We start from the raw sequence: 57029 nt of genomic DNA, 5'->3' as shown, positions 1-57029 counted from the left end.
TGGCCGAGGTCGGCGGATGATGGAGCGGGAGGGCGCGGCCCTCCCGCGCCCTCCCGCGCCCGCCGTAGCCTGGTCGGCGTGGAGCGCCTCGGCACCGCTTACCGCGAGGAGGAGCGCACCGTGACCGAACGCAAACCGCCCGGCGTCGACTTCGAGACATGGGCCGACCGGCAGATCCGCGAGGCGGCCGAACGCGGCGAGTTCGACGAGCTGCCGGGCATGGGCAGGCCGCTGCCCGATCTGGACCAGCCCTACGACGACCTGTGGTGGGTCAGGAAGAAGATGAGCCGCGAGGGGCTGTCGTACCTGCCGCCCGCCCTCGCCCTGCGCAAGGATGCACAGGACGCGCTGGCCGCCGCCCGCCGGGCCCGCTCGGAGCCGGAGGTGCGGCGGATCGTGGCGGGGATCAACGAGAGGATCCGCGCGGCGCTGCGGATGCCGCCGCCCGGTCCCCCACTGGGTCTGGAGCCCTTCGACGCCGAGGAGATCGTACGGGAGTGGCATCAGGGGCGCCGGGAGCGTGAGGGACGCGGGGACGGCGGGCGGCGCACCGCCTGACCTCGCGGGGACGGCCGGCCGCGGGCCCGGCAGACGGATCGGGGCCGGGCCCGCGGCCGGGGCTTCGGGGCGCGGTCAGGCCCGCGCGCCGGGCTCCGGGGGCAGGGCGCCGTCGCGGACCACCTTCGCGTACCAGCGGGCGCTCTCCTTGGGGATGCGCCTGCCGGTGGCGTAGTCCACGTACACCGCGCCGAACCGCTTGCTGTAGCCGTACCCCCACTCGAAGTTGTCCAGCAGGGACCACAGGAAGTAGCCGCGCACGTCCGCCCCGGCCTCGATGGCCCGGTGCACCGCCGCCAGATGGCCGTGGAGGTAGGAGATCCGCTGCGGGTCCAGGACTCGGCCCTCGGGGTCGACGTAGTCGTCGAAGGCGGCGCCGTTCTCGGTGATGACCACCGGCATGCCGGGGAAGTCGTCCCTGACCCGCAGCAGCAGGTCGTACATCCCGCTCGGGTCGATCGTCCAGCCCATGGCGGTGGTCTCGCCGGGCGTGCGGTGGAAGGCGACGTCGTCGCCGCCCGGCCAGGGGCTGTGCTCGCTCGCGCCGTGCCCGTCGGCGTTGTGGGTGCCGGGGCCGGAGGCGGCGGAGACGAGTGTGGGGCTGTAGTAGTTGACGCCCAGGAAGTCCAGCGGCTGGTGGATGTCCGCCAGGTCGCCGTCCCGTACGAACGACCAGTCCGTCAGGTGCGCGGTGTCGCGCAGGACGTCGTCCGGGTACTCGCCGCGCAGCATGGGGCCGGTGAAGACCCGGTTGGCGACGCCGTCGATGCGGCGTGCGGCGTCGAGGTCGGCGGGGTCGTCGGTCAGGGGCCGCACGTGGTGGAGGTTGAGCGTGACGGAGGTCTGCGCGCCTGCGGGGAGGGCGGCGCGCAGGGCCTGGGTGCCCAGTCCGTGGGCGAGGTTGAGGTGGTGGGCGGCGCGCAGCGCGTCCGCCTGGTCGGTGCGGCCGGGGGCGTGGACGCCCGAGCCGTAGCCGAGGAAGGCCGAGCACCAGGGCTCGTTGAGGGTGGTCCAGCGCTCCACGCGGTCGCCGAGCGCGCCGGCGACCAGGGAGGCGTACTCAGCGAACCGCTCGGCGGTGGCGCGCTCCGGCCAGCCGCCGCCCGCGGCGGAGCCGCTGCCGGCCCCGGTCTCCAGCTCCTGCGGCAGGTCCCAGTGGTAGAGGGTGACGACGGGCTTGATGCCCTTGTCCAGCAGCCCGTCCACCAGGCGGCTGTAGAAGTCCAGTCCCTCGCGGGAGGCGGGGCCGCTGCCGCCGGGCTGGACGCGCGGCCAGGAGACGGAGAAGCGGTAGGCGCCCACGCCGAGGTCGGCCATGATCGCCAGGTCCTCGCGCCAGCGGTGGTAGTGGTCGCAGGCGACGTCGCCGGTGTCGCCGTTGCGCGTCCTGCCTGGGGTGTGGGAGAAGGTGTCCCAGATGGAGGGGGTGCGGCCGCCCTCGGCGGCGGCGCCCTCGATCTGGTAGGCGGCGGTCGCGGTGCCCCACAGGAAGCCGGGCGGGAACACCCGGGCGTTCCGGGTCGCCGGGGCGGTTTCTGCTGTACGGGATGCGGTGGCCACGGAGGTCCTTCCGGATCGGTGGTGTCGGGGGAGGATCGGGGGGTGGGTTCGGGGGCGGGAGGGGCCCGGGGCCGCGGGGGTGTCCGGGTCTCCCGGGCGGGGTGTCAGCCCTTGACCGCGCCCTGCATGATGCCGCCGACGATCTGCTTGCCGAAGACGACGAACATCGCCAGCAGCGGCAGGGTGCCCAGCAGCGCGCCGGCCATGATGAGCGACTGGTCGCGCACGTACCCCGCGCTGAGCTGGGTCAGGGCGACGGGGATGGTGGGGTTGGTCATGTCGAGCACGATGAACGGCCAGAAGAAGTCGTTCCAGGCGTGCACGAAGGTGATCATGAAGACCACCGCCATCGCCGGGCGGGCGACCGGCAGGACGATGCTCCAGAAGATCCGCAGGCTGTGCGCGCCGTCCACGCGGCCGGCCTCGATGAGCTCGTCGGGCAGCGCCTCCACCAGGTACTGCCGCATGAAGAACACGCCGACGGCGCTGACCAGGGTGGGGAAGATGACGGCGGGCAGCCTCTGCCCCCAGCCCAGCTCGGTCATCATCATGAACAGCGGCACCACGCTGAGCTGGGGCGGCACCATCATCGTGCCGATGACCAGCATCAGCAGGATGTTGCGGCCGCGGAAGCGCAGCTTGGCGAAGGCGAAGCCGGCCAGGGTGGCGAAGAGGACGGTGGACAGGGCGATCGTCATGGCGACGATGAGGCTGTTGACCAGCGCCGTTCCCATCGCCGCGTCCTCCCACGCGGCCGAGAGGTTCTTCAGCAGGTTGGGGCCGGGGAGGAACGGCGGCGGGGTCTGGGAGACCCGGGTGTTGTCGGTGGAGGCCGCCACCATCGTCCAGTACAGCGGGAACAGGGAGAGCAGCGCGGCCAGTCCGAGCAGCACGTAGGCCACGGGTCCGGCCTTCTGCTGCTGTCCGGCCTTCGGGCGCAGGGACATGCGGATCCGGCGGCTCGTGGGCGCGACGGTGTCCGCGAACGGCTCGGGTACGTCCGCGCGGGGGCGGGCGGTGTCGGTGGTCATGGGATTGCCGCTCCCTGGTCAGGACGTACGGGACTTGAGGCGCTTCACGACGCGCTGCAGGACGAAGGCGAGGATGAGCAGGAGGAACATCGCCCAGGCGACCGTGGCGGCCCGCCCCATCTCGTAGTTCTTCCAGCCCTCCTCGTACAGCAGCAGGCCGAGCGTCTGGTACTGGTTGTCCGCTCCGCCGCTGACGCCGTTCGGTCCCTGGCCGAAGATCAGCGGCTCGCCGAAGAGCTGGGTGGCCCCGATGGTGGACAGCACGATGGTGAAGACGATCGTGGAGCGGATGCCCGGGATGGTGACCTTGGTGAACTGCTGCCAGCGCGAGGCGCCGTCGATGGCCGCCGCCTCGTACCGCTCCTGCGGGATGGCCTGCATCGCGGCCAGGTACAGCAGGGCGTTGTAGCCGGTCCAGCGCCAGATCACGATGGAGGAGATGGCGAACTGGGCCGGCCACTTGCTGTTCTCCCAGTCGACGTTGTCGACTCCGAACAGGCTCAGGAACCAGCTGATCATCCCGAAGTCGCGCTCGAAGAGCATGGTGAACACCAGCGCGGCGGCGCCGATCGAGGTCGCGTAGGGCGTCAGGGCCGCGACCCGGAAGAACGCCGAGCCCTTCAGCCTGTAGTTCAGCAGGTGCGCCAGGCCGAGGGCCATCAGCAGCTGCGGAACGGTGGAGATCACGCCGATGGTGAAGGTGTTCGCCAGCGCGTTCCAGAAGCGTTCGTCCTGCCAGAGCTGCGAGTAGTTCCCGAAGCCCTCCCACTCCATGATGTCCATGGTCGCCAGCTCCACGTCGTGGAGGGAGATCCAGGCCGTGTAGAGCAGCGGGTAGAGGCTGAAGGCGCCGAAGACGACGAAGAAGGGGGCGACGAACGCGTAGGGCGCCGCCTTGATGTCGAAGCGGTGCAGGAGGGTGCCCCACGGCTGCCGGGGGCGCGTCCCGTTCCGGTCGGGGCTCTCCTTGGTGGGGCCGGCTGGTCCGCTCTGCGGCCCGCCGAGGCCGGATGCCGAGGTGGAGGTGGCCACGGGGGCTTCCTTCCTGGAGGTGCGTGGTGGGAGAGGGGGAGGGGGAGGAAGGTGTCGAAGGGCCCCCGGCGGCCGCGCGGGGAGGCGGTGGCCGCCGGGGACCTCAAGGACGGGCGGGCCGGGTCAGTCGACGGCCTTCCTGATGCGCTCGTCGGTGGTCTTCCACGCCTCGGCCGGGCTCTTGCCCTGCTCGACGAGCTGGAGGCCCTGGGAGAAGGTGTCCTTGATGGTGCCGTCCTTGGGGCCGAGCACCTGCTCGTCGGGGATGTCCTGGGCCGCGGCGCCGAAGACCTCGCCGATCGGGGCGTCGCTGAAGTACTCCGACTTCGCCCCGGTCACCGCCGGGGACTTGAGGGCCTCCGCGGAGGAGGGGAAGTTGCCGATCTCCTTGAAGATGTGCTCCTGCTGCTCCGGCGCGGTCAGCCAGGCCACCAGCTTCTCGGCCTCCTCCTTCACCGGGCTGTCCTCCATGACCCCGAGGAAGGAGCCGCCCCAGTTGGCGCCCTTGGGGGCCTTGGCGACGTCCCACTTGCCCTTGTTGGCCTCGCCGGCCTTCTCGCTGATGTGGGCGAGCATCCACGCCGGGCAGACGGCGGTGGCGAAGCTGCTGTTGGCCAGACCCGGGTCCCAACCGGGCTGGAACTGGCGGAGTTTGGCCGTCAGGCCGTCCCTGGCCGCTCCGGTGGCCAGCTCCCAGGCGTCCTTGATGACCGGGTTGTCCTGGTAGATCAGCTCGCCGTTCCTGTCGTAGAACTGCTCGGAGCTGCCGTAGATCATGGCGTTGAACAGGCCGCTGGCGCTGTCCATGTAGGCGGCGTCGCCCTTGAAGCCGTCCTTGAAGTCCTTGCCGACCTCGACGTACTTCGCCCAGTCGCCGTCCCAGAGTTCGGCGACCTCGTCGCGGTCGGTGGGCAGGCCCGCCTTCTCGAACATGTCCTTGCGGTAGCAGACCGCCATCGGGCCGATGTCCGTGCCCAGTCCGATCACCCTGCCGTCGCCGGTGGTGACCTGGCTCTGCTTCCAGGGCAGGAAGTGGTCGGTGTCCGGGACGCCGGAGAGGTCGGCGAACTTGTCGGCCCGGGTGTCGGCCAGTTCCTTGGCGCGGCCGATCTCTATGCCCTGGATGTCCTTGAGGCCGCTGCCGGCGGCCAGCCGGGTCTGCAGCGCCGTGTAGTACGTCTGCTCGTCGCCGGCTATCTCGGCCTTGATGACGATGTCCGGGTTCTCCTCCATGTACTTCTCGAGGAGGCCGGTCTCCTTGATGCCCATGACGCCGAACAGCCCCATGGTGACGACGGTCTTGCCGTCCTCGGTCTTCGCGTCGCCGCTGTCGCCGCCGCCCGAGCAGCCCGCCACGAGCGTGAGGGCGGCGGCCGACGCGACGGCCACGACTCTTGTACCGAACAGCTTGCGGGCACTGCCCATGGCGTCCTCCTTGCGGGCGGCGACGGATCACCGCGGTGCGGTCCCGCCGGGCCGCACGGGCCCGGCGGGTGGAATCGTTCCCATTCGGGGGTGGGAGCGTTCCCATCAGGTTGTGGAAGACTGTCCCCAGGAACGGGCGCTGTCAAGGACGAGCGCCGGATCCGTTACCCGCCGAGGCTTCCGCGAGCACCGGCGCCACAGCGGTCGCCGCACGGCCGTCTGACACAATGCGCTGGTGAGCGCCGTGCGCGGCGCGACGCAGACAGAGGAGGCGGGTACGCCATGGGGGCCACTCGGCGGCCGACCATCAAGACCGTGGCCGCCCGGGCCGGAGTGGGTCGCACCACCGTCTCCCGGGTCCTCAACGGCTCCCCCCTGGTCAGCGACGAGGCCAGAGCGGCGGTGCAGACGGCGATCGCCGAACTGGGCTACGTGCCCAACTCCGTGGCGCGGTCGCTGGTCACCAGCAGGACCGACTCCATAGCCCTGGTCATACCGGAGTCGGAGAGCCGGCTGGGGTCGGAGCCCTACTTCTCGGCCGTGATCCGCGGGGTGAGCAACGGCCTGGCGGGCACCCAGATCCAGCTGCTGCTCACCCTCGTCCGCGACCAGCGGGAGATGGACCAGCTCACCCGCTTCCTCACCGCGCGCCGGGTGGACGGCGTGCTGCTGGTCTCGGTGCACCGCGACGATCCGCTGCCCGGCCTGCTGGAGGAACTCGGGCTGCCGACCGTCCTGGCCGGGCGCCGCTCCCCGGCCGAGTCGCTGAACCACGTGCACTCGGACAACATCGGCGGCGCGCGCGACGCGGTGCGCCACCTCGTCGAACGCGGACGGCGCGAGATAGCGACCATCACCGGCCCGGTGGACATGGACGTCGCCGACGGCCGCCTGCGGGGCTGGCGGGACGCGCTGGACGAGGCCGGGCGGGAGGTGCGCGGGGAACTGGTCGCCCCCGCCGACTTCACCGAGGAGGGCGGACGCCGTGCCATGCGCGGGCTGCTGGAGCGCCGCCCCCGCCTGGACGCGGTCTTCGCGGCCTCGGACGTGATGGCGGCGGGCGCCCTGGCCGAACTGCGCCGCCAGGGGCGGCGGGTGCCGGACGACGTGGCGGTGGTGGGCTTCGACGACTCGATCGTCGCCCGGCACACCGACCCGCCGCTGACCACCGTGCGGCAGCCCGTGGAGGAGATCGGGCGGAGGATCACCGAACTGCTGCTGCGGGAGATCGGCGAGCCCGGCGGCGTGCGGCAGCACGTGGTGCTCCCCACCTCGCTCGTCGTGCGCGACTCCACCTGACACCGCCCGCGCATACCGCCCGCGCACGGCCCCCGTACCCGGCGGCGGGCGGCGCCGCCGAACGGGCCGCCGGCCGAGCGCGGTCGCTCCCGGCCGGTCTCCCGGAGCGCGCCGCGGAGGGCGTCCGGCGAGTGTTCGCTTTCCGCAGCGCGAGAAGACCGCGCCTGGCAGCATGGTTGCCCCACTCGGCGGGTGCCGCCCTGTCCCGACACGCTCCCACGCGGAAGGTTGTGAAGGCCCGGATGAACCAGTCCAGGGAACCCCTCACCAGCAAGATCGACGTCACCGTCCCCACTGCCGCGCGCATGTACGACTACTACCTGGGGGGCAAGAACAACTACGCCGTCGACCGGGAGGCGGCCGAGAAGCTCCTGGAGGTCGTCCCCAGCACCCAGGCGCTGGCGCTCAACAACCGCCGCTTCCTGCAGCGCGTGGTGCGCGTCCTGGCGCGGGAGTACGGGATCCGGCAGTTCATCGACCACGGCTCCGGCCTGCCCACCCAGGACAACGTCCACCAGGTCGCGCAGCGGGTGGACCCCGAGGCGCGCGTGGTCTACGTGGACAACGACCCGATCGTGCTGGCCCACGGCCGCGCGCTGCTGGCGGAGAACGAGAACACCACCGTCATACAGGCGGACATGTGCGACACCGACGGCGTCATGGACCACCCGGACACCGTCCGGCTGATCGACTTCGACCGGCCCGTCGCCGCCCTGTTCAACTCCGTCTTCCACTGCGTTCCCGACTCCGCCGACCCGGCCGGTGTGGTCAAGCGCGTGGCCGACCGGCTGGCGCCGGGGAGCATCTTCGTGATCTGCCAGCTGGTCAGCGAGGACGCCGAGACGCGCAGGTCCGTGACCGAGTTCATGGACAGGAGCACCGGGGGCAACTGGGGCAGGGTCAGGGAGCCGCACGAGGTCGAGCGGTTCTTCGAGGGGCTGGAGATCCTCGAGCCCGGCCTGGTGGAGGTCTCCACCTGGCGGCCGGACTCGGACGTGGGTCCCAGGCAGCGCACCTGGGAGTGGAAGGAGTTCGGGGGCGTCGCCCGCAGGCCCTGAGACTCCGCCGCCCCGTTCGTGTGTGGGGCCGCCCTCCCGGGAGGGCGGCCCCACACACGAACGGGGCGCTCCCGCCCACGTGTTCAGCCCAGCCGCTCCAGGAGCTCCTCCAGGAAGGCCACGCTGTCCACGGGGGTCTCGGCGACCGCGCACAGCCGGTCCATGATGGACAGGTAGTGGTCGACGTCCTCCTCCTTGTCCAGGTAGAGCGCGCTGGTCAGCTGCTCCAGATAGACGACGTCGGACAGGTCCGGCTCGGGGAAGCGCAGTATCGTCACCGGGCCGCCCACCGCGGCCAGGCCGCCGGTCTCGAACGGCGCGACCTGCAGCGTGACGTTCGGCCGCCGCGCCGCCTCGACCAGACGGCGGAGCTGACCGCGCATCACCCCGGTGTCGCCGAGCGGGCGCCGCAGGGCGGCCTCGTCCAGGACCGCCCACAGGCGCGGGGCGTCCGGCCGGGTGAGCAGCGCCTGCCGCTCCATCCGCAGCCGGACCCGCCGGTCGTTCTCCTGGGCGGAGGCGTGGGGGTGGCACAGACGGGTCACCGCGCGGGCGTACTCCTCCGTCTGCAGCAGGCCCGGGATGAACTGCACCTCGTAGGTGCGGATGACCGCGGCGGCCTCCTCCAGACCGAGGTGCCGCTCGAACCACTCGGGGAGGACGTCGCTGTAGCGGTGCCACCATCCGCGGGTGTTCGTCTGGCGGGTCAGGGCGAGGAAGTCCGCCCGCTCGTCCTCGTCCAGCACCCCGTAGAGCGTCAGCAGGTCCGCGACGTCGCGCTCCTTGCACGCGCCCTGGCCCCGCTCCAGCCGGCTGACCTTGGCGGTGGAGCCGCGGATCGCCTTGGCCGCCTCCTCCAGGTCGATGCCGCACTCCTTGTGCAGCCGCCGCAGCTGGGAGCCGACCACCAGGCGTAGCACCGTGGGACTGCCCTTGGGATGCTCGATATAGCGCTTTATCGACAAGGAGCGGCTCGGTTCGGCGGCCATGCGTGCTCTCCTGAGTAAAGGGACAGACACTCAGTGTGCCACCGCCACCGCCGCGCCGTACAGCGGCGTCCCCGGGTGACCGCCGGTTCGGCCGATCCCGCGGAAGCACTCCCTCCGGCCCCGGCCGGCCGCGGCTCAGCCGACCATGTCGTCGAACTCGCCGTCCTTGGCGCCCTGGAGGAAGGCCGCCATCTCCTCACGGGTGTAGACGAGGGCAGGGCCGTCGGGGTGGCGGGAGTTGCGCACGGCCACCGCACCGTCCGGCAGCGGGGCGAGTTCGACGCAGTTGCCCATGCTGCTGCGGCGGCTCTTGCGCCATGCCGCGCCCTCGAGCTCCGCGGCCGGCATGCCGTTGACGGTCTGCTGCATTGTCGCCCCTCACTGGCCGCGGCCGCGCCCTCGGGCCGGGCCGCGGTCCATGACGTTCCGTTGCTGCGCGTACAGGCGTCGGCGGCGCTGCAATTACACCTGCAAGCGCAGATGTAATTGCAGCACCGTGCGACAGTCGAGGATAGTAGTCCCGGTGGCCGGTTCCCGTACCCGGTTCTCCGACAGGCTCCGATCCGTACGGACCCGTCGGTCCGTACGGGCCGGCGGCGGTCAGGCCGCGGTGGCGGAGCAGGCGACGGCCGCCGGGGCGGAGTCGGCGGACGCCACGAGACCGAACGACACGCCGCTCCCGGCGGGGACCGTTCCGTTCCAGGCGGCGTTGCGCACGGCGGCGGAGCCGTCCGCGCCGGCTTCGAGGACTCCGTTCCAGGCATGGGTGATCCGTCCGCCTCCGTCCAGGACGATCCGGACCGTCCAGCCGGAGATCGGCCCGGTCCCGGTGTTGCCCACCGTCACCTCGCCCTGGTAGCCGCCCTGCCAGCTCGACGTCACGCGGAACGAGGCGGTGCAGGCGGCCTCGTCCCGGCCGGGGTCGTCCGGGTCACCGGGCTCACCGGGCTCACCGGGCTCACCGGAACCGTCCCCCGCCAGCAGGCCCGCCAGGGCCGGGAACCAGCGGGCGGCGATCTTCTCGTCGCCAGAGGCGTTGGGGTGCACGCCGTCGTAGGTGTCACTCGCGGTGCTGAAGCCCGTCCACTGGTCGACCGCGATCACCGGCGATTCGGGGGTGCTCTTGGAGCGGGCCCAGTCCGGGATCCGCTCGTTGAGCGCCACGACGCGCCCGGCGCACTCATCGCAGGTGGCGGGGTTCATCGGGATGATCTGAGCGACGAGGACCTTCATGCCCGGGTTGCTCGCCCGCATCTGGTCAACCAGGGTGCCGTAGGCGGCGAGGACGGTCTCCGGCGAGCGGTTGCTCCAGACGTCGTTGGTCCCGAAGTGCATGACAACGATGTCCGGCCGAGTGGCGGCCAGCCAGCCCGGCAGCAGGTTCCGGCTCGCCACATCGGTCACCAGCGCGCCGCCGTGCCCTTCGTTGTCGCCGTCGTGGGGTTGCCCGCACCCCTGGGGGCCGAGCGTTCCGACGAAGTCGACGTCCGTGTGGCCCGCGTCCTGGAGGCGGTTCCACAGCAGTGAGCGCCAGCATCCCGGCGAGCCGGTGATGGAGTCGCCCAGCGGCATGATCCGCACCGGCTCCGCGGCGGCGGCCGCCGGGGCCGCGGTCGCGGCGCCCGGCCCGAGGGGCCCGAGGAACCCCAGAAGCACTGCCAGGGCGGTCAGGGCCGCCCGTAAGAGGTGTCTGCTGCGCATGGTCGTCCTTCCGATGGAATGGGAGCGCTCCCAACAGAGTCATCAAGCCACCGCGTCGACGGCGCGTCAAGGATCGCGGACGCCGGAGACCGCTCCCCCGCCTCCGGGGGCGCCCCGGGAGCGGCTGCTCTACCCTCGGAAGACAGGGCGGCGATCCCTCCGCGGAAGGGCCCCGAACTCCCGGAATCCCCGGAACCCCGGAACTCCCGGAAAGCGGTCCGCGGTCGACGGCCGTGTGCGATGATCGGCACCCGTCAACGGTCGCCGAGCCTCGGGGTGGGCCGACGGAAGCGGAACAGACGCCTCCATACGGTCCAGCGCCCCTCTTCCCGACGAGCCGCCGCCCACGGCCCGGAAGACCCTTGAGGTGCCAGAGGCGGGGTGCGAGTGGGGAGAGTCGTGACAGCGAACGGCAGCGGTGGCCACCGGCGGCACAGGCCCGTGCGGAGCGGCCGGACGCCTGTGCGCATGCGCCGCGCGACCGCCGCCCTGGCCCGTCCCCGCGCCTCCCGCAGCCGCCTGGCCTGGCTCAACCAGGCGAGCACCATGATCGGCACGACCCTCGACCTGGAGCGGACCGCGCAGGAGCTGGCCGACTTCGCCGTACCGCGGCTGGCCGACGGCGCGGCCGTCGACCTGCTGGAGTCGGTGCTGCGCGGCGGGGGCGGCGAGCGGGGGACGGGAGCGGAGGCGCCGGTCACCCGGGCCGTCGCGGTGTCCTCGGTCGTCGAGATGGAGGACCTGGAACCGGACGAGCCCGGCGAGCTCTCCGTCCATCCCCAGACACTGCTCTCGGTCCACTGCCTGCGGGCCCAGGAGCCGGTCCTGCTCGGCCGGATGAGGCGCGACGACTACGTGCGGGTGGCCCCGACGCCCAGCGCGGCGGCAAAACTGCGCCAGGCGGGGGTGCACAGCTACATGGCCGTGCCGCTGACCGCCCGCGGTGTGCTGCTCGGGGTCGCCGACTTCATCCGCGGCCCAGGCAGCCCCCCGTTCACCCGCGCCGACGTCGAGCTGGCGACGGAGCTGGCCTCCAAGGCGGCGGTCTTCATCGACAACGCCCGCCTCTACGGACGCGAGCGCGAGCACGTCCTCTCCCTCCAGCGCAGCCTGCTGCCCCGCGCCACGCCGAACACACCTGGCCTGGACGTCCTCACCCACTACACGCCGAGCCTGGACCCCGGCGGGGTCGGCGGCGACTGGTTCGACGTGGTCGCCCTGCCCGGCGGCCGGACGGCCCTGGTGGTGGGGGACGTCATGGGCCACGGGGTGCCCGCGGCGGCCACGATGGGGCGGCTGCGCACGGTCGGCCGTACGCTGCTGGCCCTGGACACCGCCCCCGACCGCGTACTGGCCCGGCTGGACCTGGCCGCCCGCGACCTGGAGGACGACCAGGTGGCCACCTGCCTGTGCGCCGTCTACGACCCGGCAACCGCGAGCTGCACCATCGCCGGCGCCGGGCACATGCCGCCGCTGCTGGTGGACGCCGACGGCACCGTCTCGCGGGTCGAGGTGCCCGCCGGGGCGCCGCTGGGCGCCGGGGTGATCCCCTATGACGCCACCACCGTGCCGGTGCCGGCCGGGAGCCGCCTGGTTCTGTACACCGACGGCCTGGTCAAGACGCGCCGGGGGGACATCGACGTACAGCTGCGGCTGCTGGCGAAGACCGCTCCGGAGCTGGTGGAGCGGCTGCTGGAGCACCGGAACCCGGACGGGATCGCGCCGGGGGGTGTGGAGCGCCTGGACGAGTCCGTCCTGCTGGTGGCCGCCGGCGGGAAGCTGCCGCCGGGCACCGATCTGTGCGTGTGGCCGCTGCCGCCGGACGGCACCGCCGCCTCCGTGGCCCGCTCGCTGGTCACCGAGCGGCTCGCCCGCTGGGGCCTGGAGGAGCTCTCCGACGTCGCCGAGCTGGTCGTCAGCGAACTGGTCGGCAACGCCCTGCGGTACGGCGGCGGGCCCGGGCAGCTGCGTCTGATGCGGCACGAGAGGCTGACGCTGGAGGTCTCCGACACCGGCCCCGACCTGCCCCAGATCCAGCACGCGGAGCTCAGCGACGAGGGCGGGCGCGGCCTGCAGCTGGTCAACATGCTCAGCCGCAACTGGGGTTCGTGCCGCACGCCCGGTGGGAAGGTCGTCTGGGCGGAGCAGGACATCCCCCACACCGTCTCCTGAGGCGCCCGGCCCGGGGGCGGGGCGGACCGGGGTGCGGGGCGGGCCGAAGAAGGGCGGGAGCCGGCGTGGAGCAGGCGCGGTACGTGCGTTTCCAGGGTGCGGACCGGGGTGGACGGGACGTCCACCCCGGGGTCTTCGCACTGGTCAACAACCTGGCCCGGGAGGGCCGGCTGACCGCCGGGCAGGAACTCTTCCGGCGGGTCAACAACGCCTGGTACGACGCCAACTACACCAACCCCACCTCCGTCGACCCCACGGTCTACGACCCCGCGGTGAACCCGGGCGCGGTGGCGTGGTTCAAGTCCTCGGCCCGGCACCTGATCGAGCGCGTGGACGGCTATCTGGAGATCCTGGCCGCGCACGGCATCGAGTACCGGTGCCTGCGGTCCTCGGACCCGGGGCGGATCGTCTACGAGGACGACGACCAGGTCGTCGCCGTGCCGCACCCCCGCTCCGGGTAGCGCACGGCCCGCACCGGCGGCCTGCCGACACGGCCGGCGCCGGTGCGGCCGGTCAGTACGGCTGGTCAGTACGGCCGGGCGGCCCCCCGGTGGTCGAAGGCGAGCCGGTGCGCCTGCTCCCGGGGGAAGCTGACCGTCTCCGGGTCGCCGTCGGACGTGTAGCGCTCGACCGTGCCGTCGGCCAGCTTGTCCAGCCAGGCCGAGGAGCTGTACGCGCCCTCCTCGGCGGTGGCCTCCTGGGAGCGGATGCGGGGGATGGCGCCGGGGTCGAGGTCGGCGGAGTAGGGAGAGGGGGCGGGGCGGCCGCCGGCGAGGTACACGCCCTGGTGGCGGTAGCGCACGCCGCCGTACTCGCCGGTGAGGGCGAGCTGCCGGTCGCGGGGCATGGAGCCGTAGGGAAGCGCCATCGACACCACCGGCGAGTCGGGCAGCGCCTTGTCGATCAGCCACTGGTTGGAGGCGATGTCCCACTGGACCATCGCGTCGTCGGCGTCCTCCAGGACGCTGTGCTTCAGGGTGTGGTTGCCGACCTCGAACCCGTGCTCGTCCAGCCACTTCAGCGTCTTGCGGCCGCCGGGTTCGCCGAACGGGTCGGCGTTGACGAAGAAGGTCGCCACGGGCCGGAATCCCGGGTGGCGCTCGGCCACGTCCATGAGGATGCCCACCGCGGTGCCGGGGTCGGGGCGGCCGTCCGCGCCGAGCCGGAACTGGCTGGGGGTCGAGTCGTCGAAGGTGAGCACCACCGGATGCGTTCCGGCGGGTATGTCCATCTCGCCACTGGTGAACTCCCGCGCGGTGACGGGTACGTAGCCCTCCCGTGCCAGCCGCTCCAGCTCGGCGCGGAACTCCTGGGGGGTGCGGTCGTCGATGCTCGCGGGTTCGTCCACGATCCGGTGGTACATCAGCACCGGTACGGCGCCCAGCTCGTTGGCCCGTACCGCCGCCGGGTCGGTCTCCCCCGAGCCGTCCCCGGCCTCGCCCCGCGTCTTCGCGGTTCTGTCCCCCTGCGGGTTCTGGTGGGAGTCCCGCTGCTCGTTCCACGGTGCCTTCGGCGCCTGGTCGTCGGGGGTCGCGGGGGTCCGGGAGCCGGCTGTCGCGGAGCAGCCGGCGAGGACTATGGCGATCGCGGCCAGCGCCGCGCGGTCACCTCGGATGATGTGGCGCATGGTGCCCTCCGGGTGTCGGGAAGGGTGACGTCCGGCCGGTCGCCGGGCCGTCTCCCCCAGACTCCGGTAGCGGTGCGTTCTTCTCCTGTCACGCTCGGCCGATCGGTGGAGGGTGGGCCGTTCGGCCGTCACCCGCCCGGGGCCGCCGGTGCGGCCGGTTCCGGGCGGGTTCCGGGCGGGTTCCGGCTGGGTCCGGCCCGTGGGGTTCACTCCGGGGGCGGGGCCGGCGGGAGCGGCGGCACGGGCAGGACCAGGGCCGCGTGGGCGTGCGCGGGGACGGCGGGGCTGCGGGGCGCCACCGGCCTCACGCGTACGTAGTCGGCGCCCTGCTCGGGGCGGGGGTCGGCCTCGCCCTTGTTGGGCCACAGGGACATCGCCCGCTCGGCCTGGGCTGTGATGGTCAGCGACGGGTTGACGCCGAGGTTGGCGGAGACGGCCGAGCCGTCCACGACCGAGATGCCCGGGTGGCCGTAGAGCCGGTGGTAGGGGTCGATGACGCCCTCCTCGGGGGAGGCGCCGATCGGGCAGCCGCCCAGGAAGTGCGCGGTCAGCGGTTTGCCCATCAGCTCGCCGAGGTTGGTCCCGGGGAAGCCGCCTATCTCCTCCGCCAGCAGCCTGACCGCCTCGGCGCCCTCGGGGATGTGGTCCGGGTTGGGCGTGCCGTGGCCCTGCTTCGCCGTCAGCAGGCCCTTGCCCAGTCCCTTGGGCTTGCGGTAGGTGGTCAGGGAGTTGTCCAGGGACTGCATCACCAGACCGATGATCGTCCGCTCCGACCAGCGGTAGGTGGTGGCGGTGCGCGCCACCAGTACCGGGTGCCGCAGGAACTGGAGTGCCGCGGCGAGCCATCCGGGCAGCGGGCCGTCCCTGCGGTACTGCGGCACGCAGAGCAGGGCCATGAGGTTGGAGCCCTTGCCGTAGCGGACGTTCTCGATGTGGGTGTTGTCGTTCGGGTGGATGGAGGAGGTGATGGCCACCCCCTTGGTGAAGTCCGGCTCCGCGTCCGGCCCGTGCTTCCTGCGGTAGCGGCGGGGGAAGGTCAGGGCGCCGACCAGGGCCTCGGAGTTGGTGCGGGTCAGCTCCCCCAGCCTCGGGGAGATGTGCGGCAGGACGCCCTCGTCGCGCATCCGGTGCAGCAGCGTCTGGGTGCCGTAGGTGCCGGCGGCCAGGACGACCCGGCGGCAGCGCAGCACGGTGCGTCTTCTCCTGCGGCGCCCGGCGGTGGGGACGGTGGTCACGGTGAAGCCCCCGGCGCCGTCCTCGGCCACCTCGGTGACGGTGGTCATCGGATGGATGACCGCGCCCTCCTTCTCGGCGAGGTACAGGTAGTTCTCGGTGAGGGTGTTCTTGGCCCCGTGCCGGCAGCCGGTCATGCAGGAGCCGCACCCCAGGCATGCGGTACGGGAGGGGCCGGCGCCGCCGAAGTAGGGGTCGGGCGCCTCCTCGCCCGGCGCGGCCCTCACCTCGCCCCCGGCGTCCTCGCCGTCGCCGAAGAAGACGCCCACCGGGGTGAGCCGGAAGGTGTCGCCCACCCCCATCCGCCGGGCGACGTTCTCCAGATGGATGTCGGCGTCGGTCTTGGTGGGGTTGGTGCGCACTCCCAGCATCCGCTTCGCCTGGTCGTAGTACGGCTTCAGCTCCTCCTGCCAGTCGGTGATGCGGCCCCACTGGCGGTCGGTGAAGAAGGCCGGCGGCGGCACGTAGAGCGTGTTGGCGTAGTTCAGCGAACCCCCGCCCACCCCCGCGCCGGCCAGGATCATCACCTTGTCCATCAGATGGATGCGCTGGATGCCGTACAGGCCCAGCGCCGGAGCCCACAGGTAGTTCCGCAGGTCCCAGGAGTTCTTCGGCAGCGTCCGGCGGGTGAAGCGCCGCCCCGCCTCCAGCACCCCGACCCGGTAGCCCTTCTCCGTCAGCCGCAGCGCGGACACCGAACCGCCGAAGCCGGAACCGACCACGACCACGTCGTAGTCGTAGTCGTACGCGCCGTCGCCGTCGCCGCCCCGGCCGTTGTGGTGAACACCGTGGTGTCCGCCGTGGTGCTCGCTCATGGCTGCCCCCTCACTTCCGGTAGAGGGCGTCGATCCGGTCCGCGTGGGCGGCGGCCACGGCATGGCGCTTGATCTTCAGCGACGGGGTCAGCAGGCCGTTGTCCTCGGTGAACTCCCCCTCGACCAGGGCGAAGCGGCGGATCGACTCCGCCCGGGAGACGGCCTCGTTCGCGTAGTCCACGGCGCGCTGGACGTCGGCGAGGAGCTCGGGGTCCTTCTCCAGCTCTGCGAAGGGGGTGTCCAGGGGGCGCCTGCGCACCGACAGCCAGTGCTCCAGGGCTTCGGGTTCGAGGGTGATGAGCGCCGCCACATAGGGGCGGCCGTCGCCGACCACCATGCACTGCCCGATCGGCGGCCGGCTGCGCAGCCGGTCCTCCAGCACGGCCGGGGAGACGTTCTTGCCGCCGGAGGTGACGATGATGTCCTTCTTGCGGCCGGTGATGGTGAGGTAGCCCTCCTCATCCAGCGAGCCGAGGTCTCCGGTGGCGAGCCAGCCGTCCCTGAGGGCCTGGGCGGTGGCCTGCGGGTTGTTCCGGTAGGAGGTGAAGACGACGCTGCCCCTGATCAGCACCTCGCCGTCGTCGGCGATGCGCACGGCGGTGCCGGGGACGGGCTGTCCGACCTTTCCCGGGCGCGGGTCCAGGGGCGGGACGAGGGTGGCCGCGGCGGTGGTCTCGGTGAGGCCGTAGCCCTCGTAGACGATGATGCCGCAGGCGGCGAAGAAGAGGTTGAGGCGGCGGTCCAGGGGGGAGCCGCCGCTGATGGCGTAGTGGAGTCTGCCGCCGAGCTCCTTGCGCACGCGCCGGTACACCAGCAGGTCGTACAGGCCCCGGGCGAGGGAGAGTTTGAGGCCGGGGCCGGTCCCGGCGCCGCGGAAGGCGTCCATGAAGGCCTCGCCGTAGCGCACGGCGATGCGGTCGGCCCGCTCGAAGGAGGAGCCGCGGCCGATCCTCTCGGCCGTGGCGCGTCCGGTGTCGTGGATCTTCTCGAAGAGGTAGGGCACGCCGACGAGGAAGGTGGGGCGGAACCGCTTGAGTTCGGGCCGCAGTTCGTCGGGCTTGATGCTGGGCCAGTGGCCGAGTTCGATGCGCGCCTGGAGGCAGGCGATCTGGATGGTGCGGCCCAGGATGTGGGCCAGCGGCAGGAACAGCAGGGTGGAGGCCTTCTGGCCGGTGGCCGCCTCGAAGACCGGGTGCAGCAGTTGCACGGTGTTGTACGCCTCGGCCCGGAGGTTGCCGTGGGTCAGCACGCAGCCCTTGGGGCGGCCGGTGGTGCCGGAGGTGTAGCAGATGGTGGCGACGGTGTCGGAGGTCAGGCCCGCGCGGCGTTCGGTCACCTTCTCGTCGCCCACCTCCCTGCCCAGGTCGGAGAGTTGGGCGACGGCCCCGGCGTCGATCCGCCAGGTGCGCGGCGGTTCGGGGAGGGAGACCGAGGCGGCCGCGGCGGTGACGGCGTTCTCCTCGGTCTCCACGATCAGGAACCGGGCGCCGGAGTCGTGCAGGATCCACTCGATCTGCCCTGCCGAGGAGGTCGGGTAGACCGGTACGGTCTGCCCGCCGGCCGCCCAGACTGCGAAGTCGAACAGCTCCCACTCGTAGCGGGTCCGGGACATCAGCGCGACCCGGTCGCCGGCCTGGAGCCCGGCGGCGATCAGCCCCTTGGCGACCGCGTTCACCTCACGGGCGAAGGCCTCCGCGGTGACCGGGGCCCAACGGCCCCCCTCCCTGCGGCGCAGCACCACCGCGCCGGGGTCCTGTTCGGCGCCGGTGAAGGGGATGTCGGCGGTGGTGCCCCGGGCGGCGGGCGGCGGGGTGCGCCAGGAGGAGCGCGCCTCGCGTACGGCGCCGCCTTCCCGGATCAGCTCCACCGCCACACGGTCGGCGAGTTCGCTGCGCTGCTTCGCCCTCTTCAGATCCTTGCGTACGCCCATGGTCGGCTCCTGTTCGCGGCGTGGGGAGGACTGCACTGGCCGGTGTGGGGGGTGGGAGGTGCGGGTCGGGTTCGGGGAGCGGGGTCGGTGTCTGTTCCCGCGTCTGTGCCGGGCCGGGGAGAGGGGCGGGCCCGTACGGGCGGCGGCTCGTACGGGCCCGGCGGTCAGCGTTCGAGGAGCGCGGTCACGCCCTGCCCGCCCGCGGCGCAGATCGATATCAGGCCGCGTACGGTCGGCTCCCCCGCGTCGGCGGGTCCGCCGCGCTCGGCGGCCTTCTCGTGGAGCAGCTTGGCGAGGGTGCCCACGATCCGGCCGCCGGTGGCTGCGAAGGGGTGCCCGGCGGCGAGGGAGGAGCCGGCCACGTTGAGCCGGTCGCGGTCGACGGTGCCCAGCGGGCCGGGCAGACCCAGGCGGCGGGTGCAGAAATCCTCGTCCTCCCAGGCGGCGAGGGTGGCCAGGACCTGGGAGGCGAACGCCTCGTGGATCTCGTACAGATCGAGGTCGCCCAGTTTCAGCCCGGCGGCCCGGAGCAGCTCCGGCACGGCGTACACCGGTGCCATGAGCAGCCCGTCGGAGCCGCCGACGAAGTCGACGGCGGCGGTGCGGGAGTGGGTGAGGTAGGCCAGGACCGGCAGACCGCGCTCGGCGGCCCACTCCTCGCTCGCCAGCAGCACGGTGGAGGCGCCGTCGGACAGCGGCGTGGAGTTGCCGGCGGTCATGGTGGCCCCCTCGCCCTCGCCGAACACCGGCCTGAGCCGGGCGAGTTTCTCCGGCGTGCTGTCCGGACGCAGGTTCTGGTCGCGCTCCAGGCCCCGGAAGGGGGTGACCAGGTCGTCGAGGAGGCCGCGCTCGTAGGCGGCGGCCAGGCGCCGGTGGCTGGTGGCGGCCAGGGCGTCCTGGTCGGCGCGGGTGATGCCCCACTCGGCGGCGGTTCGGGCGGCGTGCTCGCCCATCGACAGGCCGGTGCGAGGCTCGGCGTTGCGGGGGATGTCGGGGACGGCGTGCCTGGGGCGCAGCCGGGCCAGGGCGCCCACGCGCTGGGGCAGGGAGCGGGCGCGGCGGGCCTTGAGCAGCAGTTTCCGCAGGTCGTCGTTGACGCCCAGCGGTGCGTCGCTGGCGGTGTCCACGCCGCCGGCGACGCCGCACTCGATCTGCCCCAGGGCGATCTTGTTGGCGACGAGGATGACGGTCTCCAGACCCGTTCCGCACGCCTGCTGGACGTCGTACGCGGGGGTGCGGTGGTCCAGTGCGCTGCCGAGCACCACCTCCCGGGCGAGGTTGAAGTCCCGGCTGTGCTTGAGGACCGCGCCCGCGGCGAACTCCCCCAGCAGTTCGCCGCGCAGGCCGTGGCGCTCGACCAGGCCGGCCAGCGCGGCGGAGAGCATCTCCTGGTTGGAGGCGGTGGCGTAGGGCCCGTCCGCCCGGGCGAAGGGGATGCGGTTGCTGCCGACGATCGCGACGCGGCGGACGGCCGTTGCCATGGCCACTACTCCTTGTGGTAGGAAACCCCTCTACTTACTTCGGAGTAAACTTACTCATGCGTAAGGAGAAATCAATGGTGGACCGCTACCAGAAACTGACGGCTTCCGGACCCGGCGCCCTCCTCGCCCGGCGCCTGGGCCTGCCGCGCCCGGAGATACTGGAGCGCCACCGCCCGGGCCGCCCGGTCCTGTCCGGCCCGGTGGTCGTGGACGGCGCCGAGGGCGGCCGGCTGACCGGGCCGCTGCGCGAGCTGGTGGCCTCGCTGCCGGGCGCGGCGAGCGGCTCCGCGGGCTCTCCCGCTTCCCCCGGCTCTCCCGCTTCCCCCGGCTCCCCCGGCTCCCCCGGTTCCCGGAACGCCACCGCCGCACTGGTCTTCGACGCCACCGGCATCACCGACAGCGGCGGGCTGCGCGCCCTGCACGACTTCTTCCACCCGCGGATCCGTTCACTGGCCCCCTGCGGCCGGGTCGTGGTCCTCGGCACCCCGCCCGAGGCGGCCGGCGGGGTGCGGCAGGCCGTCGCCCAGCGGGCGCTGGAGGGCTTCGTTCGCTCGGTCGGCAAGGAGCTGCGGCGCGGGGCGACCGCGCATCTGCTGCTCGTCGCGCCCGGGGCGGAGGACGCGGTGGAGTCCACGCTGCGCTTCGCGCTCTCGGCCCGTTCGGCCTACGTCTCCGGCCAGGTGGTCCGGATCGGGCGGCCCGTGGAGGGGACCGCCGCACCGGCCGACTGGGAGCGCCCGCTGGAGGGGAGGACGGCCGTGGTCACCGGAGCGGCGCGCGGCATCGGCGCGGTGGTGGCCGGAACCCTCGCCCGGGACGGGGCGACGGTGGTCTGCCTGGACGTGCCCGGCCAGGGCGGGGAACTGCGCGAGCTGGCCGGGCGGATCGGCGGGGACGCGCTGGAGCTGGACATCACCGCCGACGGCGCCGCCGACGCCCTGGCGGAGCACCTGAGCACCCGCCACGGCGGCGTGGACGTCGTGGTGCACAACGCGGGCATCACCCGCGACAAGACCCTGGGCCGGATGGACGCCGCGAGGTGGGACTCGGTGATCGCGGTCAACCTCACCGCGGTGGAGCGCCTGACCGAACGGCTGCTGGAGGCCGGGGACTCGGGCAGGCCGGTGCTGCGCGAGGGCGGCCGGATCGTGTGCACCTCCTCCATCAGCGGCATCGCGGGCAATGTCGGGCAGACCAACTACGCGGCGAGCAAGGCGGGTCTGATCGGGCTGGTCCAGGCCCTCGCACCGGTCGTGGCCGGGCGTGGCGTCACCGTCAACGCGGTGGCCCCGGGCTTCATCGAGACGAGGATGACGGCGGCGGTGCCGCTGTTCGTGAGGGAGGCCGGCCGCCGTATGAACAGCATGAAGCAGGGCGGGCAGCCCGTCGACGTGGCCGAGGCCGTCGCCTATCTCGCCTCGCCGGGCAGCGGCGGGGTCAGCGGCCAGGTGCTGCGGGTGTGCGGCCAGTCCCTGCTGGGAGCGTGAGGGGCGTGGAGAACGTGAGGGGCACGGAGGACGCCGGGGGTTCGGAGGACGCCGGGGGCGCGGGGAGCGCCGGCCGCGGGGAGCCGGAGGCGCTGGAGCTGCCGTCCGCGCCGGGCACGGCCGGGCTGTACCTCCGCGCGGTGCTGCCCAAGTCCGGCGGCGGGCGGGGAGGCCCGGTACCGGCGCGGCGGCTGGTGCTGCGCGATGTCGCGGCGGATCCCGCGCGGCTGCGCCGCTACGCCGGGATCTGCGGCTTCGCCGACACCTCCCGGCTGCCCGTGACGTATCCGCACCTCGTCGCCTTCCCGCTGGCGATGTCGCTGATGACCCGGCGGGACTTCCCGCTGCCGCTGCTCGGGCTGGTCCACATCGCCAACCGGATCGACCGGCACAGGCCGGTCGAGGCCGGGGAGCGGCTCACCTACCGGGTGTGGGCCGGGGACCTGCGGCCGCATCCGAAGGGCACCGCCTTCGACGTGACGGCCGAGGCCGACGACGGCGCCCGTACGGTGTGGCGGTCCGTCAGCACGTACCTGCGCCGGGGGCGGGGGGCGGCCGGAGCCGGACCGCGTACCGGGGCCCGCTTCGACGGGACCGCTTCCGGCGGGGCCCTGCCCGGCGGGGCCGGCGTCCCGGGCGGTCCGGTGCTGGAGGAGCGCTGGGAGGTGCCCGGCTCGGCGGGGCGCGCCTACGCCGCCGTCTCCGGTGACCGCAACCCGATCCATCTGCATCCGCTCACCGCGCGGCTGTTCGGCTTCCCGCGCGCCATCGCGCACGGCATGTGGACCAAGGCCCGCTGTCTGGCGGCGCTGGAGGAGCGGCTGCCCGACGCCTGCCGGGTGGAGGTCTCCTTCCGGGCCCCGGTCCCGCTGCCCTCGGCGGTGCGCCTGTGCGCCACGGGCCCGGCCGCGTCCTCCGGCGCCGGCGTGCTGTGGGACTTCCGGCTGCGCGGGGACGGCGACGCGGGGCGCGAGCACCTGCGCGGCGAGGTCTCACTCCTGGGCTGAGCGTCCCCGGGACGGCGGGTCCCCGGGCCCGGAACCCGCCGTCCCGGGCCTCCCGGCGGGTTCCGGGCCCGGGGACCCGGAACCCGCCGGCGGTGTCCAGATCTCGCCGGCCAGCACGTTGCGCATGCCCACCCACACCATGTTCATCAGGCGCCGGGTGACCCGTTCCGGGGATTCCCCCGGGTGGCGCTCCATCCAGTCGGTGAGCGAGTCCGCCGCGCCCACCAGCGCGTGGGCCACGAAGTCGGCCTCCTCGTCGGCGACCGGGACAGGTCCGAGGGCCTCGCCGATCCCGTCCCGGACCAGGCCCGCGACCTCGGCCATGACCGCGCGGCGGGCCTGGGCGACCTCGGCGGTGATGGCCTCGCTGAGCTGCGAAGCCTGGCGGTGGAGGACGACCCAGCTGTCGCGGTGCTCGGCCACGAAGGCGAAGAAGGCCGACAGTCCGGCCCACAGCCGCAGTTCCGGGGTGCGCACATCGCGTGCCGCGCCCTGGAAGGCCGCCACCAGCCGCTCGGCCTCACGGCGCAGGCAGGCCAGGAACAGGCCCTCCTTGGAGTCGAGGTAGAGGTAGACCATCGGCTTGGAGATGCCCGCCAGTTCGGCGATCTCGTCCACCGAGGCGGGGTGGTATCCGCGCCTGGCGAAGACCTGGACCGCCACGTCGATGATCTGCCGTTCCCGGATCCGCCGGGGGACCCGTCGCCTGCGTTCGCCGCTCACCCTTGCCAGCCTACCTACCGCATCGTAATCTTACTCACCAGTAAATTTACTTCCGAGTAAGAAGAGTGAGGGGAACCCCATGACCAACGGCGTCAGCCGGGAGCCGGCCGACCTCGCCGCCCTCGACTTCGCCGCCGTCTCCCCCGAGGAGTTCGCGCGGATCGTCAAGGGCCTGTCCAACGGGGAGATCGCCGAGATCATGCGCGGCGAGCTGCGCACGCGCGTGCTCGGCGAGGTCTTCCGGCGCATGGAGCGGCAGTTCCGGCCCGAGCGGGCCGGAACACTGGACGCCGTGATCCGCTGGAAGGTCACCGGGGAGACCGAGGTCGTCCACGAGATCGCCATCTCGGGCGGCACCTGCACGGTCCGCGAGGGCCGCGGCGGCACCGACCCGCGCGTGACGCTGACCATGGGCGACGCCGAGTTCCTCAGGCTCGTCTCCGGCAACGCCAGCCCCGTGACGATGTTCATGACGCGCAGGCTGAAGCTGGCCGGCGACGTCGGCCTGGCCTCCGGCCTGACCCGCTACTTCGACATCCCCAAGGCGTGAGGGGCGGACTGCGGTCATGAGCGGTTTCTCCCTCGACCTCACCGAGGAGCAGCACGACCTGCGCGAGTGGGTGCACGGCTTCGCCGCCGACGTCGTGCGCCCGGCCGCCGCCGAGTGGGACGAGCGGGAGGAGACTCCCTGGCCCGTCATCCGGGAGGCGGCGAAGATAGGCCTGTACGGTTTCGAGTCCCTGGCCGACATGTACGGCGACCCCTCCGGCCTGTCCCTCCAGATCGCCAACGAGGAGCTGTTCTGGGGCGACGCCGGCATCGGCATGGCCCTGTTCGGCACCTCGCTCGCGGTGGCGGGCATCTTCTCCGCCGGCACCCCCGACCAGCTCGCCGAGTGGGTCCCGCAGTGCTTCGGCGACCAGGACGATCCCAAGGTGGCGGCCTTCTGCGTCTCGGAGCCCGAGGCCGGCTCCGACGTCTCGGCCATGCGCACCCGCGCCCGGTACGACGAGGCGAGGGACGAGTGGGTGATCAGCGGCCAGAAGGCGTGGATCACCAACGGCGGCATAGCGAACGTGCACGTGGTGGTGGCCTCGGTGGAGCCGGAGCTCGGCGCCCGCGGCCAGGCCGCGTTCATCGTCCCGCCAGGCACTCCCGGTCTGGAGGCCGGGCGCAAGATCAGGAAGCTGGGACTGCGGGCCTCGCACACCGCCGACGTCTTCCTGGACGAGGTGCGGGTGCCGGGCCACTGCCTGCTGGGCGGCAGGGAGAGGCTGGACGCGCGCCTGGCCCGCGCCCGCGAGGGCGGACGGGCCAAGGGCCAGGCCGCCATGGCGACCTTCGAGGTCAGCCGGCCCACCGTGGGCGCGCAGGCGCTCGGCATCGCGCGCGCCGCCTACGAGTACGCCCTGGAGTACGCGGGCGGCCGCGTCGCCTTCGGCCGCCCCATCGTCGAGAACCAGGCCGTCGCCTTCGCCCTGGCCGATCTGCGGACCGAGATCGAGGCCGTCCGGCTGCTGATCTGGCAGGCGGCCTGGATGGCCCGCAACGGCCGCGCCTTCGACGCGGCCCAGGGCTCGATGTCCAAGCTGCGCGCCGGCGAACTGGCCGTCGCCGCGACCGAGAAGGCCGTCCAGGTCCTCGGCGGGGCCGGATACAGCCGGGAGCACCCGGTGGAGCGGATGTACCGGGACGCGAAGATCTACACGATCTTCGAGGGCACCAGTGAGATCCAGCGCCTGGTGATCGCCCGCGCGGTCTCCGGCCGCCACATCCGCTGAGACCGGCGCGGCCCTCGCCCTGCGCCGTACGGGCGCCTCGTGGTCGTCGGCCCCCCGGAGGCGTCCACGTCCTGACCGACCGCCGGCCGGGGCCCGGTCGGCGGTCGGCGTCGGCGGTCGGGGAACGCCGGGGCCGCGAGCCTTCGGTGCTCACCGAAGGCTCGCGGCCCGGGGTGCGGCGCCGTCGCGGCGGTCGTGCCTCAGTCGAGCGGTACGACGGCGACGGGCGCCTTGGAGTGGTGCATGACCGCGTGGGCGACCGGCCCGATGTGGAAGCCGATCGGCGAGCGGCGGTTGCGGCGGCCGACGACGACCAGCGATGCGTCCTCGGAGGCCTCCGTCAGATGGCGGGCGGCCCTGCCCACCACGGCCTGCGCCTTCACCTCGACGTCCGGGTACTTCTCCCGCCAGTGGCGCAGCGCGTCGTTCAGGGCGCGGGAGCTCTCCTCGGCCAGGTCGGTGGCCAGGCGGGGGTCGACGGCGATGGGGTCGACGCCGTAGACCAGCGGCGGGTTCCAGCCGTGGACGACCCGCAGCGCGGCGCCGCGCCGGACGGCGGCCTCGAAGCCGAACTCGATCAGCTCGTCGGCCGGCCGGTACAGCTCCAGTCCCATGACGACGTCCCGGGACTCGGTGGAGGACTCGGTGCCCTCCCGTCCGCCCTCCTTCGCCGTTCCGGCCCGGACCAGCACCACCGGGCACTTCACACGGGCGACGGTGGCCAGGCCGACGGAGCCGATCAGGAAGCCGGCCACCGGCCCCAGGCCGCGTGTGCCGACGACCAGCACCTCGGCCTGCTCGGCGACCGCGGTCAGCACCTCGGGGGGACGGCCGGTGAGCTGGTCGGTGGTGATCTCCAGCCCCGGGTGGCGGCGGGCGAGGTCGTTCGCGGCCTCACGCGGAATCCGCTGGGCCCAGTGCTGCCGGGTCTCGGGGTCGGCGAAGGAGTCCGGAGGAGTGAAGGGGTCGGGCTCCCGCACGTGGACGAGGTGCAGCGGCACCCCGCGCCGTACCGCCTCCCGGGCCGCCCAGTCGGCGGCGGCCAGGCTCTCGGCCGAGCCGTCCACTCCCACGGTGACCGTACGTACCATCACAACACCTCCGTTGACGGGCGGCTCTCCGCCGCTGTGTCCTCATGATCGATCCGGGTACCCGCGTCCGGCAGGGGTCAGTGGTCCCTTCCGGGCGGGCCCAATGTCCTGCGGGGCCCGCCGGGTGCCCCGGGGGCGGCCGGGAGGTCCGCAGGGGGGCGGGGCCGGCGGTGCCGGCGGGGGAAACGGCCGGCCCGCGGCGCCTCGGGGGCGCCGCGGGCCGGTGGTCCGCTCGGGGGCGGCGGGTTCACCGCAGCCAGGGGAGGCTGCGGACCAGGGGCAGCCGGGCCCACCGCCGGCCCAGTCCCCAGGTGTCGCCCGCCGCCGCGACCGCCAGGACGATCATGACGGCGGCGTACATCACGTGGTAGTTCACGATCGGGTTGGTCGACATGCTGGGGCTGCCGTCCGACAGGTGCTGGGCCAGGGGCCACTCCGCGGCCCACATCAGCGCCATCATCACGGTGCCGGCGACCGCGGTGAGCCGCAGCGCGACGCCGGCGGTCAGGGCCAGGCCGATGCCGAGCAGGCCCAGCATGAACAGCCAGTCCGCCCAGGCGGCCCCGGCGATGTCGTGGAAGAACGACTCCAGGGGGCCGACGGCCACGCCGCTGAGGAAGCCCTCCGTGGGCGAGCCGCCCTCGGTCCAGGCCCGCTCGGCGGGGGTCGCGTAGCCCAGGCCGAAGGTCTTGTCCGCGAACGCCCACAGGAAGACGAACCCGGTCGCGAAGCGGAGCCCGGCCAGGGCGCGGGCCGCGGCCGACGCCGCCGGCACCGCGGTCGCCGCGGCCGCCGTCTCACCGGACGCGGGTGCGGTCCGGGTGGTGCGCCACACCGGGAGGCGGAACCCCCGGTGTCCGTGCGTGTGGCCGTGGACTGCCATCTCACTCATCCCCTTCGCGGAAGTCGGCCCGCCGGTCGGGCACGTTCACACCGTCTCGCGGCGGCGGGCGGCGCAGCAGGGGTCCGCGGGCCCGTGTGCGGGGGCCGAAGGTCCCGTCTCCGGCCCCCGTACGGCCCCTGCCCCGGCGGTGGGAGCAATCCGACGATGGCGGTGAGGCTCCACTTCCCGGCCGCGGGAGTACAACGGGAGTAGAGGGAGCGGCGGCGGACCGCCACGGCGCCCGCACCGGAACCGGAATCGGACGCCTCCGCGCACACCACCCACTCACCGCCAGGGAGGCCCGCCATGATCGTCACCGCCAACAACCTGCTCGGTGCGCTGCCGCCGGAGAGCCGCGAGCGGCTGCTGGAACTCGCGCGCGAGGTCTCCTTCCCCGCCGGCGCCCGCATCTCCGAGGAGGGCCACCGGGCCGACCGGTTCTGGGTGATCCGCACCGGCTCGGTCACCCTCGACATGCGAGTGCCCGGCCGCCGCCCGGCTGCGGTCGAGACCCTCTCCCACGGCGACCTGCTGGGCTGGTCCTGGCTCTTCCCGCCCTACACCTGGCAGCTGGGCGCCGAGGCGCTCAGCCCGGTGCGGGCCCTGGAGTTCGACGCCGCCCGGGTGCGGGAGCTGTGCGACGCCGACCCGGTGCTGGGACGCGCGGTGGCCCTGCGGATGGCCGAGATCATCTCGCACCGGCTGCAGGCCGCCCGCACCCGGCTGCTGGACCTGTACGGGCCCTACGGAAGCGGGCCCATGCCGTGACGCGCGCCCCTGCGCGTCACGGCGGAGGATCTCGAGGAACTCGAGGAGGAGGACAGCATGGACAGCGCGGACAGCATGGACAGCGCGGGCACGATGGGCGGCGCGGACGCCGTGGACGGCATGGACGGCGCCCCGCACACCCCGCACACCGTCGGCGACGTGATGAGCCAGACCGTCGTCTCCGTGGGCCGGGACGCCCCGTTCAAGCAGATCGTGATGACCATGGAGCAGTGGAAGGTCAGTGCTCTGCCGGTGCTGGAGGGCGAGGGCCGCGTCGTCGGCGTCGTCTCCGAGGCGGATCTGCTGCCCAAGGAGGAGTTCCGGGACGGCGATCCCAGCCGCATGGAGCAGCTCCGGCGCCCGGAGGAGCTGGCCCGGGTGGGGGCGGTGACCGCGGGCGAGCTGATGACGGCGCCGGCGGTGTGCGTCCACGCCCGCGCCACACTGGCCGAGGCGGCGCGGATCATGGCGCGCCGGCGCGTCAAGCGCCTGCCGGTGACCGACGCCGACGGCCTGCTGGTCGGCGTCGTCAGCCGCGGGGACCTGCTGAAGGTCTTCCTGCGCCCGGACGAGGACATCGCCCGGGAGGTGCGCCGGGACGTCGTCGAGCCCCTCTTCCCCGGCGGGGACCGGAGCGTGGGGGTGCGGGTGGCGGACGGCGTGGTGACCTTCACGGGTGAGATCCGCAACACCGCCCTGGTCCCGGTGGCCGCCCGGATGGCGCGGTCGGTGGAGGGGGTGGTGGACGTCGGGTTCGACCTGACGCGGTCCGCGTGAGCAGCCGGTGACCGGAGGAGGCCGGAGGTGACCACCGGTGACCGCCGAGGGCCGCCGGTGGCGGAGCCGGCGTCCGGGGCGGCGTGCCGGGAACGGGCGGCCCCGCGTTCCCGCCCGCGCGTGCGGGCGGTGGGGCCGTTGGGCCCTGGCGCGGAACGGGCCGGTCGGGGCAGGATCGTGGGGCAGGGGGGCGTGCCCCTGACCGACAGCGTGAAGGATCCGTATGACCCAGGCCCAGCAGTTCTCACCACAGGACCCGATCCGGGTGTTCCTCCTGGACGACCACGAGGTGGTGCGGCGCGGCGTGCACGACATGCTGGACGCCGAGCCCGACATCGAGGTGGTCGGCGAGGCCGGCACGGCCGAGCAGGCCCTCGCGCGCGGCCCGGCCCTGCGTCCTCACGTGGCCGTCCTGGACGTGCGCCTGCCCGACGGCAACGGCATCGCCGTCTGCCGCGAGCTGCGCTCGCGGATGCCGGAGCTGGCCTGTCTGATGCTGACCTCGTTCGACGACGACGACGCGCTGCTGGACGCGATCATGGCCGGCGCCTCCGGCTACGTCCTCAAGCAGATCAAGGGCTCGGACCTGATCGCCGCCGTGCGCACCGTCGCCTCCGGGCAGTCCATGCTGGACCCGGCGACCACGGCGCGGCTGATGAACAGCCTGCGGGTGCAGGACACCGAGGAGCCCGCCGAGGAGCCGCAGGACGCCGCACTGGCCTCGCTGACGCCCCGCGAGCGCGACATCCTGGCCCTGATCGGCGAGGGGATGACCAACCGGCAGATCGGCCGGCAGCTCTACCTGTCGGAGAAGACGGTCAAGAACAACATCTCCCGGCTGCTGGCCAAGCTGGGGGTGGAGCGGCGCGTCCAGGCCGCCGTCATCGCCACCCAGACCGCCCCGCACTCCACGGGGCAGCAGCCGCGCTGAGCGAGGTCCGCGGAGGCGGGCGGGGCCGGCGTACCGGGCGGGGGCCGCACACCGGGCGGCCCCCGCCCGTTTTCGCCCCGGATGGGGCCGACCGGCCCTACCCCCGCCCGGGTGGCGCGCGCACCATGGACGCATGCACCGACACGACGGCTTCCGCGAGCTCGACCGGCAGGAGTGCCTGGACCTGCTGGCACAGGTCCCTCTGGGACGCATCGTCTACACCGAGAACGCGCTGCCCGCCGTCCTCCCCGTCAACTTCTTCCTGGACCGCGACCAGGCGGTGGTCCTGCGCACCTCGGGCGCGTCGCGGATGGCCCGCGCGGTGGACGGCAGTGTGGTGGCCTTCGAGGCGGACCGGTTCGACGAGTCGACGCGCTCCGGCTGGAGCGTGGTCGTCACCGGGCGCGCCTCGAAGGTGGCCGATCCCGGTGAGGCCGAGCGGCTGAGCCGGTCCGGGCCCCTGTCCTGGGCGCCGATCGAGGACGGGGTCTATGTGCGGATCGAGCCGGAGCTGGTGACCGGCCGGGTGCTTGACGACGTCTCGCCCGCCGGGACCGTCTGAGCCTCCGCCCCCGCGCGGGCGCCCCGGCCTCCCCCGGCCGGGGCACCCGCGCTCCTCGCTTCCCCGGTCGTTCCGGGCCGTTCCCGGCCGACCGGCCCGGGGAAGGGGCCGACCGGCCCTGTTCGGCCGCCCGACGGGGGCCTTCCGGCCGGACGGCGGGGGCTCTCCGGCCCCGGCCCGGCGGGCGTGGGAGCGCATAGCGTCCCGGCCATGGCGAACGACGAGAACGCGGGGGCCCGAACCGTCCGCGGTGAACGCGACTGGCCACTGGCCGCGCGCCGGCTGCTGAGCCGCCGCGAGGTGTCGGCCGACGGCCGCGCGGTGTACGGCACGGGCGACGAGAAGTGGGAGGGCTTCTACCGGGACCGCTGGTCCCACGACAAGGTGGTGCGCTCCACCCACGGGGTCAACTGCACCGGATCCTGCTCCTGGATGGTCTACGTCAAGGAGGGGATCATCACCTGGGAGCACCAGGCGACCGACTACCCCTCGATCGGCTCGGACTGCCCCGAGTACGAGCCCCGCGGCTGTCCGCGCGGCGCCTCCTTCTCCTGGTACACCTACTCCCCCAGCCGGGTGCGCTATCCGTACGTGCGCGGGAAGCTGCTGGAGATGTGGCGGGAGGCCCGCCGCCGGCTGGGCGACCCGGTGGCGGCCTGGGCGGAGATCACCGGCGACCCGGCCAGGGCCCGCGCCTACAAGCGGGCGCGCGGCAAGGGCGGCTTCGTCCGCGCCGACTGGGACGAGGTGGCCGAGCTGGTGGCCGCCGCCCACGTCCACACCGTCGGGGAGTACGGCCCCGACCGGGTGGCGGGCTTCTCCCCGATCCCGGCGATGTCGATGGCGTCCTTCGCTGCCGGCGCCCGGTTCATGTCGCTCGTCGGCGGCACCCTGCTGTCGTTCTACGACTGGTACGCCGACCTGCCGGTGGCCTCCCCGCAGGTCTTCGGCGACCAGACGGACGTGCCGGAGGCCGCCGACTGGTGGAACGCCGGCTACCTGGTCATGTGGGGCTCCAACATCCCCGTCACGCGCACGCCGGACGCGCACTTCCTGACCGAGACCCGCTACAACGGCACCAAGGTGGTGGCCGTCAGCCCCGACTACGCCGACAGCGTCAAGCACGCCGACGAGTGGCTGGCCCCGCATCCGGGCACCGACGGCGCGCTGGCGATGGCGATGGGCCATGTGATCCTGCGCGAGTTCCTGGTGGAACGCGAAGTGCCGTACTTCCTGGACTACCTGCGGCGCCACACCGACGCCCCGTTCCTGGTGACCCTGCGCGAGCGGGACGGGGGCTGGCTTCCGGACCGCTTCCTGACCGCCGCCGACCTCGGCGGCGCCGAGGCGGAGGCGGAGAACGCGGCGTTCAAGACCGTCCTGCTGGACTCGGCCACCGGGGACCCCGTGGTGCCGAACGGCTCGCTCGGCTTCCGCTGGGGCGAGGGGGGCGAGGGCCGCTGGAACCTCGAACTGGGCGGCACCGTACCCGAGCTGAGCCTGCTGGAGCGGGCCGAGGAGCGCGTCGCCGTCCGCCTGCCCCGCTTCGACGAGGGTGAGACCGAGGGCGGTTCGGCCATGGTGCGCGGGGTCCCGGTGCGCCGCGTCGGCGGGAAGACGGTCACCACCGTCCTCGACCTGCTGCTGGCCCAGTACGGCGTCGCCCGCGACGGGCTGCCCGGCGCCTGGCCCACCGGCTACGACGACGCCTCCCAGCCCTACACCCCGGCCTGGCAGGAGACGATCACCTCCGTGCCCGCCGCGCAGGCGGCGCGGATCGCCCGGGAGTTCGCCCGCAACGCCGAGCGCACCCGGGGGCGTTCGATGATCGCCATGGGGGCGGGGACCAACCACTGGTTCCACTCCGACACCATCTACCGGGCCTTCCTGGCGCTGACGACGATGACCGGCTGCCAGGGGGTCAACGGCGGCGGCTGGGCGCACTACGTCGGCCAGGAGAAGATCCGCCCCGTCACCGGCCTGCAGCACCTGGCTTTCGCCTTCGACTGGCAGCGGCCCACCCGCCACATGGCCGGCACCTCCTACTGGTACCTGGCCACCGACCAGTGGCGCTACGAGTCCTTCGGCCCCGGCGAGCTGGCCTCGCCGCTGGGCGAGGGCCGGTTCGCCGGACGGTCCACCGCCGACTGCCTGGCGCAGGCGATCCGGATGGGCTGGACTCCGGGCCACCCCGGCTTCGACCGCAACCCCCTGGACCTGGCCGACGAGGCCGCGGCCAGGGGTGTCTCCCCGGCCGAGCACGTGGTGGAGGAGCTCAGGGCCGGACGGCTGCGGTTCGCCGCCGAGGATCCGGACGACCCGGCCAACTTCCCCCGGGTGCTGACGGTGTGGCGGGCCAACCTGCTGGGCTCCTCGGGCAAGGGCAACGAGTACTTCCTGCGCCATCTGCTGGGCACCGACGCGGCCGTGCGCTCGGCGCAGACGCCGCCCGAGGGCCGGCCGGAGGAGGTGGTGTGGCGCGAGGAGGCCCCCGAGGGCAAGCTCGACCTGCTGGTCGCCATGGACTTCCGGATGACCTCGACCGGCCTGTTCGCCGACGTCGTGCTGCCGGCCGCCACCTGGTACGAGAAGGACGACCTGTCCAGCACGGACATGCACCCCTTCGTCCACGCCTTCACCCCGGCCATCTCCCCGCCCTGGCAGGCCCGTACCGACTACGACGCCTTCCTCACCATCGCCGACAGGTTCAGCGAGCTGGCGAAGGAGCACCTGGGCACCCGCACCGACGTCCTGGCCGTGCCGCTTCAGCACGACACCGCCGACGAACTCGCCCAGCCCGGCGGGATCGTGCGGGACTGGAGGCGGGGCGAGTGCGAGCCGGTGCCCGGGGTCACCATGCCCAGGCTGGTGGCCGTCGAGCGTGACTACGCGGCGGTGGCGGAGAAGATGCGCGCGATCGGGCCGCTGCTGGACACCCTGGGCACCACCACCAAGGGCGTCACCGTCCACCCCGGCCGGGAGCTGGATGAGTTGCGGCGCACCAACGGCGCGGTGCGCGGCGGAGTGGCCGACGGGCGGCCCTCGCTGGCGACGGCCACCCACATGTGCGAGGCGATCCTCGCCCTGTCCGGTACGACCAACGGCCGGCTGGCCACCGAGGGTTTCCGCGCCCTGGAGCGGCGCACCGGCACCGACCTGGCCTGGCTGGCCGCCGAGCGGGAGGCCGAGCGGATCACCTTCGCCGACACCCGCGTCCAGCCGCGGGCGGTGATGACCTCATACGAGTGGTCCGGGTCCGAGACCGGCGGGCGGCGCTACTCGCCGTTCACCGTCAACGTCGAGCAGCGCAAGCCCTGGCACACCCTCACCGGGCGCCAGCACTTCTTCGTCGACCACGACTGGATGGCGGAGCTGGGCGAGTGGCTGCCGGCGTACCGCCCGCCGCTGAACACCGGCCGCCACTACGGCGACGAGCGGCTGGGCGAGGAGGGCCGCGCGGAGGTGACGGTGCGCTACCTCACCCCGCACTCCAAGTGGTCCATCCACTCCGAGTACCAGGACAACGCCTACATGCTGGCGCTCTCCCGCGGCGGGCCGGTGATCTGGATGAGCACACAGGACGCGGAGCGGATCGGGGTGGCCGACAACGAGTGGGTCGAGGCGTACAACCGCAACGGCGTGGTCGTCGCCCGCGCGGTGGTCACCCACCGGATGCCCGAGGGCACGGTGTACATGTACCACGCCAAGGACCGCACGGTGAACGTGCCGAAGACCGAGGTCAGCGGGCGGCGCGGCGGCATCCACAACTCCCTGACCCGGCTGCTGGTCAAGCCCTCCCATCTCATCGGCGGCTACGCCCAGTTCACCTACGCCTTCAACTACTACGGACCGACCGGCAACCAGCGCGACGAGGTCACCGTCGTCCGCCGCCGCTCGCAGGAGGTCGACTACTGATGCCCGGTGGCGGACGGAACGAGACCGGCAAGAGGCCCATCGGCCGCGTCATGGCGCAGGTGGCGATGGTGATGAACCTCGACAAGTGCATCGGGTGCCACACCTGCTCGGTGACCTGCAAGCAGACCTGGACCAACCGCACCGGGGTGGAGTACGCCTGGTTCAACAACGTCGAGACCAAGCCCGGCGTGGGCTACCCGCGCCGCTACGAGGACCAGGAGAGGTGGAGGGGCGGCTGGCGGCTGGACCGGCGCGGCCGGCTGGTGCTGCGCTCGGGCGGTCGGCTGAGGCGGCTGGCGTCGCTGTTCTCCAACCCCGACCTGCCCGCCATCGACGACTACTACGAGCCGGTCACCTACGACTACGACACCCTGCTGACCGCCCCGGCCGGGCAGGACGTGCCCGTGGCCCGGCCCCGCTCGGTGCTCACCGGCAGGCCCACCTCGATCACCTGGGGGGCCAACTGGGAGGACGGTCTGGGCGGCGCGCCCCAGAACGCCGGGGCCGACCCCAACCTCCGGGGCGATCTGGTGGAGAAGGTGCGCTTCTCCTTCGAGCAGACCTTCATGTTCCACCTGCCGCGGCTGTGCGAGCACTGCCTCAACCCCGCCTGTGTGTCGGCCTGCCCGTCGGGGGCGATGTACAAGCGGGTCGAGGACGGCATCGTCCTGGTCGACCAGGACCGCTGCCGCGGCTGGCGGATGTGCGTGACCGCCTGCCCGTACAAGAAGGTCTACGTCAACCACGCCACCGGCAAGGCCGAGAAGTGCACCTTCTGCTTCCCCCGCATCGAGGCCGGGCAGCCCACGGTGTGCTCGGAGACCTGCGTGGGCCGGCTGCGCTACCTGGGCGTGGTCCTCTACGACGCCGACCGGGTCGGTGAGGCCGCCTCCGTGGCCGACGAGCAGGACCTGCTGGACGCCCAGCGGGAGCTGTTCCTCGATCCGGAGGACCCGGAGGTCGCCGCCGCGGCCCGCGCCTCGGGCATCACCGAGGACTGGCTGGACGCGGCCCGGCGCTCCCCGGTGCGCGCGCTGGTCTCCCGGTTCAGGGTGGCGCTGCCGCTGCACCCGGAGTACCGCACGCTGCCGATGGTCTGGTACGTCCCGCCGCTGTCGCCGGTGCTGGACGCCGTGGGCGAGGCGGGCGGGGACTCCGGCGACCCCGACCACGTCTTCGCCGCGGTCACCCGGCTGCGCATCCCGCTGGAGTACCTGGCCGAGCTGTTCACGGCCGGGGACGCCGATGTGGTCGCCGGGGTGCTGATGAAACTCACCGCGCTGCGCAGCCACATGCGCGAGCGCACCCTCGGCGGCGAGGGGCTGCCGGGCGCGCTGGAGGCGGTGGGACTGTCCCCCCGTGACGCCGAGGACCTGCACCGGCTGCTGGCGGTGGCCAAGTACGCCGACCGCTACGTGGTCCCCGCCGCGCACCGCGAGGACGCCGCCGCGCTGAGCGCCCTGGAGGAGGGCTGTCCGGTGGAGACCGCGGGCGGGGGGCCGGTCCGGGGCGGGAAGGTCATGCTCGGCCTGCCGACCCTGCGCCGCCGCGCGGACGCGCCGCACACCGGGACCCACCCCGTCGCACGACCTGCCGGAGGCACCCGGTGAACCCGCTGCGCACCCGTGTCCGTCCCGCGGCCCGGCGCCCCGGCCGCCACTCGCCGGAGGAGGCGGAGCACAGGGCCCTGCTGCTGCGGCTGGTCTCGCTCTTCCTCCAGTACCCGGACGGCGAGCTGGTCGCCGCCCGGCCGGTCCTGGCCGAGTCGGCCGGAGCCCTGCCGCCGTCGCCGGCCGCGGAGGAACTGGCCGCCTTCGCCGACTGGTTCGGCGAGGCCGCGCCGGAGGAGCTGGAGCGGCACTACGTGGAGGTCTTCGACCTGCGGCGCAGGAGCAGCCTCTACCTCACCTACTACCTGCACGGCGACACCCGGCGGCGCGGCATGGCCCTGCTGGCCCTGGCCCGGCGCTACCGGGCGGCCGGCTGGGAGGCAGGCGGCGGCGAGCTGCCCGACCACCTGCCGCTGGTGCTGGAGTTCGCCGCACTGGCCGGGCCGGGCACGGGCGAGGCGCCGCTGCGCCAGCACCGGCGGGGGCTGGAGCTGATCCGGCACTCCCTGGCCGACGCCGGCTCGCCCTACCGGCACGTGCCGGCGGCCCTTCTGACCCTGCTGCCGCCGCCGACGGACGCGGATCTGGCGGCGGTGGCGGAGCTGGCCGCGAACGGCCCGCCGGACGAGGAGGTGGGACTGGCGCCGTACGGGAGTCCGGACGCCGGGGGCTTCGCCCCGCCGGGCGCCTTCACCCCGCCGCCGCAGGCCGCGCCCACGCTCGTACCGCCCGGTGGCTTCCCACCCGATGCCTTCCCACCCGGCGCCGCTCCTTTCAACGCCGCCCCCTTCGGCACAACGGAAACGGAGACCCGCAGATGAGTCCCACAGGCGCCGTGCTCGCGGCCGCCCCGTCCGGAGCCGACCTGCTGCTGTGGGTCGCCTTCCCCTACGCCACCCTGGCCGTCTTCGTGGTGGGGCACGTCTGGCGCTACCGGCAGGACCAGTTCGGCTGGACCAGCCGCACCAGCCAGCTGCTGGAGCACCGCTGGCTGCGCTGGGGCAGCCCGCTGTTCCACCTGGGCGCCTTCGCGGTGATCGCCGGGCATGTCGTCGGCCTGGCCGTCCCGGCCTCCTGGACCGAGGCCGCCGGGATCACCGAGCACCTCTACCACCAGGCCGCGGTCGTCATGGGCACCGTCGCCGGTGCGGCGATGGTGGCGGGCCTGGGCATGCTGTGCGCCCGGCGGCTGCTCTCGCGCCGGATCAGGGTGACCACCGACCACTCCGACAAGCTGCTCTTCCCGCTGCTGGCGGCGACCGTGCTGCTGGGCATCGCCGCCACGGTGGTGCACAACGTGGCGGGCGGCGGCTACGACTACCGCTCGACGGTGTCGGTGTGGTTCCGCGGTCTGTTCGCCCTGCGGCCCCGGCCCGAGGCGATCGCCGACGCGCCGCTGCTGTTCCAGCTCCACGCCCTGACCGCCTGCCTGCTCTTCGCCGCCTGGCCGTTCACCCGGCTGGTGCACGTCTGGTCCGCCCCGGTCGGCTACCTGACCCGGCCCTACCTGGTCTACCGGCGGCGCGCGGCCACCGCGCCCCCCACCGTCCGGTCCCCCGCCGCGCGGCGGGGTGCTGACCGGCACTCGGTCCGCTGAGCGCGCGTACGCCGGCGCGCGCCCGGGGGGTCAGGTGGCGGGCACCCGGGAGAGCACCGGGCCGCCGCTCCCCCGGCGGTGCGCCGGGAGCGGCATCCGGCGCACCAGGCGCGTCGCCACGGCGCCGTAGGCGATGCCCACGGTCAGCGAGGCGAACAGCGCCAGCAGCGGCGAGTGGTCCTTCAGGTGCGGGTAGACCTGCCAGTGCGTCAGGTAGATGTACAGCGAGCTGCCCGCCAGCAGGCCCGCCAGGCGGTTGAGCGGTCCCAGGCTCGGCAGGCTGGGGACCCACACCAGCAGCGCCAGCCCGGCCACGACCACCGCCTCCCGCGCGGGCTGGCCGAAGAAGCCCGGGACGGTGACCAGGACCGCCGCGGTCACCAGCAGCCGCTGCCGTACGGTGACCGCCCTGGCGGTGGCCCAACCCAGCGCGAACAGCCAGAAGACGACGATCGGCGTCAGGTGGTGGACCCGGATGTCGAGGCCGAGGAGGTCGTAGCGGGTGACCAGGCCCAGCGCCGCCAGGGCCGCCGGGAGGCCGAACGGGAACCTCCGCTCCATCCGGTCCAGTGCCGGGAGCGACAGCAGGGCGGTCATCACGACCAGGAAGTAGACGAGCGTCTCGATGAACCAGTAGTGCCACTCCGTACGGCCGTCGCGCGGTCCGACGACGCTGTTGAGCAGGAAGGCGTTGGCGGTGTCGTACGCGCCGGTGACCAGCACCACAGGGACGATCCAGGCCAGGCTGGGCACGGTGACGCGCGCGATGGCGCGCCAGGCGCCCCGGACGCGTTCGCGCCGCCGCGCGGAGGTGAGGTGGAAGCGCGCGAAGTTGAACCCCGCCACCCCCAGCAGCACGTGCGCGCCGCCCTGGACGGAGAAGAGCGGGATGTGCGAGCCGACGATCAGGACGATCGCTACGGCGCGCAGGGCCACGCCGGTCTCCAGGGTGCGCCGTCGCGCGGTGGCCGGCCTCCGGTCCTCGCGGGGCCGCAGGTCGCGGATCGGCCGTGTGTGCCAGTCGGGGGGCAGGGGGCCGAGGACCTCCTCCAGCCTCAGCGACATCTCGACGTAGCACAGCGAGTCGCCGCCCAGGCCGACGAAGCTGCTGTCCTCGGTGACGTCGGTGCGGTCGAGGATCTCGGCGTAGAGGCGGCACAGGTCCGCGGGCCCGGCGCTCCCGGGTGCGGCGGGCCGCGGCGCGGTCGCGGGTGTGGTCGCGGGAGCCTTCCCGGCGGCCTTCCGCGCCAGGTCGCGTACGGCCCGGTAGTCGGGCTTGCCCGTGGCGAGCCGGGGCAGTTCGGTGAGGGCGTGCACACTGACGGCCCGCTGCGGCAGGCCGCACTCGCCGGCCACCAGCCGGCGGACGTCCGCGGCGTCCGCGCCCCCGGAGACGGCCACGACCAGCTCGCCGTCGCCGCCGACGCAGCACGAGGGGATGCCCCGGCGCTCCAGCACCGCCTCGACCTGCTGCGGGTCGACCCGCAGGCCGAGGATCTTGGCGAACCGGCTGCGCCGCCCCACCAGTTCGTACAGCCCGTCCTCCGCGCGCCGGGCGATGTCCCCGGTGTGCAGTTCCCGGACGGTCCGGCCCAGACGGAGGTCCGCCGGGGTCTCGGCGTAGCCCAGCATCACGTTCGGGCCCGCGTACACCAGCTCGCCGGTGTCCGGGCCGGGGCGGTCCGGAAGGGGCCGGAGCCGGAAGGAGCCGCCGGGTATCGGGACGCCGATGGCCTGGGGGCGGGAGGCCGCCAGCTCCGGCGGGAGGTAGGCCATGCGCGCGGTCGCCTCGGTCTGGCCGTACATCACGAACAGGTCCCAGCCCGCCCGGCGTCCCAGGGCGGCGTAGCGGGCCACGCGGTCGGGGGCCAGTCTGCCTCCCGCCTGGGTGACGTACCGCAGGTGGGGCAGGTCCATGCCGGCGAAGCCGATCCGGTCCAGCAGGTCGAAGGTGTACGGGACGCCGGCGAACGACGTGCCGCGGCCGGCGCGGAACAGGTCCCAGAAGCAGGGGTCGGCCACCGACAGCTCGGTGAGGATGAGCGCCGCGCCGCGCAGCAGGTGGCTGTTGACGACCGACAGGCCGTAGCAGTAGTGCAGGGGCAGCGTCGTGGCGGCCCGGTCGTCGTCGCGGATGCCCAGGTACCGGGCTATGGACTCCGCGTTCGACTGGAGGTTCTCGTGCGACAGGCGGACCAGCTTGGGCGACCCCGTCGATCCGGACGTGCTCAGCAGCAGCGCGAGGTCCGGGTGGAGTTCGTGCGCGGAGACCTCGCGCCGTTCGTCGATCACCCACTCCCCGCCGTCCGGCCGCACCACCACGTCCGGGTCGTACGCGGCGGTCAGCGACCGCGCGGCCTCGGGGTTGTCGCCCGGGACGAGCAGGAGGGGGTGGCCGGAGGCCAGCGCCGCGAGGTAGACGACGAGGGCGTCGGCCCTGTTGGCGCCGGCGAGGAGCACCAGCCGCCGCTGCCGTCCGAGTCGCCGGGCGGTGGCCGCCACCCGGGCGGCGAGTTCGCGGTAGGTCATCCCACCGTCGGCGGTGATGAGCGCGGTCCGGTCGCCGTGGGCGCCCAGGGCGCGGGCGAACGGGACCGCCCCGGTGCCGGGGTGAGGGTGGGATCGGTACGTCACGGCCGAATCATAGGTAAGGCTAACCTTATAGCGGAATCCGGGGGTCCGGCTTCCGCGCCGGATGGTGCGGAATGTCGGGATTCGTGGCCACAAGGTCCCCGCCCGGCAGGCCGAAGGTCCCGGAGCCGGCCGCCCCGCTTGACCTTTAGGTTAGGTTTACCTTATTCATTGGGCGTCGAACGTTCCTCCTCTACGCCGTTCCGCCGTCCGCCCCGGACGCGCCTCGCGGTGACGGAGGCGAACCCAGCAAGGAAGGCCTCACAATGCGACGCCCACCGGTCCGCCGTCTCGCCGCGATCCTCGCCGCGGCCGTGCTCCTCCCCGCCGTCGCGGCCTGCGGCGGCGGAAGCGGGAGCGAGGAGGACGGGTCCGCGCTCGTCGTCTACTCGGGCCGCAACGAGAAGCTGGTCAAGCCGATCCTGGACAAGCTGGAGAAGGCCGTCGGCACCGAGGTCGAGGTCCGCTACGGCGACAGCGCCGAACTGGCGGCCCAGCTCCTGGAGGAGGGCGACAAGAGCGAGGCCGCGCTGTTCTTCTCCCAGGACGCCGGAGCGCTGGGCGCCCTCGCCAAGGAGGGGCGCCTGGAGGAGCTGCCGAGCAGGACGCTGGAGAAGGTCGACCCCGCCTACCGCGCCACCGGCGGCGAGTGGATAGGCGTCTCCGGGCGCGCCCGTGTCATCGCCCACAACCCCGAGAAGGCCGCCGAGGCCCCGGACAGCGTCCACGACCTGACCGACCCCCGCTGGAAGGACAAGGTCGGCTACGCGCCGACCAACGCCTCCTTCCAGGCGTTCGTCACCGGCATGCGCGTCCTGGAGGGCGACGACGCCACCCGTGCCTGGCTGGAGAAGCTCAAGGCCAACGGCGCGAAGGCGTACACCAACAACATCGCCGTACTGGACGCGGTCGACTCCGGGGAGGTCTCCCTCGGCCTGATCAACCACTACTACTGGTACGAGCGGGTCGCGGAGAAGGGCGCCGGCGCGGTCACCGCCAGGCTCCACTTCCTGCCGGGCGGCGACCCGGGCGCCCTGGTCAACGTGGCCGGAGCGGGCGTCCTCAAGGACAGCGGCCGCAGCGAGGAGGCCCGCAAGGCCGTCGACTTCCTCCTCTCGGAGGAGGCGCAGACCTACTTCGCCGACGAGACCAAGGAGTACCCGCTGGCCGCCGGGGTCGACAGCTCGGTGAAGGACCTGCCGCCGCTGGAGTCCCTCGACTCCCCCGAGATCGACCTGGGCGAACTCGACTCGCTGCAGGAGACCCTGGCCATGCTCCAGGACGTCGGGATGGTCTGAGCCACCGTGCACGCACCGCAACACACCACCCGGGCACGTCCCGGTGCCCGCCCGGCCGGCTCCTCCGCACCGGCCGGGCGCCGGCGTGCCGGCAGCAGCCCCCCCTGGGCCCTGGTCGTCCCCGCCTCGGTGGCCGCGGTCTTCGCGCTGCTGCCCCTGGGCTACCTGGCCGTACGCTCCCTGGAGCGGGGGCCCGGTTACGCCTGGGAGGTCGTCGCCGACGAGCGCACCGCCGTGCTGCTCGGCCGCAGCCTGGGGCTCACCGCCGCCGTCGTGTCCGCCTGCCTGGTGCTTGGCGTCTCCCTGGCCTGGCTGACCGTGCGCACCGCCCTGCCCGGGGCCCGCGCCTGGTCGGTGCTGGTGACCCTGCCGCTGGCGGTGCCCAGCTACGTCGCGGCGTTCGCCTGGCTGTCGGCCGTTCCCGGGGCCGCGGGCTTCACCGGGGCCGCGCTGGCGCTGACCCTGGTGAGCTTCCCGTACGTCTACCTGCCGGTCGCCGCCGCCCTGCGCGGCACGGATCCCGCACAGGAGGAGGCGTCCCGCTCCCTGGGGTTCGGCCCGGTGCGCACCTTCGTCCGCGTCACCCTCCCCCAGATCCGCCCCGCCGCGGCCGGCGGAGGACTGCTGGTGGCGCTGTACGTGCTCTCCGACTTCGGCGCGGTCTCCCTGCTGCGCTACGACACCTTCACCCGGGCCATCCACACCTCCTACCGGGCCAGCTTCGACCGCACCCCGGCCGCGGCGCTCAGCGTCGTCCTGGTGCTGATGACCGTGGCCCTGGTCGCCGCCGAGTCGCGGACCCGGGGGCGCGCGGCCCACGCGCGCACCGGCACCGGCACCGCCCGGCCCTCCGTCCCCCACCCCCTTGGGCGTCTGCGCGTGCCCGCCCTGGCCTGGTGCGCCGCCGTCACCGCCGCCGCCGTCGCCTTCCCGCTGGGCACGCTCGGCTACTGGCTGGCCGTCGGCAACTCCGCGACGTGGGACCCCGCCCGGCTGGCCGGCACCGCCTGGACCACCCTCGGCGTGGCCGCCGCCGGAGCCGCGCTCACCACCGTGCTGGCGCTGCCGGTCGGCGTGATCGCCGCCCGCCACCGGGGGCGCGCGGTCCACCTGCTGGAGCAGGCCGCCTACGCGGGGCACGCGCTGCCCGGCATCACCGTCGCGCTGTCCCTGGTGTTCTTCGCCGTGCGCTACGCCTACCCGCTCTACCAGGAACTCCCGCTGCTGATCTGCGCGTACGCGGTGCTGTTCCTGCCGGTCGCGGTGGCCGCCACGCGCGCCGCCGTGCTCCAGGCCCCGCCCGTGCTGGAGGAGGTGGCACGCTCGCTGGGCCGTTCGCCGCTGCGGGTGCTGCGCGAGGTGACCGTCCCGCTGGCGGCGCCCGGTGTGGCGGCCGGGGCCGCCCTGACCTTCGTGGTGTGCATGAAGGAGCTGCCCGCCACCCTGCTGCTGAGCCCCACCGGCACGGACACCCTGGCCACCCGCCTGTGGACCGAGACCGGCTCCGGTTCGTTCGCCGCCGCCGCGCCCTACGCCGCCGCGCTCATCCTCCTGGCGGCCGTCCCCTCGTACCTGCTCGGGAGGCACCGCACATGACCGAACTGCGGATCGACGCCCTGTCCAAGTCCTACGGCGGCGGCGCGGCCGTGCTCGACGGACTGGACCTGGCGGTCCCCTCCGGCGCCCTGGCGGCCGTGCTCGGCCCCTCCGGCTGCGGCAAGACCACCCTGCTGCGCATCATCGCGGGCTTCCTGCGCGCGGACTCGGGGACCGTCGCGATCGCCGGCCGCACGGTCGAGGGCCCGGGGACGCACGTGCCGCCCGAGCGCCGCCGGGTCGGCATCGTGCCTCAGGAGGGCGCGCTCTTCCCGCACCTGAGCGTGGCCCGCAACGTCTCCTTCGGGCTGACCGGCCTGGACCGCGGCGAGTCCCGCCGGCGCGTCGCGGAGATGCTGGAGCTGGTCGGTCTCGCCGGATACGGGGACCGGATGCCGCACGAGCTCTCCGGCGGCCAGCAGCAGCGGGTCGCCCTGGCCCGCGCGCTGGCCCCGCGGCCCGAACTGGTGCTGCTGGACGAGCCGTTCAACGCCCTGGACAGCGCCCTGCGCGCCGGGGTACGCGCCGACGTCCGGGCCGCCCTGCGCGCCACCGGCGCCACCGCGCTCCTGGTCACCCACGACCAGCAGGAGGCCCTGTCCGCGGCGGACCTCGTGGCGGTCGTGCGCAAGGGGAGGGTCGCCCAGTGCGGCACCCCCCAGGAGGTCTACCGGCACCCCGCCGACCTGTGGGTGGCGGGCTTCGTCGGCGACGCCGTGCTGCTTCCCGGCTCGGCCGAGGACGGCGCGGCCGCCACCGCGCTGGGCCGGATACCGCTCGCCGCGTCCGGCGGGGACGGCGCCCGGGCCGGCGGTGCGCCCGGCGGCACGGTACTGCTGCGGCCCGAGCAGCTCCACCTCGTCCAGGACGGGCCGGAGGGGACCGGTGGCACGGTGACCGACGTGTGCTTCTACGGGCACGACGCCATGGTGACCGTCCGCGTCGACGGGCTGGACGACCCCGTGGACGTCCGTGTCGCCGGGCCGGTCACCGTGCGCCCCGGCCAGCGGACCGGTGTCCGCGTCACCGGCGAGGCGACCCTGCACCGGTGACCGGCGGCCGGGGCCGCCCGGTCCCCGGAGGGGGCCTTCGGCCCTCTCGCCGGGCGGGGGCGTGCCCTGGCGTTCCCCGCGTGGCGCTGAGGACGGCCGCCGGGCCGGCCGGCCACCGCCCGTGCGCCGGCCGGCGGGGTCAGTCCAGCCGGACGGTGAGCAGCACCAGGGCGTCGGTGTCGGCGGTCAGCCGGTGGCGCTCCGCGGGGATGGCGATGAGGTCCTCCGGGCCCAGCTCCCACTCCCGCTCGACGGTGCTCAGCGTCACCCGGCCGGCCAGGCACAGCAGCGTCGCGGCCCCCGGCGCCTGGTGTTCGGCCAGTCCGTGGCCGGAGGCCAGCGCCATCAGGGTCACGCTGAGTCCGGGGACCTTGACGACGGTCTGCGCCTTCCGCCCGGAGCCGGCCGCCCCCGCCTCGGCCAGCAGCCACTCGCCCTGGGCCTTCAGCCCGGCCACCTCTCCGGCGGGGTGTTTCTCGCGGTCCGGCTCGGGACCGCCCTGCGGAGTGATCATCGGACACGCTCCCATCCGCGCCGGGTGGCACGCGAGCCCAACTGCGTGTCCCGGCTGCGGTAGACGATGTAGGGACGGGTGAGGTACCCCAGCGGAGCGGTCAGCATGTGCACCAGCCGGGTGAACGGCCAGACGGCGAACAGGGCCAGCGCGCTGAGCGCGTGGAGCTGGAACAGCAGCGGCACGCCGACCATCAGCGCGGGGTCGGGCTGGAAGTAGAAGATCGACCGGAACCAGGGGGAGATGGTGGTCCGGTAGTCGTAGCCGTCGTCGACGATGTTGGCGGCCACCGTGGCGGCCAGCCCCAGCACCAGTGCCGCGGTGAGCATCAGGTACATCAGCTTGTCGTTGCGGGTGGTGGCGCTGAAGACCGGGCCGACGGTGCGGCGCCGGTAGATCAGGATGGCGATCCCGCCCAGTGTGCACACGCCCGCGATGGTGCCCATGACGACGGCGGAGACATGGTAGGTGTGCTCGCTCACCCCCGCCGCCTCGGTCCAGCTGTTGGGGATGACCAGGCCGACGACATGGCCGATCAGCACCACCAGGATGCCGAAGTGGAACAGCGGGCTGCCGATGCGCAGCAGGCGCTTCTCGTAGAGCTGGGAGGAGCGGGTGGTCCAGCCGAACTTGTCGTAGCGGTAGCGCCAGACGTGCCCGCCGACGAACAGCACCAGCGCCACGTACGGCAGGATCACCCACAGCAGGATGTCGAGCGCGCCGGGATCGGCGGCGTTCTGGGCCAGGTGCGTCATCGGCGGCCTCCCACCGGGTCGGGCATGTACTGGGGCGGTGCGAAGGGCGCCAGGCCCACCTCCTCCTCGGGCGGCCCCTCGGCGGCCAGGCGGGCGACGGCCTCGCGCTCGTCGCCGCCCAGCGGCGGCAGGGTGGCCGAGACCGAGTCCAGGACGTGCGCCCAGGGCGCGCCGGTGTCGTGCAGGGCCAGGCGCAGCAGTTCCAGGCCGGCGCGGTGCTCGGTCAGCAGCTTCCGCCCGGCCTCGGGCTCGCCGGCGGCGAACTCCAGGACGACGGCCAGGTGGTCGGGCAGTTCCTCGTCGGTCAGGCGCAGTCCGGCGGCGGCGTACGTCCGCTTGATGCGCAGCAGCGCCACGCCGCGTTTGCGGGTGTCGCCGTGGGCGTAGTAGGTCAGGAACGGGCAGCAGCGTCTGCGGTGGTCGAAGACCTCCACGTACTCGGCGGCCAGGCGGGCGGCGCCGGTGCGCTCGGCGTGGTCCAGGAAGCGGTGCAGGGGGGCCGCGACCGGTTCGGGCAGCGCGGCCGCGACCCGGCGGGCCAGACGGAGGCGGCCGTCCAGGTGCTCGTCGGGGTAGGCCAGTAGCAGGGACTGGATCTGCCAGGCCGGTGCGGGCAGGGAGGCTTCCGGTCCGGACGTGTGCCCGGATGTGTGCCCGGTGGCACGCTCGGTGGCGCTGTCGGGGGTGTGGTCGGTGGTGCGGGGGGTCATGGCTTCGGCTCGCTCTCGGCGTTCGGGTCGGTGCCGTCCATCAGTTCCCTCGGGGGTGCCTCCCCGCTGCCGGGACTGTCGGGGAACAGCCCCTTCGGGCGGCCCTTTCCGTCCCAGTTGAGGAGGTTGACGCGATTGGCCTTGTCCGCCGGGTCGGTGAGGGAGTCGGTGGTCTGGCGGGCGTGGAGCATCCGGAAGTTCTCCACGGCCACCGGGTCGGGCCCGCCGGACGCCTCGCCGAAGGGACCCGAGCCTCCCATACCGGGGCCGCCCTCGTAGTCCAGGCTGCACTCGGTGGCCAGTTCCTCCAGGCCGTGCGCCTGCTCGGCGTGGGCGGGCGGGATGACGTACCGCTCGTCGTACTTGGCCAGCGCCAGCAGCCGGTACATCTCGTACATCTCCTCCTCGCCCATGCCGACGGCGGCCGGGATGGAGGCGTCGGGCTCGCGGCCGAGGTTGATGTCGCGCATGTAGCTGCGCATGGCGGCGAGCCGCCGCAGCACGGCGTCGACGGGGGCCGGGTCGCCGGCGGTGAACAGCTCGGCGAGGTACTCGACGGGGATGCGCATCGCGTCGATGGCGGCGAAGAGGTTGCCGCGGTCCTCGGCGTCGTGGCCGGTGCCGCGCACGGCGTCCACGACCGGGGACAGCGGCGGGATGTACCAGACCATCGGCATGGTGCGGTACTCCGGGTGCAGCGGCAGGGCCACCTTGTAGGTGTTGATCAGGGAGTGGACCGGGGAACGCTGGGCGGCCTCGATCCAGTCGCGGGGGATGCCCTCGCGCTCGGCCGCCGCGATCACCTCCGGGTCGTTCGGGTCGAGCAGGATGCTCCGCTGCGCCTCGTACAGGTCCTTGTCGTCGGGGGTGGAGGCGGCCTCCAGCACCCGGTCGGCGTCGTAGAGGACCAGGCCGATGTAGCGCAGCCGTCCCACGCAGGTCTCGGCGCAGACGGTGGGCAGTCCGACCTCGATGCGCGGGAAGCAGAAGGTGCACTTCTCGGCCTTGCCGGTGCGGTGGTTGAAGTAGACCTTCTTGTACGGGCAGCCGGTGACGCACATCCGCCAGCCGCGGCAGCGGTCCTGGTCGACCAGGACGATGCCGTCCTCGCTGCGCTTGTAGATCGCCCCCGAGGGGCAGGAGGCGGCGCACGAGGGGTTGAGGCAGTGCTCGCAGATGCGCGGCAGGTAGAACATGAAGGTCTGCTCGAACTCGAACTTCACCTTGTCCGCGATCTCGGCGACCAGCACGTCCTTGCCGCCGTGCTCCGGAGCCCCGCCGAGGTTGTCGTCCCAGTTCGCCGACCAGGTGATCTTCATGTCCTCGCCGGTGATGAGGGACTTGGGCCGGGCGACGGGGCTGTGCTCCTGCAGGGGGGCGTTGGTGAGGGTCTCGTAGTCGTACGTCCACGGCTCGTAGTAGTCGTCGAGCGCGGGCAGCTTGGGGTTGGAGAAGATGGTGATGAGCTTCTTGAACCGGCCGCCGGCCCTGAGCTTCAGCCGTCCCCGCTTGTTGACCTCCCAGCCGCCCTTCCAGGTCTCCTGGTCCTCGTAGCGGCGCGGGTAGCCCTGGCCGGGCCGGGTCTCGACGTTGTTGAACCAGACGTACTCCACGCCGCTGCGGTTGGTCCATGCCTGCTTGCAGGTGACCGAGCAGGTGTGGCACCCGATGCACTTGTCGAGGTTCATCACCATCGCCATCTGGGCCATGACCTTCATCAGTAGGTCACCTCCTGGGAGCGGCGGCGGATGACGGTGACCTCGTCGCGCTGGTTGCCGGTGGGGCCGAGGTAGTTGAAGGCGAAGGAGAGCTGGGCGTAGCCGCCGATCAGGTGGGAGGGTTTGATCAGCAGCCTGGTCAGGGAGTTGTGGATGCCGCCGCGCCTGCCGTTGGTCTCGGAGCGGGGCACGTCGATGAGCCGGTCCTGCGCGTGGTGCATGTATACGGTGCCCTCCGGCATGCGGTGGGAGACGATCGCGCGGGCGACGACCACGCCGTTGCGGTTGACCGCCTCGATCCATTCGTTGTCGGCCACTTTGATCTTCCGCGCGTCCTCCCGGCTCATCCAGACGGTCGGCCCGCCGCGGGAGAGCGAGAGCATGAACAGGTTGTCCTGGTACTCGGAGTGGATGGACCACTTGTTGTGCGGGGTCAGGTACCGGACGGTGACGCCCAGTTCGCCGGTGCTGCCGACCTGTGGCTCGTCGAAGAGGGCGTGCATGTTCAGCGGTGGCCGGTACACCGGCAGCCACTCGCCCAGCTCCGCCATCCAGTCGTGGTCGAGGAAGAAGTGCTGGCGTCCGGTGAGGGTGTGCCAGGGCTTGAGGCGCTCGACGTTGATGGTGAAGGGCGAGTAGCGCCGCCCGCCGGACTCCGACCCGGACCACTCCGGGGAGGTGATGACGGGGACGGGACGGGCCTGGGTGTCGGCGAAGGTGACCTGTTTGCCCTCGTGTTCGGCGGCCAGGTCGGCCAGCCGGGTGCCGGTGCGGGCCTCGACGCTGCGGAAGCCCTGGGTGGCCAGGTGCCCGTTGGTGGTGCCGGACAGGGCGAGGATCGCCTCGCACGCCTGGACGTCGCGGGCGATGGAGGGACGGCCGTCGGCGACGCCGCCGTGGACGGTGCCGTTCTTGCTCCGCAGGTACTCCAGTTCCCGGTCGAGTTTGAAGGTGACGCCCTTGGTGGTGGCGCCCTGGCTGTCCAGCAGGGGGCCGAGGGCGGTCATCTTGTCGGCGACGGCCGCGTAGTCGCGTTCGACGGTCACCAGTTTGGGCATGGTGCGGCCGGGGACGGGCTCGCACTCGCCGGCCTTCCAGTCCCGTACGCGGCCGTGGGGGTTGGCCAGTTCGTCCGGGGTGTCGTGCAGGAGGGGGGCGGCGACCACGTCGCGGAGGGTGCCCAGGTGGTCGGCGGCCAGCCGGCTGAAGGCCTTGGCGATGGTGTTGAAGGCGTCCCAGTCGGTGCGGGTCTGCCAGGGCGGGGAGATGGCCGGGTTGAACGAGTGCACGTAGGGGTGCATGTCGGTGGTGTTGAGGTCGTGCTTCTCGTACCAGGTGGCGGCCGGGAGCACGATGTCGGAGTAGATGGTGGTGGACGTCATCCGGAAGTCCAGCGACAGCAGCAGGTCGAGCTTGCCGGTGGGTGCCTGTTCGTGCCAGACCACGTCGCGCGGGCGGGCTCCCTCGGGCGCCTCCTCGGCGCGCACGGAGGAGTCGGTGCCCAGCAGGTGTTTGAGGAAGTACTCGTTGCCCTTGGCGGAGGAGCCCAGCAGGTTGGCCCGCCACACCGTCAGCACGCGGGGGAAGTTGGCCGGGTCGTCCGGGTCCTCGGCGGCGAACCGCAGCCGCCCGGACTTCAGCTCGTCCACCACGTACTCCCCCACCTCGCGGCCGGCCGCCGCGGCGTCCTCGGCCACGGCCAGCGGGTTGCGGTCGAAGGTGGGGTAGGACGGCATCCAGCCCATGCGGGCGGACTGGGCGATGACGTCGGCGGTGGTCTTTCCGGCGAACGTGCCGCCCGCGGAGGCCGCCGAGAGGGTGTCGGCGCTGAAGGGGTCGTAGCGGAACTGGTCGGTGTGCAGGTACCAGTACGCGGTCTGGATCATCTGCCGGGCGGGCCGGTTCCAGTCGGCGGCGGTGGCCAGCGCCGAGTAGCCGGTGATGGGGCGGACCTTCTCCTGGCCGACGTAGTGGGCCCAGCCGCCGCCGTTGACGCCCTGGCAGCCGGTGATGGTCGTCAGGGTGAGGAACGCCCGGTAGATGGTGTCGGAGTGGAACCAGTGGTTGGTGCCCGCACCCATGATGATCATGGAACGGCCGCCGGACTCCTCGGCGTTGTCGGCGAACTCCCGCCCGATCCGGGCGGCCTTCTCCGCCGGAACCCCGGTGATGGCCTCCTGCCAGGCGGGGGTGTAGGGCTGGGAGGCGTCGTCGTAGCCGGTGGGCCAGGTGCCCGGCAGCCCGTCGCGGGCGACGCCGTACTGGGCCAGCAGCAGGTCGAAGACGGTGGTGACCGGCTTCCCGCCGATCCGGCGGACGGGGACGCCGCGGCGCAGTGACGCGGCCCGGCCGTCGGGGGTGTCGAAGCGGGGCAGTTCGACCTCGACCGCCGCCTCGCCGCCGCCGGAGGCGGTGAGCAGCGGGTCGGTGTCGCCCAGCTCCAGGTTCCACTTCCCGGCGCCGGACTCGCCCCAGCGGTGGCCGAGCGAGCCGTTCGGCACCACGGGGTCACCGGTGGCCGAGTCCAGCAGGACGGTCTTGAACTCCGCGTTCTCCGCCTCCGCCTCGGCCCCGCCGAGGTCGGCGGCGGTCAGGAACTTGCCCGGCCGGTACACACCTTCCGGGCCCTCCTCCAGGCGGACCAGGAACGGCAGGTCGGTGTAGCGCTTGACGTAGTCGGCGAAGCGCCCGGCCTGCCGCTCGACGAAGAACTCCTTGAGGATCACATGGCCCATGGCCATCGCCAGCGCCCCGTCGGTGCCCGGGTGCGGGGCCAGCCACTCGTCGGCGAACTTGACGTTGTCGGCGTAGTCGGGGGCGACGGCGACGACCTTCTGGCCCCGGTAGCGGGCCTCGGCCATCCAGTGCGCGTCGGGGGTGCGGGTCACCGGCAGGTTGGACCCCCACATGACCAGGTAGCCGGCGTCCCACCAGTCCCCGGACTCGGGGACGTCGGTCTGGTCGCCGAAGACCTGCGGGGAGGCGACGGGCAGGTCGGCGTACCAGTCGTAGAACGACAGCATCGCCCCGCCGAGCAGGGAGTAGAAGCGGGCTCCGGCGGCGTGGGAGACCATCGACATCGCCGGGATCGGGGAGAAGCCGGCCAGCCGGTCGGGGCCGTACTCCTTGATGGTGTGGACGTGGGCGGCGGCGATCATCTCGGCCGCCTCCTCCCAGGTGGCCCGCACCAGGCCGCCCTTGCCGCGCACCGACTTGTAGCGCCGGGAGCGCTCGGGATCGGAGACGACGTCGGCCCAGGCCGCCACCGGGTCGCCCAGGCGCTGTTTCGCCTCGCGGTACATCTGCAGCAGCACCCCGCGCACATACGGGTAGCGCACCCGGGTGGGCGAGTAGGTGTACCAGGAGAACGCGGCGCCGCGCGGGCAGCCGCGGGGCTCGTACTCGGGGCGGTCGGGGCCGACCGACGGGTAGTCGGTCTGCTGGGCCTCCCAGGTGATGATGCCGTCCTTGACGTACACCTTCCACGAGCACGACCCGGTGCAGTTGACCCCGTGGGTGGAGCGCACCACCTTGTCGTGGGACCACCGGTCCCGGTAGAAGGTGTCGGCCTGGCGTCCGCCGATGCGGTACAGGGCCCGGCGGTCCTCGGAGACCTCGGCGCGGGTGAAGAAACGGCGGCTGCCCACCAGGGCGTCGGCCACCTCGCCGTCCAGACCGGGACGGTGCTCCGTCTCCGCCGCGGTCTTCCTGTTCCTCGCTCTCACCTGCGCGTCCCTCCCGGGATCGGAAGTCGGTTCACGCACCGGGCCGCGGGCGGCCGGGCGCCCACTTTCGATCGGACGCGTTCCCTGCTCCGCGCCGGTGCTGGCCCGTTGACTACCCGGAAAGCAAGATCTCACACGGGCCGTTCGGAAGTGTTTCCGATCATTCACCGGCGCGGTCGCGCGAGGTCAGGCCGCGGCGGCGGGCATCCCCGATCCGGCGCGGCCGCGGGCGGCGGCGACCGCCTCCCAGTCCTCGGTGTCCAGCACGGACAGGGCGGCGGGGAAGACGCCGTCCTGCTCCTTGAGGATGTGCTCGCGCAGCGTCTCCAGGGCCTCCCACAGGCGCTGCGGCCAGTCCGGGTCGGCCGGTGTGCCGCCCTCGGCCTCCGCCAGCACCGACTCGATGCGCCGGTGCTCGTCCTCCAGTGCCGCGATGTGGTCGGGGAACTCCTGCCTCATCGCGGGGAAGAGACCGTGCTCCTCGACCTCGGTGTGCGGGCCGAGGACCGCGGCGATGCTCCGGGCGGCCCGGGCCATCCGGGGGAGGTCGCCGTCGCTTCGGGCCGCGCGCACCTCGCCGATCATGTTGACGACCGTGTCGTGTTCACGGGTCAGCTCGTCGATGGCTTCCAGGGACTGGCAGCCGCAGTACTCGCACATCTCCTCGTTCCTCTCGTCTCCCGGACGCTGTGCCGTCAGGTGTCGCACGGTCAGGCGTCGCACGGTCAGGCGTTGTGCCGCTCCACGGCCCGCCGCACCCCGGTGAGGGTGTAGACCAGGGCCGCCGCGGCGACCAGGGCCAGCAGCGCCAGGCCGATCGCATAGGAGTCGGTGGCCCCGTAGACCGCGCCCATCACCAGCGGGGGCAGGAATCCGCCCAGTCCTCCCGCGGCGCCCACCACACCGGTGACCGAGCCGACCTTGTCCGCCGGGGCGGCCAGCGAGACCAGGGCGAAGGTCGCGCCGCTGCCGGCGCCCAGGGCGACGGCCATCGACAGGAAGGCCACGGTGCCCTGCGGGGCCAGGTCCAGGGTGAAGGACTGCATCACGGCCCCGACGACGACCACCACCAGGGAGGCGGCCAGGACGCGCACCGGGCCGAAGCGGTCCGACAGCCATCCGCCGATCGGGCGCATCAGCACCGCCAGCACCACGAACCCGGCCATCCGGTTGGCCGCGTCCGTCTGCTCCAGGCCGTAGGCGGTCCTGAGGTAGACCGGCAGGTAGACCGAGAAGGCGACGTAGCCGCCGAACGCCACCGCGTACAGCGCCGACGCCTGCCAGGTGATTCCCAGGCGGGCGGTGGCGGCCAGCCGGCGGAGCAGAGGCTGGGAGGGCACGGTGCGGCCGGGGGCGTCGCGCAGCACCGCGTAGGCCAGGACCGCGTAGAGGGCGAGGGCGACGGCGGTGATCACGAACGGGGTGGCGGTCCCGTGGTCCTTGACGAGCTGGACCGTGGTCAGGGCGCTGATGGCGGTGCCGCCCATGCCCGCGCCGAAGACCCCGATGGCCAGGCCGCGCCGCGCGGGCGGGAACCAGGCGTTGACGAACGGCACCCCGATGGCGAAGGCGGTGCCGCCGATACCGAGGAAGAAACCGCCGATCAGCAGCCCCGCCAGGGATGTGTGGCCGGACAGGCCCAGATAGAGGACGGGGACGATGGTCGCGGCGGAGACCAGCGGGAACATCACCCGGCCGCCGAACCGGTCGGTCAGCGCGCCCACCGGGACACGTCCCACCGAGCCGACGATCACCGGCACCGCGACGATCAGCGACTGCTCGAAGGAGGACAGCTCCAGGATCTCCTGGAAGCGGGGGCCCAGCGGGCTCAGCAGCGCCCACGCCCAGAAGTTCAGGGCGAAGCCGAGGGTGGCGACGGCCAGCATCAGCAGACGCCGCCTCGCGCCTTCGTCGGTCCCCTCGGCGGTCGGACGGGCGGGCGCGGTCGTCCCGCGCGGCTCACGGTCCATGGTGGTTTCCGTATCCGTTTCGTACGGCAGTGTGGTCATGTCGTCCTCGGCCGATTCGATGGTGGCTCCGTGTCGCGGGCCGGAACCGGCGGTGTGTGCCCAGGTGCCCTGAGCGGCCGGTGCCATGCCCGCACCTCAAGGGTCTTCACACCCCTGTCCTGCGGTAAGGGACCAACAGGTCCCGCAAGGGACCATTGGTCTCGCCTTTTCCGGGGCCGTCCGGCACGGCTCCGCGGCGCGGCCCCCGGCACTCCCCGCGGCACGGCGCCCATCAGGTGACGGGCAGGGCCGTGGCCAGGAGCACCACTCCCAGCGAGCCGACCAGGGAGGTGACCGCCAAGGCTCGGGCCAGCTCGGGGCGGCCCCGCGAGTGGGCCCGGCCGTGCAGCGCGGCGACGGCCATCACGGCGGTGAACAAGGCCAGCTTGGCGGCCAGGGTCCGCCCGTAGCCGGGCTCGGCCAGCGAGGCCCAGGTCACCCCCTTGTGCCAGGCCATCGCGACCCCGCTGGCCAGCTGGAGGGGCAGGAACACCGTCCCGGTGAGCTTCCCGAAGCGGCGTCCGGCCTCCCGGACGAACCGTCCCCGGGCCTCGGGGGCCAGCATCCGGCGGGCCAGCGGCAGGATCACCAGCGACAGGGCCAGTTGCCCGCCGACCCACAGCGCGGCCCCGACGACGTGGGCGAAGCGTACGAGGGCCCAGGCGTCCACCCCGTTCACCTCCTCACCTCCACCGCTCCGTGGGCGCCGGCCTCGGCGCGGCGCATGTCGTGGTCGACGAACGGATAGCGGCCGGCCTCGGGGAACACCGCCTCGACGAAACCCCCCTGCGCGGTGGACAGGCCGAGCACCTGGGCGCCCCCGGGATCCTCCGGACGCAGCCGGTGGGCGCCCTCCTGATACACGGTGTCGAACACCGTGCCCACCACGTGGAAGGCGACCCCGCCACCTGGCCCCGCCGCCACCACCCAGAAACGGATCCGCTCCCCCGCCCGCGCCGTCAGAGGCTCCCGGGCGTACTGCCCGGCCACCCCGTTGAAGGCCCAGGCGTCCGGGGTGTTGGCGCGCATCCTCGCCACCCGGCCCTCACCGCCGACCGCGCCCAGATAGAGCTGGGAGGCCACCAGCAGATACTCCCGGTCGACCTCGGGCAGTTGCGGCGGGTCGACGATGACGGCCCCGTACATGCCGTTGGCGATGTGCTGGAGCATCGGCGCGGTGCCGCAGTGGTACAGCCACGCGCCCGCCCGCCCGGCGGTGAACCGGTAGACCAGCGACTCGCCCGGCTCGATGGTGCGCATCGGCCGGTCGGGGGCCAGCGCCCCGGCGTGGAAGTCGATGCTGTGGCCGATCGACCCGTCGTTGACCAGAGTGATCTCGAAGGTGTCGCCGACCCGGCCGCGCAGGGTGGGACCCGGCGCGGTGCCGCCGAAGGTCCACATCCGCTGCCGCACCCCGGGAGCGACCTCGATGTCCTTCTCCACCGTGCGCAGGGTCACCCGGTGGACGCGGCCCGGACCGGCCGGCGGCAGCCCGGCCGGCCGGGAGGCCCAGCCCGGCGAGAACTCCGCCGCCAGATCCGGCCCGGCCGCCCCGGCCGCCGGGGCGTGTTCCTCATGCTCCTCGCCCCCACCGGCACCGCCCGCGCCGGTCTCCAGTACCGCGATGCGCATGCTCATGCCCGCGGCGCGGTGCCCGGCCACGGTGCACCAGGCCGTACGGTCGGCGGTGACCGTTCCGACCTCCAGACGGGCGCTCTCGCCCCGGCCGAGCACCGGGGTGCGCGGACCGTTCTCGATGCGCAGGTCGTGCCCCATGGCCTCCCGGTTGACGACCTCCAGGACCAGGCGGGTGCCGGAGGGGACCTCGACGGTGGCGGGGCTGACCCGCATGCCCCTCAACTCCACCCGCACGGTGCGGGTCCCGGAGGCGCCCGTGGTGTCGGCGCCCCGGCCGCCCGCCGCCTCCACTCCGCCGCCCGGTGTCCCGGCCACCAGTACGGCCAGTACGGTCAGCAGGACGCCGGCCACGGCTCCGAACAGGGGCGCCCGCCGCGAGGTGCTCGTGGGCGGGGGTTCGCCGCGGGGTCCGGCCGGCCGGCCGGGGTGGGCGGGCCGGGCGGTTCGGGTGGTTCGGACGGTGCGGGTATGCCCGGTGGCGGGGCGTCGGCGGCCTCGGCCGGGGGTGGGGTGGTCACGTGCGCTCCTCAGGGTCCCGTCGCGGTCGCGGCGGATGATCGGGACATCGAGGCCGATTGTCGTTCCGGGGCGTGCCGGCGTTCGGGCGGCGAAGGTCCCCCGCGCCGGGCCTTTCGGCCCCCGGTCCGGACCCGGGGGTCCCGGGTCCGGACCGGGGGCGGCCGTGTCAGCGGTGGGTGAGGCGCAGGCGCCAGGCCTGCGGGCCGCGCTCCAGGTACTCCACCGCGAAGGCGCCGGATGTGCGCTGCTCGATCTGGGCCAGCAGGGGCAGCGGGTCGTGCGGCGCGACCAGCACCATGGACCGGCCCGCGGGGACGGCCTCGAGCGCTCCGAAGACCGTGGCGTGGCGGATGGCGTGCGGGACCTCGCGCACGTCCAGTTCGGGCGCTTCCCCGGCGTCCGTCTCCCCGCAGGCGCAGCCTCCGCCGCAGCCGCCCTCCTCGCCGTCCCGGCCCGTCCCGCCGGACTCCTCGTGACCGCCGAGCAGTTCGTGCATTCCGGCCAGCAGCCCGGCCAGGGAGACGTCGGGTGCGGCGGCGATCAGCGGCAGCACCAGGTCGTTCTCCTTGTCCAGGTGCTCCTCGAAGAGGACCTGGAGGGCCCGTGCGTCGGCCGCCGCGCGGGCCGGGGTGAGCGGGGCGCGCAGCGCCTCGACGAGCGCACCGATCCTGCGGTGCTCGGCGAGCATGCCGTCGACCAGCAGCCGGGCCTCGGCGGTGCGGTGCGCGGCGGGGTAGAGGGCGGACTCCTCGGCGGCGGCGTGCGGGAGGAGTTCGCGGTCGCAGAAGGCGACCAGGCCCGCGCGGGCCCGGTCCGCGGCGGCCGGGTCGCGGTCGGCCGCGTCCAGCAGCATCGCGACGCGTCCGGCCAACTGACCCGCGAGCTGCGCGTGGTGGGCTTCGACGGCTTCGACGGCCGCGGCGTCCCGGGGGTCGGAGGCGAGGGTGAGAGTGCTCATGGCTTTCCTCCCGAAGATGGGCGGCCCACCGGGTCGTCCGGGGCCGACGCGAGCAATATACTACGGACATGTCCGTGAAAAATAAGGGTCCACTGCCGGGCGGCGGCTCGGACGACCATCCGCCGGTCTCCCGGCAGCGCAGGGCGGTCCTGCAGCATCTGCGCGGCCGGACGCAACCGGTCACGGCCGCCGACCTCGCGGCGGAGTGCGGGCTGCACTCCAACACCGTCCGCGAGCACCTCGACGCCCTGGTCGACGCCTGTCTGGCCGCCCGCGAGCGCGCTCCGGCCGCCGGCCGCGGCCGGCCCGCCTGGCTCTACCGGGCCCGGGCCCCGCAGCAGTCCGCCGTACGCGAGTATGCCGGGCTGGCCACCGTCCTCGCCGCGCGGATCGCCCGCACCAGCCCCGACCCGCGCGCCGACGCCCTGGCCGCCGGGGAGGAGTGGGGCCGCGCCCTGCTCGCCGGGCAGGAGCCCGCGCGCGATCCCGGGGAGGCGCGCGCAAGGGTGCTGGTGCTGCTGGAGGAGATCGGCTTCGCCCCGCAGCCGGACGGGCCCGACGGGACCGCACGCGAGGTGCGGCTGCCGCGCTGCCCCTTCGTCGAGGCCGCCCGCGAGTACCCCGGCGTGGTCTGCGCCGTCCACGAGGGCCTGGTCAGGGCGGGGCTCGCCGCTCTGGGCGGGGACGCGGAGCGGGTGGCGCTGCACCCCTTCGCCGAACCGGACGCCTGCCGGCTGAGTCTGGACGCCGGACCGCGCGGGCCGTCGGGGGACGACACCGCCGGAGGAGACCGGTGACCGGCGCCGGGGCGGCAGCCGCGCCCGTCCGTGCCTCCGCCGCCGCGGCCCGGCGCACGGGCGCCA

Annotated in this window: 47 protein-coding genes (1 of these 47 running past the window's edge); 22 read left to right on the top strand and 25 right to left on the bottom strand. The window is 73.5% G+C overall.

All coding sequences use genetic code 11. The features are described 5' to 3' along the window. Both ACLIYP_RS04120 and ACLIYP_RS04115 read left to right on the top strand, forming a co-directional pair. On the top strand, positions 1-20 hold the 3' end of the coding sequence (locus ACLIYP_RS04120; RefSeq protein WP_412711759.1) for an RNA polymerase sigma factor. The gene continues 1252 nt to the left of window position 1, outside the view; only the last 20 of its 1272 coding nucleotides appear in the window; the start codon falls outside the window, past its left edge; its stop codon occupies positions 18-20. 100 nt (positions 21-120) lie between these two features. Then, a complete protein-coding gene (locus ACLIYP_RS04115; RefSeq protein ID WP_412711807.1) occupies positions 121-558 on the top strand; it encodes a DnaJ family domain-containing protein in 438 nt (145 codons plus the stop codon). A gap of 75 nt (positions 559-633) precedes the next feature. Here the strand turns inward: ACLIYP_RS04115 and ACLIYP_RS04110 are convergent, their stop codons facing one another. From ACLIYP_RS04110 to ACLIYP_RS04095, 4 genes are all read right to left on the bottom strand, one after another. Next, positions 634-2118 carry a GH1 family beta-glucosidase gene (locus tag ACLIYP_RS04110; RefSeq protein WP_412711758.1) on the bottom strand — a complete coding sequence of 495 codons (1485 nt, stop codon included), beginning with the start codon at positions 2116-2118 and terminating at the stop codon, positions 634-636. A gap of 104 nt (positions 2119-2222) precedes the next feature. After that, the gene (locus tag ACLIYP_RS04105; protein WP_412711757.1) at positions 2223-3149 is read right to left on the bottom strand and encodes a carbohydrate ABC transporter permease; all 927 of its coding nucleotides are present in this window, start codon (positions 3147-3149) and stop codon (positions 2223-2225) included. Positions 3150-3167: 18 nt separating this feature from the next. Beyond that, positions 3168-4181 (bottom strand): carbohydrate ABC transporter permease, encoded by a 1014-nt coding sequence (locus ACLIYP_RS04100; RefSeq protein ID WP_412711756.1) that lies wholly within the window; start codon positions 4179-4181, stop codon positions 3168-3170. 123 nt (positions 4182-4304) lie between these two features. After that, a complete protein-coding gene (locus tag ACLIYP_RS04095; RefSeq protein ID WP_412711755.1) occupies positions 4305-5606 on the bottom strand; it encodes an ABC transporter substrate-binding protein in 1302 nt (433 codons plus the stop codon). Positions 5607-5888: 282 nt separating this feature from the next. Here ACLIYP_RS04095 and ACLIYP_RS04090 point away from each other — a divergent pair, with 282 nt between their 5' ends. Then, positions 5889-6905: a LacI family DNA-binding transcriptional regulator gene (locus ACLIYP_RS04090; RefSeq protein WP_412711754.1), complete on the top strand. Its 1017-nt coding sequence runs from the start codon at positions 5889-5891 to the stop codon at positions 6903-6905. A 242-nt stretch (positions 6906-7147) separates the two neighbouring features. After that, a complete protein-coding gene (locus ACLIYP_RS04085) occupies positions 7148-7963 on the top strand; it encodes an SAM-dependent methyltransferase (RefSeq protein ID WP_412711753.1) in 816 nt (271 codons plus the stop codon). Positions 7964-8046: 83 nt separating this feature from the next. Here ACLIYP_RS04085 and ACLIYP_RS04080 read toward each other — a convergent pair whose 3' ends face one another. The 3 genes from ACLIYP_RS04080 to ACLIYP_RS04070 all read right to left on the bottom strand — a co-directional run bounded on the left by ACLIYP_RS04080 (position 8047) and on the right by ACLIYP_RS04070 (position 10653). Then, entirely contained in the window at positions 8047-8952 is a 906-nt protein-coding gene (locus ACLIYP_RS04080) for a helix-turn-helix domain-containing protein (RefSeq protein WP_412711752.1), read from the bottom strand. A gap of 135 nt (positions 8953-9087) precedes the next feature. Then, a complete protein-coding gene (locus tag ACLIYP_RS04075; RefSeq protein WP_101258089.1) occupies positions 9088-9321 on the bottom strand; it encodes a DUF397 domain-containing protein in 234 nt (77 codons plus the stop codon). A 231-nt stretch (positions 9322-9552) separates the two neighbouring features. Continuing rightward, positions 9553-10653 carry a GDSL-type esterase/lipase family protein gene (locus ACLIYP_RS04070; protein ID WP_412711751.1) on the bottom strand — a complete coding sequence of 367 codons (1101 nt, stop codon included), beginning with the start codon at positions 10651-10653 and terminating at the stop codon, positions 9553-9555. 468 nt (positions 10654-11121) lie between these two features. Here ACLIYP_RS04070 and ACLIYP_RS04065 point away from each other — a divergent pair, with 468 nt between their 5' ends. Together ACLIYP_RS04065 and ACLIYP_RS04060 are read left to right on the top strand one after the other, a co-directional pair. After that, positions 11122-12825, top strand: a complete 1704-nt coding sequence (locus ACLIYP_RS04065) for an ATP-binding SpoIIE family protein phosphatase (RefSeq protein ID WP_412711750.1) — start codon at positions 11122-11124, stop codon at positions 12823-12825. A gap of 65 nt (positions 12826-12890) precedes the next feature. Then, entirely contained in the window at positions 12891-13286 is a 396-nt protein-coding gene (locus ACLIYP_RS04060; protein ID WP_412711749.1) for a hypothetical protein, read from the top strand. A gap of 65 nt (positions 13287-13351) precedes the next feature. Here ACLIYP_RS04060 and ACLIYP_RS04055 read toward each other — a convergent pair whose 3' ends face one another. The 4 genes from ACLIYP_RS04055 to ACLIYP_RS04040 form a co-directional block, all read right to left on the bottom strand. After that, positions 13352-14452 (bottom strand): polysaccharide deacetylase family protein, encoded by a 1101-nt coding sequence (locus tag ACLIYP_RS04055; RefSeq protein ID WP_412711748.1) that lies wholly within the window; start codon positions 14450-14452, stop codon positions 13352-13354. 206 nt (positions 14453-14658) lie between these two features. Next, positions 14659-16500: a GMC oxidoreductase gene (locus ACLIYP_RS04050; protein WP_412711747.1), complete on the bottom strand. Its 1842-nt coding sequence runs from the start codon at positions 16498-16500 to the stop codon at positions 14659-14661. A gap of 10 nt (positions 16501-16510) precedes the next feature. Beyond that, on the bottom strand, positions 16511-18430 hold the full coding sequence (locus ACLIYP_RS04045; RefSeq protein WP_412711746.1) for an AMP-dependent synthetase/ligase: 1920 nt from the start codon (positions 18428-18430) through the stop codon (positions 16511-16513). A 164-nt stretch (positions 18431-18594) separates the two neighbouring features. Continuing rightward, positions 18595-19911 (bottom strand): acetyl-CoA C-acetyltransferase, encoded by a 1317-nt coding sequence (locus ACLIYP_RS04040; RefSeq protein WP_412711745.1) that lies wholly within the window; start codon positions 19909-19911, stop codon positions 18595-18597. 74 nt (positions 19912-19985) lie between these two features. Between ACLIYP_RS04040 and ACLIYP_RS04035 the strand changes: the two genes are divergently transcribed. Next, positions 19986-21398, top strand: a complete 1413-nt coding sequence (locus tag ACLIYP_RS04035) for a 3-oxoacyl-ACP reductase (RefSeq protein WP_412711744.1) — start codon at positions 19986-19988, stop codon at positions 21396-21398. Between the two features lie 92 nt (positions 21399-21490). Next, positions 21491-22405 carry a MaoC family dehydratase gene (locus ACLIYP_RS04030; protein ID WP_412711806.1) on the top strand — a complete coding sequence of 305 codons (915 nt, stop codon included), beginning with the start codon at positions 21491-21493 and terminating at the stop codon, positions 22403-22405. On the opposite strand, the gene ACLIYP_RS04025 is transcribed toward ACLIYP_RS04030, so the two are convergent. Further along, positions 22391-23128 carry a TetR/AcrR family transcriptional regulator gene (locus tag ACLIYP_RS04025; protein WP_412711743.1) on the bottom strand — a complete coding sequence of 246 codons (738 nt, stop codon included), beginning with the start codon at positions 23126-23128 and terminating at the stop codon, positions 22391-22393. The genes ACLIYP_RS04030 and ACLIYP_RS04025 overlap by 15 nt on opposite strands. 79 nt (positions 23129-23207) lie before the next feature. On the opposite strand from ACLIYP_RS04025, the gene ACLIYP_RS04020 reads away from it, so the two are divergent. Further along, positions 23208-23678, top strand: coding sequence for an SCP2 sterol-binding domain-containing protein (locus ACLIYP_RS04020; RefSeq protein WP_412711742.1), 471 nt, complete (start codon positions 23208-23210; stop codon positions 23676-23678). 16 nt (positions 23679-23694) lie between these two features. Next, positions 23695-24909: an acyl-CoA dehydrogenase family protein gene (locus ACLIYP_RS04015; RefSeq protein WP_412711741.1), complete on the top strand. Its 1215-nt coding sequence runs from the start codon at positions 23695-23697 to the stop codon at positions 24907-24909. A 200-nt stretch (positions 24910-25109) separates the two neighbouring features. Here the strand turns inward: ACLIYP_RS04015 and ACLIYP_RS04010 are convergent, their stop codons facing one another. After that, a complete protein-coding gene (locus ACLIYP_RS04010; RefSeq protein WP_412711740.1) occupies positions 25110-26000 on the bottom strand; it encodes a universal stress protein in 891 nt (296 codons plus the stop codon). Positions 26001-26247: 247 nt separating this feature from the next. Next, positions 26248-26883: a hypothetical protein gene (locus ACLIYP_RS04005; RefSeq protein WP_412711805.1), complete on the bottom strand. Its 636-nt coding sequence runs from the start codon at positions 26881-26883 to the stop codon at positions 26248-26250. 306 nt (positions 26884-27189) lie between these two features. Here ACLIYP_RS04005 and ACLIYP_RS04000 point away from each other — a divergent pair, with 306 nt between their 5' ends. The 8 genes from ACLIYP_RS04000 to narI (ACLIYP_RS03965) all read left to right on the top strand — a co-directional run bounded on the left by ACLIYP_RS04000 (position 27190) and on the right by narI (ACLIYP_RS03965) (position 37043). Beyond that, entirely contained in the window at positions 27190-27651 is a 462-nt protein-coding gene (locus ACLIYP_RS04000) for a Crp/Fnr family transcriptional regulator (protein WP_093656288.1), read from the top strand. A gap of 162 nt (positions 27652-27813) precedes the next feature. Next, the gene (locus tag ACLIYP_RS03995; RefSeq protein WP_412711804.1) at positions 27814-28428 is read left to right on the top strand and encodes a CBS domain-containing protein; all 615 of its coding nucleotides are present in this window, start codon (positions 27814-27816) and stop codon (positions 28426-28428) included. 223 nt (positions 28429-28651) lie between these two features. Beyond that, the gene (locus ACLIYP_RS03990) at positions 28652-29359 is read left to right on the top strand and encodes a response regulator (RefSeq protein WP_412711739.1); all 708 of its coding nucleotides are present in this window, start codon (positions 28652-28654) and stop codon (positions 29357-29359) included. Positions 29360-29492: 133 nt separating this feature from the next. After that, positions 29493-29921, top strand: a complete 429-nt coding sequence (locus ACLIYP_RS03985) for a pyridoxamine 5'-phosphate oxidase family protein (RefSeq protein ID WP_412711738.1) — start codon at positions 29493-29495, stop codon at positions 29919-29921. A gap of 210 nt (positions 29922-30131) precedes the next feature. After that, a complete protein-coding gene (locus ACLIYP_RS03980) occupies positions 30132-33836 on the top strand; it encodes a nitrate reductase subunit alpha (protein WP_412711737.1) in 3705 nt (1234 codons plus the stop codon). Continuing rightward, positions 33836-35446: a nitrate reductase subunit beta gene (gene narH, locus ACLIYP_RS03975; protein ID WP_412711736.1), complete on the top strand. Its 1611-nt coding sequence runs from the start codon at positions 33836-33838 to the stop codon at positions 35444-35446. Before ACLIYP_RS03980 ends, narH (ACLIYP_RS03975) begins: the two co-directional genes overlap by 1 nt. Continuing rightward, on the top strand, positions 35443-36267 hold the full coding sequence (gene narJ / locus ACLIYP_RS03970) for a nitrate reductase molybdenum cofactor assembly chaperone (protein ID WP_412711735.1): 825 nt from the start codon (positions 35443-35445) through the stop codon (positions 36265-36267). Before narH (ACLIYP_RS03975) ends, narJ (ACLIYP_RS03970) begins: the two co-directional genes overlap by 4 nt. Further along, positions 36264-37043 carry a respiratory nitrate reductase subunit gamma gene (gene narI, locus ACLIYP_RS03965; RefSeq protein ID WP_412711734.1) on the top strand — a complete coding sequence of 260 codons (780 nt, stop codon included), beginning with the start codon at positions 36264-36266 and terminating at the stop codon, positions 37041-37043. Before narJ (ACLIYP_RS03970) ends, narI (ACLIYP_RS03965) begins: the two co-directional genes overlap by 4 nt. Positions 37044-37073: 30 nt before the next feature. Here narI (ACLIYP_RS03965) and ACLIYP_RS03960 read toward each other — a convergent pair whose 3' ends face one another. Next, positions 37074-39677 carry an AMP-binding protein gene (locus ACLIYP_RS03960; protein ID WP_412711733.1) on the bottom strand — a complete coding sequence of 868 codons (2604 nt, stop codon included), beginning with the start codon at positions 39675-39677 and terminating at the stop codon, positions 37074-37076. Positions 39678-39940: 263 nt separating this feature from the next. Between ACLIYP_RS03960 and ACLIYP_RS03955 the strand changes: the two genes are divergently transcribed. The 3 genes from ACLIYP_RS03955 to ACLIYP_RS03945 are packed head-to-tail and all read left to right on the top strand — an operon-like array spanning position 39941 to position 43620. Continuing rightward, positions 39941-40972, top strand: a complete 1032-nt coding sequence (locus tag ACLIYP_RS03955) for an iron ABC transporter substrate-binding protein (RefSeq protein WP_412711732.1) — start codon at positions 39941-39943, stop codon at positions 40970-40972. Between the two features lie 6 nt (positions 40973-40978). Next, on the top strand, positions 40979-42568 hold the full coding sequence (locus ACLIYP_RS03950) for an ABC transporter permease (RefSeq protein WP_412711731.1): 1590 nt from the start codon (positions 40979-40981) through the stop codon (positions 42566-42568). Next, positions 42565-43620, top strand: a complete 1056-nt coding sequence (locus tag ACLIYP_RS03945) for an ABC transporter ATP-binding protein (RefSeq protein ID WP_412711730.1) — start codon at positions 42565-42567, stop codon at positions 43618-43620. Before ACLIYP_RS03950 ends, ACLIYP_RS03945 begins: the two co-directional genes overlap by 4 nt. A gap of 139 nt (positions 43621-43759) precedes the next feature. On the opposite strand, the gene ACLIYP_RS03940 is transcribed toward ACLIYP_RS03945, so the two are convergent. From ACLIYP_RS03940 to ACLIYP_RS03895, 10 genes are all read right to left on the bottom strand, one after another. Further along, on the bottom strand, positions 43760-44134 hold the full coding sequence (locus ACLIYP_RS03940) for a cupin domain-containing protein (protein WP_245793550.1): 375 nt from the start codon (positions 44132-44134) through the stop codon (positions 43760-43762). Further along, complete coding sequence (gene narI / locus ACLIYP_RS03935; protein ID WP_093849465.1) at positions 44131-44889, bottom strand: respiratory nitrate reductase subunit gamma; 759 nt, start codon at positions 44887-44889, stop codon at positions 44131-44133. The genes ACLIYP_RS03940 and narI (ACLIYP_RS03935) overlap by 4 nt, the downstream gene beginning before the upstream one ends. Next, entirely contained in the window at positions 44886-45599 is a 714-nt protein-coding gene (gene narJ / locus ACLIYP_RS03930; protein ID WP_093849464.1) for a nitrate reductase molybdenum cofactor assembly chaperone, read from the bottom strand. Before narJ (ACLIYP_RS03930) ends, narI (ACLIYP_RS03935) begins: the two co-directional genes overlap by 4 nt. After that, the gene (gene narH, locus ACLIYP_RS03925) at positions 45596-47317 is read right to left on the bottom strand and encodes a nitrate reductase subunit beta (RefSeq protein ID WP_412711729.1); all 1722 of its coding nucleotides are present in this window, start codon (positions 47315-47317) and stop codon (positions 45596-45598) included. The genes narJ (ACLIYP_RS03930) and narH (ACLIYP_RS03925) overlap by 4 nt, the downstream gene beginning before the upstream one ends. Continuing rightward, a complete protein-coding gene (locus ACLIYP_RS03920; protein ID WP_412711803.1) occupies positions 47317-50991 on the bottom strand; it encodes a nitrate reductase subunit alpha in 3675 nt (1224 codons plus the stop codon). Before ACLIYP_RS03920 ends, narH (ACLIYP_RS03925) begins: the two co-directional genes overlap by 1 nt. 237 nt (positions 50992-51228) lie before the next feature. Next, positions 51229-51765, bottom strand: coding sequence for a hemerythrin domain-containing protein (locus ACLIYP_RS03915; protein WP_412711728.1), 537 nt, complete (start codon positions 51763-51765; stop codon positions 51229-51231). 2 nt (positions 51766-51767) lie between these two features. Then, positions 51768-52928 (bottom strand): MFS transporter, encoded by a 1161-nt coding sequence (locus ACLIYP_RS03910; protein ID WP_412711802.1) that lies wholly within the window; start codon positions 52926-52928, stop codon positions 51768-51770. 355 nt (positions 52929-53283) lie between these two features. Beyond that, positions 53284-53730 carry a CopD family protein gene (locus ACLIYP_RS03905; RefSeq protein WP_412711727.1) on the bottom strand — a complete coding sequence of 149 codons (447 nt, stop codon included), beginning with the start codon at positions 53728-53730 and terminating at the stop codon, positions 53284-53286. Next, positions 53727-55040 (bottom strand): multicopper oxidase domain-containing protein, encoded by a 1314-nt coding sequence (locus ACLIYP_RS03900; RefSeq protein ID WP_412711726.1) that lies wholly within the window; start codon positions 55038-55040, stop codon positions 53727-53729. The genes ACLIYP_RS03905 and ACLIYP_RS03900 overlap by 4 nt, the downstream gene beginning before the upstream one ends. A 334-nt stretch (positions 55041-55374) precedes the next feature. Continuing rightward, positions 55375-56166 (bottom strand): DUF2249 domain-containing protein, encoded by a 792-nt coding sequence (locus tag ACLIYP_RS03895; protein WP_093849459.1) that lies wholly within the window; start codon positions 56164-56166, stop codon positions 55375-55377. Positions 56167-56234: 68 nt separating this feature from the next. Here ACLIYP_RS03895 and ACLIYP_RS03890 point away from each other — a divergent pair, with 68 nt between their 5' ends. Beyond that, on the top strand, positions 56235-56963 hold the full coding sequence (locus tag ACLIYP_RS03890; RefSeq protein WP_093849458.1) for a helix-turn-helix transcriptional regulator: 729 nt from the start codon (positions 56235-56237) through the stop codon (positions 56961-56963). Positions 56964-57029 lie beyond the last annotated feature (66 nt).

The sequence above is a fragment of the Streptomyces nanhaiensis genome (assembly GCF_046614825.1).
In the GTDB taxonomy this organism is placed as follows: domain Bacteria; phylum Actinomycetota; class Actinomycetes; order Streptomycetales; family Streptomycetaceae; genus Streptomyces; species Streptomyces radiopugnans.
This window is presented reverse-complemented; position numbering and strand designations above follow the sequence as displayed.

Bases quoted from the DNA above. Each gene is read 5' to 3' on its own strand.
- ACLIYP_RS04105 (WP_412711757.1), bottom strand. From the start codon at position 3,149: ATGACCACCGACACCGCCCGCCCCCGCGCGGACGTACCCGAGCCGTTC.
- ACLIYP_RS04095 (WP_412711755.1), bottom strand. From the start codon at position 5,606: ATGGGCAGTGCCCGCAAGCTGTTCGGTACAAGAGTCGTGGCCGTCGCG.
- ACLIYP_RS04090 (WP_412711754.1), top strand. From the start codon at position 5,889: ATGGGGGCCACTCGGCGGCCGACCATCAAGACCGTGGCCGCCCGGGCC.
- ACLIYP_RS04085 (WP_412711753.1), top strand. From the start codon at position 7,148: ATGAACCAGTCCAGGGAACCCCTCACCAGCAAGATCGACGTCACCGTC.
- ACLIYP_RS04080 (WP_412711752.1), bottom strand. From the start codon at position 8,952: ATGGCCGCCGAACCGAGCCGCTCCTTGTCGATAAAGCGCTATATCGAG.
- ACLIYP_RS04075 (WP_101258089.1), bottom strand. From the start codon at position 9,321: ATGCAGCAGACCGTCAACGGCATGCCGGCCGCGGAGCTCGAGGGCGCG.
- ACLIYP_RS04070 (WP_412711751.1), bottom strand. From the start codon at position 10,653: ATGCGCAGCAGACACCTCTTACGGGCGGCCCTGACCGCCCTGGCAGTG.
- ACLIYP_RS04065 (WP_412711750.1), top strand. From the start codon at position 11,122: ATGCGCCGCGCGACCGCCGCCCTGGCCCGTCCCCGCGCCTCCCGCAGC.
- ACLIYP_RS04055 (WP_412711748.1), bottom strand. From the start codon at position 14,452: ATGCGCCACATCATCCGAGGTGACCGCGCGGCGCTGGCCGCGATCGCC.
- ACLIYP_RS04050 (WP_412711747.1), bottom strand. From the start codon at position 16,500: ATGAGCGAGCACCACGGCGGACACCACGGTGTTCACCACAACGGCCGG.
- ACLIYP_RS04045 (WP_412711746.1), bottom strand. From the start codon at position 18,430: ATGGGCGTACGCAAGGATCTGAAGAGGGCGAAGCAGCGCAGCGAACTC.
- ACLIYP_RS04040 (WP_412711745.1), bottom strand. From the start codon at position 19,911: ATGGCAACGGCCGTCCGCCGCGTCGCGATCGTCGGCAGCAACCGCATC.
- ACLIYP_RS04035 (WP_412711744.1), top strand. From the start codon at position 19,986: ATGGTGGACCGCTACCAGAAACTGACGGCTTCCGGACCCGGCGCCCTC.
- ACLIYP_RS04020 (WP_412711742.1), top strand. From the start codon at position 23,208: ATGACCAACGGCGTCAGCCGGGAGCCGGCCGACCTCGCCGCCCTCGAC.
- ACLIYP_RS04015 (WP_412711741.1), top strand. From the start codon at position 23,695: ATGAGCGGTTTCTCCCTCGACCTCACCGAGGAGCAGCACGACCTGCGC.
- ACLIYP_RS04010 (WP_412711740.1), bottom strand. From the start codon at position 26,000: ATGGTACGTACGGTCACCGTGGGAGTGGACGGCTCGGCCGAGAGCCTG.
- ACLIYP_RS04005 (WP_412711805.1), bottom strand. From the start codon at position 26,883: ATGGCAGTCCACGGCCACACGCACGGACACCGGGGGTTCCGCCTCCCG.
- ACLIYP_RS04000 (WP_093656288.1), top strand. From the start codon at position 27,190: ATGATCGTCACCGCCAACAACCTGCTCGGTGCGCTGCCGCCGGAGAGC.
- ACLIYP_RS03995 (WP_412711804.1), top strand. From the start codon at position 27,814: ATGAGCCAGACCGTCGTCTCCGTGGGCCGGGACGCCCCGTTCAAGCAG.
- ACLIYP_RS03990 (WP_412711739.1), top strand. From the start codon at position 28,652: ATGACCCAGGCCCAGCAGTTCTCACCACAGGACCCGATCCGGGTGTTC.
- ACLIYP_RS03985 (WP_412711738.1), top strand. From the start codon at position 29,493: ATGCACCGACACGACGGCTTCCGCGAGCTCGACCGGCAGGAGTGCCTG.
- ACLIYP_RS03980 (WP_412711737.1), top strand. From the start codon at position 30,132: ATGGCGAACGACGAGAACGCGGGGGCCCGAACCGTCCGCGGTGAACGC.
- narH (WP_412711736.1), top strand. From the start codon at position 33,836: ATGCCCGGTGGCGGACGGAACGAGACCGGCAAGAGGCCCATCGGCCGC.
- narI (WP_412711734.1), top strand. From the start codon at position 36,264: ATGAGTCCCACAGGCGCCGTGCTCGCGGCCGCCCCGTCCGGAGCCGAC.
- ACLIYP_RS03955 (WP_412711732.1), top strand. From the start codon at position 39,941: ATGCGACGCCCACCGGTCCGCCGTCTCGCCGCGATCCTCGCCGCGGCC.
- ACLIYP_RS03945 (WP_412711730.1), top strand. From the start codon at position 42,565: ATGACCGAACTGCGGATCGACGCCCTGTCCAAGTCCTACGGCGGCGGC.
- ACLIYP_RS03940 (WP_245793550.1), bottom strand. From the start codon at position 44,134: ATGATCACTCCGCAGGGCGGTCCCGAGCCGGACCGCGAGAAACACCCC.
- narI (WP_093849465.1), bottom strand. From the start codon at position 44,889: ATGACGCACCTGGCCCAGAACGCCGCCGATCCCGGCGCGCTCGACATC.
- narJ (WP_093849464.1), bottom strand. From the start codon at position 45,599: ATGACCCCCCGCACCACCGACCACACCCCCGACAGCGCCACCGAGCGT.
- narH (WP_412711729.1), bottom strand. From the start codon at position 47,317: ATGAAGGTCATGGCCCAGATGGCGATGGTGATGAACCTCGACAAGTGC.
- ACLIYP_RS03910 (WP_412711802.1), bottom strand. From the start codon at position 52,928: ATGCTGGCCGTCGCCACCCTCGGCTTCGCCCTGAACTTCTGGGCGTGG.
- ACLIYP_RS03895 (WP_093849459.1), bottom strand. From the start codon at position 56,166: ATGAGCACTCTCACCCTCGCCTCCGACCCCCGGGACGCCGCGGCCGTC.
- ACLIYP_RS03890 (WP_093849458.1), top strand. From the start codon at position 56,235: ATGTCCGTGAAAAATAAGGGTCCACTGCCGGGCGGCGGCTCGGACGAC.